The organism is Cellulophaga algicola DSM 14237, assembly GCF_000186265.1.
Taxonomy (GTDB): Bacteria; Bacteroidota; Bacteroidia; order Flavobacteriales; family Flavobacteriaceae; genus Cellulophaga; species Cellulophaga algicola.
On the sequence record NC_014934.1, the window covers coordinates 3,112,907 to 3,170,577 of the forward strand.

The window sequence follows — 57,671 nt, forward strand, 5'->3', positions numbered from 1 at the left end:
CTTTTGCTCCATTTAGCAAAAGTATAAAAAATACTAGGTAGTATGTTTTGTACTTTACTTAATTAACAATGAATTATGATATACTTGCTATAGTTTACTCACACTAATTTGGAGTGATAAGTATTTAAACGATCTCTTTAGAAGATTTTGGAGGCTACAATAGCGCGTTACTTTCTAATGACTTTATCTATGGCAGATGCTAGATACATATGATCAGAGGCAGAGTTTTTACGCAATACATTGGTCATAAGTACCACCATATATGTACAGTTATCTGGGTGTTCAACGATGATAACAGAGTTCATGAAATTTGAAACATTCCCCATGTATTTACCACAAACTTGCCCATTAGAGCGGTCGCATTTGTACAAGCTTCCAGATTTAAAATAAACGGCAGCATCTTTTAAGGCTGGAGATTGAGCGTATCTAATTCTACGATCGGTCATGTACATTAATCGCTTCATTTCTAAGCTACTATTTTCATCTACAACTTTGCCTTGCTCTAGTTGTATCAAAAATTTCATAAGTCCAATAGGAGTTCCGGTACTACCTCCTTTATCACCAACATACGTATTAGCACCACCGGTAAAAAAGCTTCCTAAACGCCACTCTTCATGGGTAATTCCTAATTCGCGAAGCGGCAGGTTTACCACGTCGTTGGCTAAATCTGTAAGTTCTTTTTTAGGCGTTGTTTTAAAGTAGGCTAGTGCTTTTTCTTCTGTTAATTCAGGATATTCCTTCCCAAAAGCTGCCATTAATAAAGCTTCTCGCCAAACAATACTTGCAGCACCATTGTTACTTACAGAAAGCATATGATCCGTCCACTCATACAGCGAAAAAACATCACTAGCAATAACTTGGCGCTTTACCAAGGTTTTCTTCTCTACATTGTAAATAGGGATGGTGTGTTCATCAGTTAAACCCCAAACTCCTGCTTTTACGGTTTTATTTTTTAATAATGCAGTTCTACTTTCCCATGAATCAGGGTAAATCTTAGCCAATTGTGTGAACAAAGCATTTAATACCGCTAGTTTACCTACGCTACCGGGTTGATACCCTGCAGTTTCATTTCTTTTCGCAAAACGGATGCTATCTAAATCTGAAATATCTAAAACGGCTAAAGAGTAACTTTTATCTAATCCCTTGAACAAACCTCCAATTTCTTTCTGAAAATCTTCATCTACTTGTAAAAAACTACCAACACTATCTGATGCTTTTGACCTTAGATTTAATTGAATAGCACTCCATGATTTTTTTGCTCCTTCAGGCAAAGGTGTGGTCTCTTTCAATTCGCCACTATTAATTAATTCTAATCGAAGCAAACGTCTAATTCCTGTTTGTTCATACCCATCAATTGGATAAAAGACAATGGCTGTAAATGCAAAACAAGAACTAATTAGTATTCCGAGTATGAGTATTTTTTTCATGGTTATAATTTAGTAAATAAGACTATTTCTTTATTCGTATTTATTTTTGGGGTAATTGATTCTAAATAGGCAGAACTCAATGCTTTTTTGTTTTCTACAAAAGGTCTAATTTGAAACAGCCATAACTTCTGGTCTTTAAACCCCAATTCTACATCATATGCACCCTCATAATCTGATTTAGTTTCTAAGGGCATTCTTTTTCTTATGGTTTCAGAAAGTGCTCGGATCTCTTCGATATTTTGCTCATTTAAAATCGACTTTTCAAAAGTTGCTAATTTCTTACCAGTTCCACCAGTGACAGGTAATGTGTTGTGGTAAGCTTCACGAGCAGGAGCTAATAATTCATAACCTCCAGAATTTTTTATTAAATAGGTTTCTGCAGATTGTCCATCAACAGCACCACCAGCTCCCCGACTAAAGGCAATAGTTAAGTCTTTTTCATTTCCAGAACTTAAGCCTTTGGTGATCAAAACGCCAGAATAATCAACATCTACACTCGGAATGACCAAAATAGATGGAAAAACATTTTCAGGATTTAATAAATATTTCTGTCTCCATTTAAAGCTTCGTTCTGTATAAGGCGATGCCCATACATCTTTGATACCCGCAATAATTTTTTCTTTAGCTACTGCATTAAAAATGGTTAGATTAAGTCCGGCTCCCGTAAAATCTTTCAAATCTTCCATATTGGTATCACTACGCAAGAATACAGGAACTGCCCCTAAATCTTTACCAAAAACTGTTGCAAATTCTTTTTCTAAGGAGGATGTAAAGCTATCCTTTAGGGGCATTATTTTTATGGCAGCTCTCAAGGTTTCTAATTGAATAAGCTGATAGTTTTCTACCTCTTTTTCGATGCTATTATTTGCACGCATTTTATCAGCTTCAGCAAACATGTTATTCAAAAATTTCCAATAGGAAACGGCTTGTCCAGGCATGGGTTGATCCATGTGTTCTCTAAAAATTCCGAAAGGAATAACTAAGCCTTCTACAACATTGTCTGGGAACATTTTTTTTAATTGTCCTAAATTAGCAGCTTTTGGTCCGCAAAGTTTCCCTGAGTCTTCCGCATCAACATTTCGCATATTCAGTATTGCGGTTTCGTCTAAACGAATATTCGCTACAGGAACTGCAATTTTTTCTTCTTTGCGCTCTTTTTTCATAAAGAGAGCGAGCTCATCAGCAGACATGTCTTTTTCTAATTTTAAAATTACATTTCCTTTATTAGAAACAGCAAAGAATACTTTTTGACCATTATAGGCCAGTAAGTCTTTTAAATTTTCATCGGATAATGCCGTATTTGGAATCCCTAGATTTCTTGCTAGTAGTTGTACATGAGAAACCATATTCCCTTCTGCAACTGTACCTATGCCTGCAACGGGCTTTAAATCTGCAGGCGGTCGTTGAAAAATATATATTTTGTCAGAAGCTACTTCAATCTCGTCAGGAGAACCATCAACAACAACTAACTCTCCATAGGCATATCCAGGATTCAATCCGCGAAACGTACTTTGGTTTTGTATGTTTAGCACCTTATTGCTAAGGGAAGATTCTTTGGCAATAAAATCGCCTAAATCACCTACCGCTTTTCCTAAATATAAAGCAATAGAACCTCGGATTTTATCATCAATAAAACCATATGCTTTAGGCTCAAAACTAGTGTATTCGGTAACAATATCTTGATACGTAGCTTTTACCATGGCTGCGCTCCATTCTACTTCTCTACGAGCATTCTCTAAAACGGCAGTAAGCTCATTTAATGTCATTTTCTCAGCTTCGTATTTGCTTAATGGTCCCATTAGTTGTTCCCATTCCCAGGTTTCAGTATAACCAGCTCCTGCAGTAGCCATACCTAAGTAACAAATTTTTTCTAATAAGGTATTAATCGTTGTCGGCTCCCACTTTGGTGCATTTTTAAATAAAATATCTTCCACTTTTAAAGAAATATCAAGCAGTTGTAATTTTATTTCTGGATTAGTTTCGTTTAAAATAGCAGTTCTTAGTTCTAATAGTAAGTCCGACGAATTAATTAAAATACTTTTTGGACTATCTGTTGCCGAAGTAGTTGCATACGCTGCAATTTTTTCACCAATACTCGTTTTTCTTACAAGAGATGCATTTTCTAAAAATGCAGTAGCATCAATAGGTTTATAAAATTCTTGCATGGTACTTACTAAAGCATCAAGCTGTTTATTTAGGCTAGTCGTTAATTTTGCGGCATTTTTTTGTTTGAAATCTTTTACCTTTTGGATGTCAACATATTCGGGCTGACTATGAATTTTTACACGGAGGTCCATAAAAGGTTCAAAGGCATCAGAAATTACCTTAGACTGGCTACGCATTAATTGTGAGGTATTATCATCACCAGCATGCGGTATATCTTTTAGAGATTGACGGATTAAGAAGTAGTTTTTGGCAACACGTTCTTTATCGGCTAATAACCATTTGTAAAATTCTATACCCCAGGCTTGTTCGTCTTCAGACTGTATGGAGCCTCTATAGAATTGGCCTTTTTGTAAGATCCAACCCTCGTCAATAGTTCTTAAATATTTGTCCAATTGATACTGTTTCAATCGTGAATGATTGTTTTCGGTATCCCAAAACTCTTTAGCTTCAGTGTAGGCTAATATCTGACCTAAATAAATATGATTGCTCTTACCTAATGCAATGACGGCATCTTTATAACGTGCATGTTGCACACCAGGGCCAATATTTTCAGGACAAGGATCTTTTGGTTGGCGAATACTTCCATCCGTACAGAACCAACGAATATCTTTATAAGGACCTCTTATATCATTTTTGTAAGTGCTTATTTGTGTTGTGATAGCTTCATTGCTCAGTGCTTGAGCGCAAATAGAGGCGGTAGATATTGCTAAGAGAAAGGTAAAAAATGATTTAGTTTTCATGGATTGATTAAATTTAAATCAGAGTAAAAGTATACTATTTGTATGTGGATTAGTTTAATAAAATAGTGAATTTTAATGGAATAAATTAAAGTTAAATGTTTTATTCGATTCATGTATAATTGTATTTTTGACACTTAACCAATAAAAAGATTCTAATGAAGTTCTTATTACCTCTACTTGCAGCCTTACTCTTTCTAAATATTCAGTGTAAAGAGCAAACGAAAAAAGAACAGCTAAATGAGGAAGAACATACTTCATTAAAAACTCCAAAAAAAGAAGAACTTGTAAAATTAGTGATTGAAAAACCGGCAGATGCTACTGTTCCAGAAGGCATGGTTTGGATTCCAGGGGGTGCTTTTCAGCAAGGGGCTGTACCTCAGGATAAAATGGCAATGGATCATGAGAAGCCCAGCCATAAAGTACAGGTAGATGGTTTCTTTATGGACATATCTGAAGTTACCAATGCTCAGTTTGCAAAATTTGTAAAAGAAACGGGATATATTACAGTTGCTGAACGAGAAATTGATTGGGAAGAAATGAAAACACAACTTCCTGAAGGAACACCAAAACCACACGACTCTATTTTAAAGCCTGGAGCTTTAATTTTTAAAAAGACAAAAAAATCAGTTCCTAATTTATATGATTTTTCGCAATGGTGGGAATGGAAAATTGGAGCAGATTGGAAACACCCAAATGGACCAAAAAGTTCTATTGTAGGAAAAGATAATGAGCCCGTAGTGCAGGTTTCTTATGAAGATGCTTTAGCGTACTGTACGTGGGCAGGAAGAAGATTACCGACAGAAGCAGAATGGGAGCGAGCAGCACGGGGAAACCATGCAGAAACTATATATTTTTGGGGTGACGATGTAGATAAATTAGCAACAATGGCAAACACTTGGGAAGGAGAATTCCCAGTTAATAACTCAAAATTAGACGGTTTTGAGCGTAGAGCATCAGTAATGTCTTATCCTGCGAACGATTTTGGACTGTATGATATGGCAGGAAATGTTTGGGAATGGACAACAGATTGGTATAGTACAAACTATTTTAAAGAAGTAGCGAATGATATGGTATTAGCCAAGAATCCTCAGGGCCCTACTAAAACATACAACCCAAATAATCCATATGCCATAGAAAAAGTAATTAAAGGGGGATCATTTTTATGTAGTGCAAGTTATTGCGCAAGTTATAGAATTTCATCAAGAATGGGTTCAAGTCCTGATTCTGGTGCAGAACATGTTGGTTTTAGAACAGTGGCTACTCCAAAGATGCTCGTTAAAAATTAATATTATTCCTAGAAAAAAGAAGGGTACAGGATGCTACTATCTAACTATAACAACTTTTGATAACTTTTATTGTAAGTTTTTTGACAAAAAACCTACTTTTGAAGTAACAAAAATGAAGTACTAGATTATGTCAGATAAAATTGAAAGAATTAAAACTTTAATTATTGGTTCAGGACCTGCAGGATATACTGCTGCTATATATGCTGCAAGAGCAGATTTAAAGCCAGTTGTTTATACAGGAATGGAACCAGGCGGACAATTAACGACAACAACAGAAGTTGATAATTTTCCTGGTTATCCAGAAGGTATTGATGGTCCAACGATGATGATGCAATTGCAAACGCAAGCAGAGCGCTTTGGTACTGAGGTTAGAATAGGAATGATCACTGCAGTAGAATTAAGCACTGAAATAGGCGGTATTCATAAAGCAACGGTTGATGATTCTATTCAGATTGAAGCAGAAACTGTAATTATTTCAACGGGTGCAACAGCTAAATATCTAAATATTCCAAGTGAGCAAAAATTAAGAGGCGGTGGCGTTTCTGCTTGTGCTGTTTGTGACGGATTTTTCTATAAAAACCAAGATGTTGCTATTGTTGGAGCAGGAGATACAGCTGCAGAGGAAGCATCTTATTTAGCAAACATTTGTAAAAGCGTTACCATGTTAGTTCGTAAGGACGAAATGAGAGCTTCTAAAGCAATGCAACACAGAGTTCATAATATAAAAAATATTACCGTTTTATATAATACTGAAGTTGATGAAGTATTAGGAGGACAAGTAGTAGAAGGCTTAAGAATGGTAAATAATGTTACTGGTGAAAAATCGGAAATTGACATTACAGGATTATTCATCGCTATTGGTCATAAACCAAATACTGATATTTTTAAAGGTCAGTTAGATATGGATGAAACTGGTTACTTAATCACAAAAGGAAAATCTACTAAAACAAACCTTCCAGGAGTGTTTGCCTGTGGAGATTCTCAAGATAAAGAATACAGACAAGCGATTACTGCAGCAGGAACAGGCTGTATGTCTGCTTTAGATGCCGAACGTTATTTGGCGGCAATAGAAACTCCAGCCTCAATGGCTTAATTAAAAAAGAGCCGCTTTTTAGGAGGCTACTGAAAAAGTCCTTTAGCCTAGGTTGGGCTAAAAAAATATATCATGCGAGGAGTAAAAGCTATTGTGTTTTTACTCCTTTTTTCGTATTTTTATTAGCTGATTATCAGTTATTTAAATATGTTATTACAGCAACAAAAAATTCAATTGAGTGCGTATTCCGATCTATATGACTTAATAGTTCCTAAGGACAATCTCCTAAGAAAAATCAATGAATTAATTGATTTTTCTTTTATTTACGATGAACTGGCAAGTAAATATTGTTCGAACAATGGACGTAATGCAGAGAGTCCGGTTCGTATGTTCAAGTATTTATTATTGAAAACAATCTATACTGTTTCGGACGTTGATGTTGTTGATCGTTCCAGATTTGATATGTCTTTTAAATACTTCCTTGAAATGACTCCCGAAGAAGATGTGATCAACCCTAGTTCATTGACAAAATTCAGGAAGTTACGTTTAAAGGATACCGATCTATTGAATCTTTTGATAGGCAAAACAGTTGCTATTGCTATTGAAAAAGGAATTGTTCGTTCAAAATCGATTATCGTTGATGCTACGCACACCTTATCAAAATCAAATCCATTTTCCGCTGTCCAAGTTTTAAAAGAACGCTCAAGAATACTTCGCAGGGCAATTTATGCCGTGGATCAAGATTGGAAAGAACGTATGCCCAAGAAAAATGAGGATGACGATCTACAAAATGAAATCACGTATTGTAAAGAACTTGAAAAAGTAATCGGGTCCGACCCAACATTGGGTCTAATACCTGCGGTCAAGGAGAAACTGAACCTATTAAAGGAAACGGTCGCGGATACTCAAGACAATTATATTGTTTCAACAGATAAAGATGCTAGGACGGGACACAAATCGGCCGATAGTTCCTTCTTTGGTTACAAGACCCATATTGCAATGACCGAGGAACGTATAATTACGGCAGCGGTCGTTACTTCGGGAGAAAAAGGAGATGGCCCAGAATTACCCGAACTCTTAAAAATCAGTCAAGAAAATGGAATTAAGGTAGATACCATTATTGGTGATGGAGCTTACTCAGGAAAAGAAAACCTTAAATTAACTTCACTACAGGGTATAAATGTAGTAGCCAAGTTAAATCCTTCGATTACACAGGGGTTTAGAAAAGACCAGGACAAGTTTGATTATAATAAGGACGCTGATATGTTTGTGTGCCCAGCGGGTCATATGGCGATACGAAAAGCAAAACAAGGAAGAAAAAATGTTGGTGAAAACCAAGTACTCACCTTTTATTTTGATGTTGAAAAATGTAAGACCTGTCCTTTAAAAGACGGATGTTATAAACCCGGGGCAAAAACCAAAAGCTATTCGGTCTCCATAAAGTCAAATCTTCACCAAGAACAAATAATCTTTCAAGAAACCGATTATTACAAAGACAAAGCAAAACATAGATATAAAATAGAAGCTAAGAACGGTGAACTAAAAAATGTACATGGATATGGACGGGCTACTGCATATGGTATTGAGAAGATGCAAATGCAAGGTGCAATCGCAATATTTACCGTAAACTTGAAAAGAATACTCAAATTAGGAATGTAAACAAGAAAATCGAAAAAAAAAGACATAATACAAGACTGTACATGATAAAGTTGTAAAAACAGTCCAAAGCCCCAGTAATGAAAATGTAAATAAAAAAAGCGATCAAACAGAAACAAATTTTGTTTGATCGCTTTTTTTTATCCATTACTAAAAAAAAGAAACTTTTTCAGTAGCCTCCTTTTTAGCGGCTCTTTTTTTTCAATATAACCCACATTTTTTAAAAAGGTTAAGTTTAAAAATTATATCAGTCTATTCTTTTATAGTTTTCTGAAGAAATTTTATTGCCTTCATCATCTACGGTAATTTGTTTAAAGGAATCTTTATCTAATTGCAACTCAAATTTAAATACTTGAACGGTATCTTGAATTTTCATCATCATTTCAGAACCAAACTCTAGTTGTTCTTCCAAGTTATTTTCTGAATTTGAATACGAGCCATATCCAAACCATTCTGATGGATCATCTGGCGAATACCGCGTCCACATCACTTTTCCTTTACTGTAAATTTTTACCTGACGATAACCATTAATATTGGAAAGTGTGTCAGTTACATTCATACCGTCATAATTAAAACGGTTAACGAGCTCCCAAGTACCTTCTAAGGAAGGGTTTTTCAAAGATTTAAGAGGTGTAACATTAGTTGAAGAAACTAAAAATAACATCAAGAAAATCAATCCGATTAATTTTTTCATGATCATGTATTTTTAAATTGTTAGATACCAATAAGTTACGGTATTTTTTATTAATATGTAAGAAAATTACTAATATTTATTCATTATTTAAATTAACTGCCATGCCTGTTGAGTAATTCCTATTTATAGTTATTTAATTATTAGTTAATTGTTTTTTTAATTCAATATTTTAGATATATCATATTTGTTTCAGTAGTTATTTGATTGTATTATTTTTTTGTCCAATTTAGTATTCACAAATCAAACGAACCAAATATGAAAAAAGCATTTTTTTTACTTGCAGCAATCATTTACAATTTTAGTGGTTTTGCGCAAAATGTTGCAGGTACCTTAAAGGATGAGAACGGAGAGCCCTTGCCAGGGGTAACTGTGTTAGTCTTGGGTACTAGTAATGGAACAACATCTGATTTTGATGGAAATTTTACCATTGAATCTATGGAAGGAGACATCCTAAGATTTTCTTACTTAGGAATGAAAACAAAAGAAGTATCTGTATCCTCAGATAAACAAATGAATATTGTTTTGATAGAAGATGCAAGTGCTTTGGATGAAGTTGTCGTAACTGCTTTTGGGGTAGAAAAGAAGCAAAAATCACTAGGGTATTCCGTAACCCAAGTTAAAACTGAGAATTTAAATTTAGCAGGGCAGTCCAATGCTATCGAAAGTTTGCAAGGTAGGGTTGCGGGTGTACAAATTAATAGAACTTCAGGTACTTCAGGAGGTGGAGTTGATATTTTAATTAGAGGAGTGACATCGGTGAACCCTAATAGAAGTAATCAACCATTAATTATTGTTGATGGTATTGCATTAAATAATGATACTTTTTCTGGGGAAGTTAGGCCAAGCGCTGGTTCAAATTCAGCGAGTAGTTCAGAACAATTTGCTTTTTCTAATAGGGCAGGGGATATTAACCCTGAAGATATTGAAAGCTTCAATGTTTTAAAAGGAGCTGCAGCAACAGCTTTATATGGAGTCAGAGCATCGAACGGGGCTATAATAATTACAACAAAAAAAGGAAAGAAGGGCAAAGCGAAAGTTTCGTTAACTGCTTCTACAACCTTTAGAAATGTAAATAAAACGCCATCTTTGCAAACAACATACAGAGAAGGTTTTAATGGTTTACCAAGAACTCTTTATGATCCTTCTTCAGAAACAGGATTTAATAGAGTTGAGAATGCTACTTCTTTTTATAACTGGGGTCCAGAATATTCAGCAGATTCTGCAACCTTGAGTGATGGTACCATTGTAGATTTGACTGGAGATCAATTTTATAGCCCTTATGATCTTTTCAGAACAGGATTTAATTCTCAAGTCAATTTAAGTATTAGCGGAGCTGATGAAAAATTAGACTACTTTTTTTCATTAGGTAATAATAGTGAAGAAGGGGTATTACCGAATACTAATTATGAAAAAACTAATTTCAGGCTAAATTCAGGATATAAAGTAACAGATAATTTTAATATAAATACATCTATATCGTATACCAATTCTGGCGGAAAAAGAGCAAATGGAGGTGATAAATCGGTAATGAGTGCATTATCGTTTTATTCAAGTACATTTCCTATTAATGATTATAGGAATCCGGATGGCTCTGAACGCGACTATTCTTTCGGAATTATTGATAACCCAAGATATTTAATGGAAACAAGTAGCTTAATTGACGATGTAAATCGTTGGGTAGGTAATGCTACCTTTAATTGGGCGCTTAAAGATTGGGTAACCATTACATATGCAGCTCAAGTTGATAATTATTCAGATAAACGTAATCGTTTTGTAGGTGCCGACTTAGATGGGGGCTCTCAAGTTGGTGGCTTTATACTAAATCAAAATATAAATTTTACGGCACTAGAATCTAATTTTTTAATAGCCTTTAATAAAGATTGGTCTGATAAATTTACTACTGACCTTACATTGGGTCATCAAGTCTCTGATTCTAAAAGAGATTATGCAGAGGCTAGAGGCGAAGGTTTAAATGTGCCAGGTATTAATGAAATTGGGAATACAACTAATTTTTTTATAAATAATTCAGTTACTCAGTTACGAAACATGGGTGTTTTTGGTGAATTAAAATTTGGCTATGACGATAAATTATTTTTAACCTTAACAGGCAGAAATGATTGGCTGTCTACTTTGCCAAAAGAAAACAGATCGTTCTTTTACCCTTCTGCTAGTTTGGCCTATGATATTTCTGATGTATTTGGTGATAATAATGTATTTACTTTCGGTAAATTAAGAGCTTCTTGGGCTGAGGTAGGTAAAGGACCTGGTTTTGGTGATGTAGGGCAATATTTTATTGTCGATGGTGATTTCCCTTTTGGAGGTTCTGGAGGGTATAGGAGAAGTACACAATTAGGAGATTTAGAAATAGTTCCTGAAAGAAATCAGTCTACTGAGTTTGGCGCAGATTTAAGGTTTGCAAAAGATCGTATTAGATTAGATTATGCTTATTATAAAACTAGAGTTAAAGATCAGATTTTTACAGTAGGTACAGGGTATTCCTCAGGGTTATCAGGAATAACTAGAAATGCTGGTGATTTTGAAGTTTTTGGTCATGAATTATTAGTAAGTGCAAGTATTATTCAGAAAAAAGATCTTAAATGGGACTTAATTTTAAATTGGTCAACAAGTGAAGGAAAAGTTTTAGAAATCCCAGAAGACATAGAGTCTATAATTTTTGCAGATTCAGGAACTCCTGGTGTAACTTCTGAAATACGTGCAGGAGATAAGATGGGGTCGTTATATGGTTATAAATGGACCTATATTGATGGTGAGAGATATATTGCTTCAGATGGTTTACCTGTGATAAATTTTGATGAGCGTGTAAAAGTGGGCAATGCTTTTCCTGACTTTGTATCATCTATAGGGAGTGATTTTAAATGGAAAGGAATAGGATTTAATTTTCTATTTGAATATAAAAAAGGAGGCGATTTGTATGATTCTGGTTTAAGAAATTCTATAAGGAATGGAAATAGCTTGAGTACCTTATTTCGAGATGAATTGGTAGTACTTGATGGTGTTATGGATGACGGTAGTGGAGGTTATGTTGCCAATACATCAGAAGGGTTAATAGATCAAAATTATTATAGAAGTTCAACTCAATACAACAGAGCCTCAGAAGTTTTGATTCAAGATGCTTCATGGGTAAAACTTCGTAATGTAAGTCTTTCATACGAAATTCAAAGTAAGTTTATAAGTACATTAAATTTATCTAAAGTAAGTATAACTGCTAGTGCCAACAACATTTTAATATGGACACCCTTCGATGGTTTTGATCCGGAAGGAAATCAATACAGCGCAGGTAGTAATGTATATGGTTTTACAGGCTTAAGTGTTCCAATATCTGAAAGCTATTCATTAGGTGTAAACATAGGATTCTAAAAATATAAGTATGAAAAATATAATAACTAAAATAGTATTATTAGTCGCATTTACAGCTCTTTTTGTAGCCTGTAGTGAAGAGTATTTTGAAGTAAATACTCCATCAAATACTGCAACGCTAGAGGAGTTACGTATGCAAGATTTAATTGCACCAGTAATTCATAGTACAATGGAAGCCCAACGTTCTGCGGAGTTATCTTTTGGTAATTACGTCCAGAATTTTGTTAGCACTGGAGGAGGAGCAGCAGGGCAAACAATGGCAAGTGGACTCTGGGAACAGGTATATCTTTATATCTTACCAAATTTAAAGGTAATCAAAGAAAAAGCCATAGAAAGTAATGCAATACATATTGGAGCAATTACAGATATATTAACGGCCATTAATATTGGTATTGCTACAGATACTTGGGACAATATCCCTTATTCAGATGCAACTGACGGGCCTAATAATAGTTTTCCAATATTTGATACGCAAGAAGAGATATATACTCAAATATTTATTTTATTAGATGGTGCAATTTCTGCTTTAGAAACTACGGATAATTCTGGTTTTGCTTTAGGAAGTTCAGATCTCATTTATGGCGGAAATTCAGATAAATGGCTACGAACAGCTTATACTATAAAAGCACGTTACCAACTACACTTGGTAAATAAAGGTACTATGTCCGCTAATGATGTTATCGCAACAATTTCAAACGGTTATACTTCAACGGATGATGATTTTCTAATGTTTTATGATGATAAAAATATAAATCCTTGGTATTCTGTAGAGGTTCTGGCGAGATCAACGGGTAATTTCAGTAATGACATTGCAAGTCAATTAGTAAGTTCAATGAATGGCACGTATTATCCTTTTCAAGGAAGCACTGTTGTCATAGATCCTAGATTGCCATTATTTGCAGAAAGATCTAATGAGGATGTTGAATACAAAGGTTTCGTAAGTGGCGGCCTAGGGGTGTCTCCAGATGGTTCAGATGCTAATACAAGTTTTAAAACTGATGGATATTATACTAGTGTAGATTCTCCATTAATGTTAATTAGTTATGCCGAGGCTATGTTTATAAAGGCAGAAGCTGAATTCCTCGCTAATGGAGGTACGACCACTAGCGTAGGCTCAAATTTACGGGCTTATACGGCTTATATGGAAGGTATTCAGGCAAGTATGGATATGTATGGTGTTGACGCGTTAGACTACTTATTAGATGCGTCAATAGCAGTTGAAGAGACAGGCTTAATGTTAAACCATATTTTAAAAGAAAAATACATTCATAATTTTTTAAATCCAGAAACGTTTGTGGATTTTAGGAGATATGATTTTTCAGAGAATGTCTTTAAAGGACTTCAAATTAGATTGGAGGATTCGGCTGATTCTAATGAATATAGTGGGGAATGGTTTAGGAGAGCAGAATACCCAACCGTTGAGGTTTCTAGAAATGAAGCTAATGTTTTAGCAAATCAGAAAACTCCAATAACTCCTGTTTGGTGGGATAATTAATTTAACAAAAACATAAAATTACTGATGCTTAGATTTAATGTTATAATTAAATAATTTATTTTTAAATTTAAAGCTAAATGATAATTTATCATCTAGCTTTAAATTTTTCTATTATTTAAAGTATAAATTAATAACCTCACAAAGTGTATTAATATCCTCTTTGGTATGAGCAGCACTGATTATAATTCTACTCATGAGATTAGCATTTTCATTGGGGTACCTAAAACTGGTTACTAGAATATGGTGTTCTTCTAAGTAAGCTGTCAACTTTTCGTCCGAAAAAGTAAATGCAGGATGACCAAGCATAAATTTAAACTTCGATACTCTATCAATATTCTCTCTGAAATATTCAACATTTTGATAAAGTAGTACACGTTTTACATTCAATAAAGCTTCACTTTGATAAATACTTGCAAGGTTTGCTGGCGAAGCGGGACTTGCTCCTCCGAAAAAAATGGTGTTGGTAAGTTCTTTAATTCGATTAGAACTCGCAAAAATAGCACCGCCTTGTACACCAAAACCTTTGCCTAGAGAGCAACAAACAATTAGCTCCTTAGGATTCAAGTTTTCTATAATTCTAAAAACACCACCACCATTCTTACCTGTAATTCCTATGCCATGAGAATCATCTACAACGAGGATTACATCTTCTAAAGGTAGTGCTTGCAGTCCTTTATAATCAGGGAAATTAGCACCCGAAAAATCTATGGAATCAAGAAAAACTACAGGTGTATTTGTTTTATTTTTTTCCAAATGATCGCGAATAGCAATATTTAAAGATGAAAAAGTAACATATGAGGTAGGTTTGTTCTCTTCATGATTAGTAACATATAGAGCAGAATGTGTATTGGGCGTATAAAAGAATTTAAATTCCTTTTTATTCAAAAACTGACCTATAAATTGACCAGCCAAGTACCCGGAGGATAAGCTTAAACAAGCTTCACTACCTACTAATTTGGCAAGATAGCCCTCTACTTGGTCATAGATGTTAATCCGAATATTAGATTTTCTAGAGGCACCATAATTAGTACCGTATTTTCGGATATTATCAATATATAAATTTTGAAATTCAACATCCGTCTGCAAGCCTAAATAAGCAGTACCCCCAAAATAAAGATAATTGGTGCTGCCTACCTGAAGGTCTTTTCCTGGAAATGAATCAATGTATTTTATCATTATCTAAGTGTTATACCACTACCACCAAGTTTAGGGTATATTAAGCTGGCATCTTTACTAATGATGATACCATCTGCAATATCTTCTTTTAATAACATAGAACCGTCCATATCCACATAGTCTAATTGCGGTAATAATTGGGCAATTGCAGAGATGCCTACAGAAGACTCGGTCATACAACCCACCATTACTTTTAAACCTAAGTCTTTTCCTTCTTTTATCATACGCAAGGCAGGGGTTAGTCCACCACATTTTGTTAATTTAATATTGATGCCGCTAAAGTGCAAACCACATTTCTCTACATCGCTTTCTAAAATACAGCTTTCATCGGCAATAATAGGAAGAACACTATGGTGCATTACTTTTTCCATACCATCCCAATCATCAGCCTTTAGGGGTTGCTCTAAAAATTCTACCCCTAAATCTTTTAAAAGTGGAGCATTGAAAATAGTTTCTTCGGCTGTCCAAGCGCAATTAGCATCAATCCTGAAAATAGCATCGGTATGTTTTCGTAATTCTTTAACGATATTAACATCATTATCGGTACCTAACTTTATCTTATAAATAGGCCAAGGAGTTTCTTGCATTTTGGCTACCATTTTTTCAATACTAGCAATACCAATGGTGTAATTTGTAGTAGGGTAGTGGTCTAGGTTTGTATTCCAGATTTCATACAATGGCTTCCCTTTTAACTTGCCAAAGAGGTCATGAGCAGCTAAATCTAAAGCACAAATAGCAAAATTAGAAAGACCTTTATGGGTTAAAAATGTATGAAATATTTCTGGCGTTGTAAATGTATACGCCTGTATTGCTGTTCGTATGGCATTTATCTCCGCCATCATACTTTCTACAGAAATTTTATAGTATGGATTTGAGGTTGCTTCTCCGTATCCTGTTTGGCCATTTAAACTGAGGCTTGCAATTAATGTATTTTGAAAATCGTGAGACTCTCTAGAGATACTAAATGTGTGTTTTAAAGGTAATATGTATTTTTTTAAATCTAGCTGCATCGTATAATTCTTTGTACGAAAATAAGCAAAGACAAAATATAAAAAAACGAAAAGCCATTGAAATTTCAATGGCTTTTCGTGTAGTTGTGTTTATCGGTTAGTTGTTAAATGTAACACTGCCAGAAACATTCTTTTTAGTATCTACTTGGGCCTTTCCAGAATAGGATATATTCCCACCACTACTTGCATCTGCATGTAGCGTTTCAGAGACATTAATAGCAACATTAGCGCCACTACTTGCTTCTGCATTACAAAATTTTGTAGCTAACTCATTAGCACTAACATTTGATCCGCTGCTGGCATCAATAGTTGCATTTCCTGTTTCTCCTATTATTTTAATATTGGCACCACTGCTTGCATCAATATCTAAATTATCAGTAACTACTTTTAAATTTACTAGAGAACCACTACTAGAATCTATTGTTAGTCGTTCTGATTTTATAGTGTTTTTTGCAGTTAAATTTGCACCACTAGCGCTTTTTATTTCTGATATATTAGGCAAGGATACATAAACTTTTTTTGTGGCATTACCTATGTTTTCAATGGCATGTATTTTAAGAACATTATTGTTTATATCTGTTCCGATAAGAGCTATAATGTTCTCATCTGCTTCTACTGTAATTTCAAATATAGCTGCTTGGGTTACAATTACTTCTAGTCCTTCTGAGGCAGAAATTACTGTAAAATCTTCGTTCACAGGTCTACTATCTTTGGTTACTATTCCGTTTCCTTTCACACCAGATCCAAACTCACCTATTTTTATATCCATTCCACAGGAAGTTAAAAAAACGCTTAGGGCTAGTGTGATTGCAATTCTTACTAAAGTTGTCATGATTGTTGTTTTTATGATTGATGTAAAGTTGTTATTTATTTAGGTTGTTTTATAACTTATAAAACTCAACTGTTGTTTTTGATTGATGAATTGTAATGTATTGGAGGTAATAGGTATCACTAGTGGTTTAGTGTTTACGACCATAATAAATTTTTAATTTTGGTCAGCATCAACGTGGATTCCATTTTCATCTATTTTCAAAATGAATGATTCCCCGTTATCGTTAACATCAATGTCAATTCCGTCTTCATCTATTTTAATTTTTCCCTTTTCACCATTTTCATTGATGTTGATATCTATACCATTGGCATTTATTTTTACGTGGTTATTATCTTCAGAGATAGCTATTTCTTTATTAGGACAGTCTAAGCACTTTAGCGTTCCATTATTTCCCATGATCCATTTATAGTCATAGACATCACAGTCGTTAATGTCCGAATCATTTTTGGTGTTAATTCTCCAACAATTATCTGTATTGTTTAAAAATTTTAGAGCCATCCCTTTTGGTAAGTAGACAAATACTCGGACTTCCTGATTTTTAAATTTGTTTTCTCTTCTCGTGGTTAAGAATTCATTTAGTTCTAACGTATTTCCTTCTAGAGTATAGTCATAATTTATTTTTTCTGCAGTTTCCCTAGCATTTGGGAATGACTTTCCATTAGCATTTTTCTGAATTTCTATATGAATAAGAGAATCTTTAGAAGTCCTGAAGTTGAATTCGACGTCTTTTGAGGATAAAATTTCTTTTCCGTTATCATCATAACTAACGACCATATCGCCAATGTTTAACGTTCTTCTATTCCAATGCAAATCATTAGAGACAAAAGCAATATTTAAAGTGTCATTTGGGTTGTTTAAGTAGTATTCATTGTCTGTTATTGCACTATCCCAAAAAGCTCTAGATGCAGCTTGTTTACCGGCAAGAATCATAATTGCAATAAGTGAAATTAACCATAAACCTAATAAGGTAAATTTAGCAACAGCTCCAATAGATTTTAAATTAGTGATAAGAATTTTTAAACCAAGATACATTAGAAAAAATAGCGGAATAGCCACCAATAGAAAAGCAAATATGGCTACAATCCAAAAAGGAGTGTCTGTTGCATCTACCAATTCATATAAGTTTAAAGGGCCTAGGTGTATCGTATCAAAAACACCCAATGTAAAGAAACCAACTAACATAGCAATTAATCCTGCCCCTCCTGTAAGTATTAATAAGATACCGACAAATTTACCTATGATTTTGAAGAAAAACATAATGATTTCTCCGAGGGTGTCAAAAAAAGTTTTGCCGCTACTTTTAACTTTATTTCCTACTTTTTCATAGTCAACATTTTTTACACGGTCTGCAACTTCATCAAAACCTTCTTTTACTTTGCGTTCAATATTGCTAATGTTTACATCTTCACCACGCATGTCTAATTTTTGAGCGGTTGTTTTGGCTTCAGGAATCAAAATCCATAGTAAGCCATAAATAAAAGCAAAACTTCCTCCAGACCCAACAGTGAAAACAACCCAAAGAATACGCACCCAAATAGGGTCTAAGCCAATATAATGGCCTATGCCTGCAGAAACACCAGCAACATACTTAGCTTCAATATCACGGTATAATTTTTTAACTCTTTTTGGTTCTTTAGAAGCCTTTACGGGCTCATCGTCAAAAATATCTTCATCAACCATATAGTCTTCTGGTTGCCCCATGATAGCGATAACTTCATCTACTTCTTTGGTGGTAATTACTTGACGTTCATTAGCCAATTTTTCATGAAAAAGTTCTGCAATTCTAGCTTCAATATCTGCTAAAATCTCATCGCTTCCAGAGGTATTTGCAAACGATCTTTTTACAGATTCAAGATAGTGTCGCATTTTGTTATAGGCATTTTCATCAATATGAAAAAGTATGTTAGCGAGGTTTATATTTACAGTCTTGTTCATCGTTAGTTATTTTTGTTGTTGGTCACTAGGTTAGTAGCACTTCGTAATTCATCCCAAGTAGTATCTAGTTCTTTTAGAAATAGCTTACCTGTTTCAGTTAATGTATAGTATTTTCTTGGGGGGCCAGAAGTAGACTCTTCCCAGCGGTAATTTAATAGGCCTGCATTTTTTAGTCGGGTTAATAAAGGATAAATAGTACCCTCAACGACAAGCATTTTGGCATTTTTTAATGTTTCAAGGATTTCTGATGCATATTTATCTTCTCCGTTTAAGATAGAGAGGATGCAGTATTCCAGTACACCTTTACGCATTTGTGCCTTTGTATTTTCTACATTCATAATTTCGTTTTGCTTTATATGCAGCTTTTTCAGCTTCGAAATTCTTTCTGTTTTCTTAGAACTAACTCCTTGCATAGATTAACGGTTCGTTTTTGGATTGATGAATAAACATCCTGATTGATTTTTGATTGCGATTAATGAATAAACTCCTATACTGAAAAGGTGTGATTAAGACCTCTTTTACTTTATAAACTTAATAGTTAATGGGTATGAAAACGGTTGACCTTCATTTGTTTTTATAACGGCTAAAATGGTATATACAATATTCAATACAAATAAAACTCCGCTTAATAAGCCTGTTATACCAAAAGGGATTAGCCAACTACCAAATCTAAAGTCATTACTATCAAAATGGAAATTCATGGTATTGAAATGATTTAGATTACCAAAAGAAAAATTACCAAAATCTAATAGGTTAGGAAATAAACCAATAAAAAAAGGAACACTTATAATGCCTATAATTATGGAATAAAGCAACAAGCTTAATTGAAAATTTAAAGCCTGTTTTCCATTGTAGTCCACATACTTATAGTCATTCTTATTTGCGACCCATAGAATCAAGGGCAAAATGAAGTTTCCAAAAGGAATAAAAAACTTAGAAAACGTCGATGCATGCAAAAGTGCAGAAAGGTTTTTTTCGTGTTTTGATAAGGTATCTGTCATGGCTTAGTAATTTCTTATGCAAATATATATCTTTAAAAAGGTACTATGCAACACATAGTACTGTAAATTAACTTTTTATTAACAATTGTAAGCTCGTTATTTTTCAATACTTTTATAAAAAATTTAGAGTAATTATGGGAGTTTCCGCAAGTAAGTTTAATTCGTTCACATTTTTTAAGTTGCCTTCGGCTTGGTGGTGTGGCGTACGTTTACGTCATATAGATCAAAAAAAGGCAGTAGTAACGGTTACGCACAGGTGGGTAAACCAAAATCCTTTTAAATCTATGTTCTGGGCGGTTCAAGGTATGGCTGCAGAATTGTCTACAGGCGCTATGATGATTGATCAAATTAAGGAGAGCGGACAAAAAATTTCTATGTTAGTAGCCAATAATAATGCAAGCTTTACAAAAAAAGCTACAGGAAAAATTACATTTACTTGCGAAGATGGTCATCTCATTCAAGAGGGTATCAATAAAACGGTTGCTACAGGAGAAGGCCAAACCATTTGGATGAAGTCCGTAGGAGTAAATACAGATGGAGTAGTGGTTTCTACCTTTAATTTTGAATGGACTATAAAGTTAAGGAAAAAATAAAATTTACCTTAATTTTTCATTCCATAGACAAATATTGTGGGTTGGTATAGCTAAACCCGTTCTCTGTCTATTTGCTTTGCTGATTTTTTACATTTTCATCAATTTCGTTTCAAATTAGAATAGTTGCTATTGTATAGGAGCTAAGTTTTAATTTATAACTTTTTAAATGGAAATGAAAATGCAAAAATTGGTGATTATCTTTATGCTTAGTACATTAGGTATAGGCTTCGCTCAAGAAACAGGAAGTGTTTATATTAATTCTGAAATTTTACCTAATACAGATGTAGGAACTATTAAAAAAACGAAGTTGGGTTTGATATTCCTATAAAAACTATTACGGGCAAAGAAACAATTAGTTTATTTGGAGCATATCAAAATTTAAATATTGGCTATGTTGATAAAGATGTACCTTTTGAAACCTATCAAATAGATAACTTTCAAACGTTTAGTTTAGGTCTTTTGTACGATAGAATTCTTGAAAACGGATGGGGCTTTTCTTTGAAATTAGCCCCGCAGATATCTTCAAATTTTGATATTCAAGAGATTGATGGTAGAGATGTCTTTATAAATGGAACTTTACTATTTGATAAATTAAACCAAGAAAAACAGTCTATGTGGACCTTTGGGGTGGAGTATGATGCTCAAAATGGCTTAAATTTTCCAATTCCTATAGTTGCTTATACCAAACGTTTAAATGAAAAATGGGCTTATAAAATTGGTTTTCCTGATGCTAGATTAAAATGGACGTTACATGAAAATCACAATTTTGAAGCATTTACGACCTTAGATGGTTTTGCAGGGAATATTAATGATGACCTAGAAGTTTATAAAACAGATTATGTTGGCACTTTAAAGAACACCTATTTGGTAGGTGGTTTAGGGTATAACATAACATTTCTTAAAGATTTTGAGTTGAATGCTAAAGCGGGGTATTCTGCATTTAATACAATGGAGGTTCAGGATTATGATACGGATGAAATTTATGATTTTGACATGCAGAATGGTTTTTATTATAATTTTGGATTGAAATATAATTTAAATAAGAAAGCAAAAGTCAAAAGTCCTTATTAGGGTATTGTCTTCTATAATGCTACAATTAGTTTACACTAAAAAACAGAAATCACTGCATTGTAGTTTCTGTTTTTTATTTTTGAGGGATTTTAATTTTAATAGTTAACTATGAAAGAGAGCCCTCTATTTTATGAAGAGCAAAAATTCACCCAATGGTGGTTGTGGTTATTATTGCTCTCACCTATTGTAATTTTAGGTTATACCTTGGTAAAGCCTATTCTTGAACAGTCTAATCAGGTTAATGATAATTTTTCTTTTAGTTTAACCCCGTCAAATGATTTTTGGATTTCCTTGGTAATTATGCTAGTAGTTTTGATGCTTTTTATTCTTTTAAAATTAAAAACTACAGTAAGCCCAGAGTATATAAAAATTTCATTTTTTCCACTTTTCTCTAAAAAATGGAATTGGTCAGATATCACTTCTGCCGAAATTGTAAGGTATGGGTTTGTAGGCTATGGAGTGCGTTTAAGTTTAACGTATGGAACGGTATATAACATAAAAGGGGATCAAGGTTTAGCTATTCATTTAAAGAATGGAAAAAAGATAATGATTGGTACTCAAAAGTCTAATGAGCTTGCGCAACTAATCAAGAAAAAAATAAAGTTCACGGTAACATCTACATAAAATTAGGTGCTAATGATCATCAACCAAAAAATGCACATGAAATAGCATCCAAAATACTTGGAAGTGAACTGATGTTTGTACAGATAGATTTTAAGAAGGCGATAGTCGCCTAACTAGTAGGTTTCCTAAGGATGGATTATGATATTAAAATTTGATGCTATATTTGGCGCTAAAGTTTTATTTTTACACAAGGCCGCATGGTGTTGGAGCCCTATAGATATAGTCCTTGCCTTTTAGTAGATTTGCCAGATTATGTTTTATAGTTAATCCTTAGATGAGGTAATCCTAAAGACGAGGAGCATATTCTTTAAGGCATTTAAAAATCTATTAGAAGGTGCTAATTAATTTTATAAAAATATAGTTTGAAAAACGGAACGGTAAAAAATATAACCAAAAAACTGTTATCAGATAACTGGTACAGGTTAGATAAATATTTTTTTGAGTATCATAGAGAAGATGGTGCTTGGGAAAAACAAGAGCGTGAAGTTTATGATTGCGGAGATGCTGCAGCCATTCTTTTAATTCATAAAGAAAGAGCATCTGTAATTTTAACCCAACAGTTTCGAATGCCTGCATACCAAAACGGAGTGGCTAAAGGGATGTTAGTTGAGGTTTGTGCTGGCCTTCTAGATGGAGATACTCCTGAAGATTGTATTAGAAAAGAAGTCTTAGAAGAAACAGGTTATAAAATTACGGAGGTAAAAAAAGTCTTTGAAAGTTTTATGGTTCCGGGAACCGTCATGCAGAAAGTTCATTTTTTTATAGGATTTGTAGAAGATGCCATGAGAGTAAATGAAGGAGGTGGTGCAGCAGATGAAACCGAAAATATTGAAGTGTTAGAATTTCCTTTTTCTTCTGCTTATGATATGATTGCTACAGGAGAAATTGTAGATGGTAAGTCCATTATGTTATTACAACATTTAAAAATACAGCATCTATCTGGTAACTTGTAGCGCTTAGTACTTGTCTCTTAAATTTTCAAAAATGAGCTGCATTTGTTTCTTAATTTCGGCTGTGGGTTGTTTATAGTGATTATTCATAAAACTAAATAGTATGGTTTTGCCAGATTTGGTTAGTAAATAACCACTCAAGCAATATACGTTCCCTAAAGATCCAGATTTTGCATAAATAAAGGGAGCATTAGTTGCTCCATATGAATCCGTGGGGGCTCTTAAGGTTTCAACTATTGGAAATAAATTAAATAGGCGTTCACGCGGTTCCTCATCATATATTTTTTTTAGAATATGTACCATAGCTTCTGGTGTAAATAAATTATACCTAGAAAGCCCAGAACCATCTACCCATCTTGGTGGTTGTTTTAAATCAGCAAGATTGTTTTTTAAAATATATTGCTGCGCTTTGGTAACACTTAAAGTGTCAGACAGGGTAGTGCTAACTAAAATAAGGAGTTGTTCTGCTAGAAAATTATCACTTACGGCCATCATTCTTTTTAAAACGGAATCTGTAGGGATACTATATACTGTTTGCTTTTCAACTTTAGGAAACGTATTTACAAGATTAATTTTCTTATTCAATGCTTTTTCTAAAAGTGTTCTAACCAATGTAGAATCTACTATGAAAGGAGTTTCTAGCGTATCATTTTTATCAGGATTATAATAAAAAGTATTTTCATAGTGCTCCCGAGCCTTTGGTGCCATTAGTACCTTTACCTCTTTTTTAAAGAATGATGGAGTTACAGTTAGAGAATCATTTTTATAAACAGACACCACATTACCATATATAGGAAAAGGAGAACGTTCTGGTTGAAAATAAGCATCATAATCTTCCCAAGCCCATCCAGGTCCATAAGCGTTTGAATCAAAATTATTTAAATAGAGTTTAATGTTTTTGTACTTTTTTAAAAAAGAAAGAGCAGTGCTGTCTTTAAAGTACGGGTGTAAAAAACTAGGATCTCCAGTACCTTCAATATAAATAGTATCTGCAGTGGTATAATATTTTAACGCAGGAATTTTTTTAGGAAGCGTTTTTAATACAGTATACAAGGTTGCTATTTTGGTAGTACTAGCAGGTGTAAAATACTTTTCGCTATTATATTTTAGGATAGTATCGTTGTTTAAGGGGTCATATATGAACACGCCTAGAAACTGATTGTCGAATAAAGACTCTGTTAACATTTGTGCGGTCTCTTTACGAATTTTTTTAATTTTGGTCGTTGCACAACTGTATAATAAGCTGGTAATCAATGATAATATAAATATTCTTCGCATTCTTTAATGGGGATTCTTAAGGATTGAATTTAGGCTTTTTGCGGATATTAACAACAATTTATCTATTTTTTAACTACTTCAATGCAATAGGCATAGCCTTTTTATGTTTATCTTAGTGAAATCAACTAATACACATTTTTAATATGGCTAAATCAATGCTTGAGTACACTAAAATGGTACTGAATAAAGTTAGTTTTGATACAAAGTTATTTTGTAAAGAAGTAAAAAAGGCATTTTCAAATTTATTGCCTGAAGAAGTAGTAGAACTAAAACTCTGGTTAGAACAATTTATATATGATAAGCCAGAATTACAACAGAGCTTAATTTATTTGACATAAAACAAAAAGCCACTTTTTAAGTGGCTTTTTTATTGTTCTTACAGGAATATTTATTTTTTATTAAGCGGACTAATGATTTTTACATCTTGAAAGGCTATTGCTCCTCTAACAATACTAGAAATTACTTCTCTTAGTGCTTCTGTTATTTGTATTTTTAATTCACTTTTATGATATATTAAACTTACTTCTCTTGCAGGTGACGGACTTTCAAAATATTTTAAATTTTCCTTTTTCTTTTCATCTAAGGTTAATGTATTTAAAAACGGAAGTAAGGTCATACCCATACCTTCATTTACCAAATTTACTAAAGTCTCAAAACTCCCGCTTTGTAGCTGAAAAGTTTCACCATGCGCATCTTTTGAAGCTTTACAAAGGTTTATCACGCCATCTCTAAAACAATGGCCATCTCTTAAAAGAAGTATGTCATTAATATCTAAATCTTCGGTCTTAAGTTTGCTTATACCATTAAGGCGATGATTCTTTGGAACATAGCCAACAAATGGTTCATAATATAAAGGACGTTCTTTAATAAATTCAATTTCTAATGGTGTAACAGCAATTCCTGCATCTAAATGACCATCTTGAATATTCCTGATCATATCCTCTGTATTTTGCTCTTTAATGATCAAATTTACTTTTGGATATTTTTTTATAAACGTATTTAAAAACATTGGTAATAGTGTTGGCATTACCGTAGGTATAATTCCTAGGGTAAATTCGCCTCCGATAAACCCTTTTTCTTGGTCAACTATATCTTTTATTCTATTGGCTTCATTGACAATATTCTTTGCCTGCGCTACAATTTTTTTTCCCACTTCGGTAACCGCAATTGGCTTCTTGCCACGATCAAAAATTAAAACATCTAATTCGTCTTCTAATTTCTGAACTTGCATACTTAAAGTAGGCTGAGTTACAAAACTTTTTTCAGCAGCTAAGGTGAAATTTTGGTATTCGGCAACAGCCAAAACATATTGCAATTGCGTTATAGTCATCTGTATTGTTTTAGGCTATAAAAATATAAAAACTATCAATGAATCTAATAGACTTTGGAGGTATATGTTTTGTAATTTTGTTATGAAATTAAAAGCACATATTATGAAACTAAATAGCATAGGATTAGATCAAGAAAAATCTGCACAATTAAGTAGCGACCTAAATACTTTATTAGCAAATTTTCAAACTTACTATCAAAATTTAAGAGGTATACACTGGAATATTAAAGGAAAGCGTTTTTTCGATTTGCATGTTAAATTTGAAGAATTGTACACAGATGCAAATGAAAAAGTAGACTTGATTGCAGAAAGAATATTAACCCTAGGCGGTCATCCGTTGCATACTTTTGAAGATTATATTGCAAACACATCAATTAAGGTTGGTAAAAACATCAATAAAGATGATGCAGCGATACATTTAATTATAGATTCTTTAAGTAAACTTCTTGTGATAGAACGAAAAATTTTAAATACATCTGATGATGCTAATGATGAAGGAACTAATTCTATGATGAGTGATTTTATTGCCGAACAAGAGAAAACAGTTTGGATGATGAAAGCTTGGTTAACTGAAGAAGTATAATAGTTTATTTCCTTATAAAAAAGCCTCTTAACATTTAATGTTAAGAGGCTTTTTTTTGGATCAAAATCGAATATTGAAGTCTAAATTTTTGTCTGTTACCCTAAATTTTGCATCCTCAAAACTCGGTGGTCCATAAGACATTTCATTTCCAGACATGCCGTAGTTTTCTTTTGGCATTCCGTTTGTTTCATAATCCATACGCTTGTTGTCGTTTTCATCATGTAAGGCCATAATAGCATAGGTTCCCGGTTTTATATTTTCAAAGCTTACATTTATTTTCCCGTTTACTATTTCTCTATCTACATTTTGTATACCTGGGCCTTTCATAAATGTATCTGCAGTGTGTAAAGAAAGTAATACTTTGCCATTGTTGTTGTTGATATGACCAATAGACACCACTAGTGTATAGCTTTGTGTGTCTTGAGCTTTAGCAAAAAATGCACATAAAATTAGGATAGAAGTAACTACTAAATTTTTCATTTGAATTTGGTTTTTAATACCGGTACTAAACGGTATTCGTTATTAATAATTCAAATATGAAAATTACTATAGCGGTACATAAATTTTAAAAACTCAACTGTAGAAATCGATTTCTGAATTGTAACTTTAAAACTGAAATTTCAATGAAAAGAAATACGTTTAGGTATGTGATATGTTTAATTACCAATTCTTGACCTTAACCAACGGACCATTCCATCAGTTTCTTTTAGCGTAAGATTGCTTGAGATTTCTAATTGCCCGCCTGTAATCGGGTTCATCATTGTAGGGGCTAAGACTATTTTAGTTCCAAAATAAATGACCAAAGGTTCGCCCGTAAATTCGGTGGTTATTGCTTTTAGTTTTTTGCTTCCCAAAGTGGTTAATACGATCTGAACAGCAGGCTTACCTAAGTAATTAAAATTTTGAGAAACTTCTTTTATATCCGATAAATATATGGAAGGGGTATCTTTAAGAATAAGAGTTTCGTAATTATCGCCAGTAAACCCATTATAACTTTTAGTCAAATACAAACCAGAAATTGTGTCTGTATTGATAGGTTTAGCTTGAGAATATGTAGTTTTTGCTAAGAGCATACTCATAATTAGAAGAAAAATTTTAAAGAACATTATTTAATTTTTTGGTGTATTCTTTTTCATGGATTGGGCAATAGCACAAGCACTAGGATTTTTAGAAGCTTCTAATTCATCAATAATTTTTTCATGATCTTCAGGCCTTGTTTGGGATAGTTTGTATGTAGCTTGAATATCATTTATTTTAATTTTAAACCCGATTACCCCTTTAACTTGTCTAAGTGTTTTATCAGACATATCATTCAAAGAAATGGGGTTTTTAGATTTTTTCTCATATTTGTTGACTAGTTTATGCATGGACGCCATCACTTCTTTTTCGCTAAGAATACTTAATTTCCCATATACATGTACCGCAATATAGTTCCAAGTAGGTACCTCTTCTTCTTTATACCATGAAGAAGATATATAAGAATGCGGACCATTAAAAATGCAAAGAACAGTATTGTTTTCGGAAAAGTGTTTGCCTTGAGGATTTGCTCTGGCAATATGACCAACTAGAATATCGGAACCATCTTCATCTATAGCTAATTCTAGAGGAATATGTGTTGCCCAAGGTTTGTTATCAACTTGATTAACGAGTATCCCGAAACTGTTTTCAACTAAAAATTCTTTAATTTCTTTTAAATCCTTTTGCTCGTAATACTTTGGAGTAAACATTATAGGTAGCTTTTAAAGCTAAAAGTAGCTATTTATCTATGAATACGAGTAAAATATACGTCATTATAAAGGCTGTTTTTTTATCGTAAAACTAAATTTAGAACCTTCTCCTAATGTAGATTTCACCGTAATCTCACCTCCTAATTTTTCAATAACCTTCTTTACTGTAGCTAAACCAATACCATTACCTCTTACGCCAAATTTATCTAGAGGAGTGTTGATCGTAAAAATATCAAAAATGCTATTGTATTTATCTTCAGGAATACCAGGGCCATTATCTTCAACATAAAAAAGATAATGAGTTTTAGAGTCATCAATCCCAATTGTTATTTGTACTTCGGGTTTATCACTATATTTAATGGCATTAGTTACTAGATTAATGAGTATTTGATCTAAAGCAGTTTCATTAATAGTAAGGGTATTCAATTCTGATAGTACTGTTAGGTGTATATGAGGATTTGAGCTAAATATACTATTGATATTATTTTTTACTTTCTCAATACTAACCTTTGTAGTTTTTTCATTTAAAAGATGGTCACTTTTGCTATAGTCTAATAAGCCTTCAATTAGGCCTTTTAATCTATTAGAAGAGCTTACTATCATATTTAAAATATCTACTCCTTGAGAATCAATTTTTGATCCATATTGATCAATAAATATATCTGTTAGCGTTGATATATTGTTTAAGGGCGATTTTAAATCATGCGCAGCGATATATGCAAAGCGCTCTAATTCTGTATTTTTTTCTTTTTGATTGGATAAAGCTTCTTGTAGTAGAAGTTCGTTTTTGCGAAGCTCTATTAGTTTCATAACTTGGTTAGATAGTGCTTTTAAAGATTCTATCTGACTTTTGTTTAATGTTTTAGGTTCATGATCTATGACGCAAAGAGAGCCAATGGGTAAGTTGTTGGCTGTCATCAAAGGCACACCTGCATAAAAAACAACATTGGTATCGCCAGTGACCAAGGGATTATCAAAAAAACGATCATCTTCTCTAGCATCCTGCACTATAAATACGTCATTTGTTTCATTAATCATATGACCACAGAACGAAATTTCTCGTTCTGTTTCTTTAACATCTAATCCGTATGAAGATTTAAACCATTGTCGTTTATCATCAATTAATGAAATCATGGAAATAGGAGTGCCACATATTTCAGAAGCTATTTTAGATAGATTATCATAATCTTCTTCTGGTAATGAATCTAAAATAGTATAAGATTGTAGCGCTGCTAACCTTCTTTCTTCTTCTTTGTGCGCTTTTGGAGCAAGCATGATGTCGATTTTGTAAAGTGAGAAATATATTACAATAGAAAGAACGAAACACTTGTTCAATAATTGTACATAAACAGTAATTTAACACTAAAGTAAGATACCTACAAATAAGATACCCAATTGATTTTTTTGCGCTTTATTTTTTTAGGGTTTAAGAGCAGCTACTGTACCGCCTATCTTATTTTTTTTTATTTGTTTCTGGATTTTTTTAATAGCAGATTCAATTGATTTTTCGGGCTCTATAATGTTATATTCACCCCAGAAATCTGGATCAGAAAAACCTACAGCTTCATCACTTAAAATAATGTTTTTACGCAATTTTTCTCTTCCTTTTAAGTTTTTGCCTATATTTTTTTCCCAATCAGTGACGGCCATTTCACAAGTCATACTATAGACAGAGTTAAACCATTTATCATCCCAATTAATTTTAAATTCTAACATGACATTGCTGTACCCGTAGTACCATTTATTGTCTTTTTCTCTATAATCTACTCGGTAGGCTACTGCAGTAGGATAGACATTAGCTTTTGCAGGTTTTCGTTTTACAAACATACGTGCGGCATTTTCACGATCTGTAATGTTTAGCTCGTAAATTGCACTAGTCAGAATTTTATGTTTAGCATCTATGAAAAGTTGTCCTTTATAAAGTTGATTAGGAGTCTTTTCTTTTTGCACGAAATTAATTACGTAAATAAGCTGCTCATTTATCCTTGCAGATCGTTCAAAAGTATACGTATAAAGAGGTATGGTTTCTTCAGTGAATACATATTCAGGGTATTTCATTAAATCGATAAAAAGTGTATTAAACGGACCCCCTTGTAATTTTAATGTCAATGTGTCTAGCTTGCTATAATCAGTACTTTTTCTTGCTTTATAGAGTTCTACGGCGTCTGTTTGTTTAGAAGAATATGAGGTTTTGTGAATGTTTACTACGGCTTCAGAAAGAGATACATTTTTTTTTCGTTTTTTTATAGTTTCTCTATAGAAAGCCGTCATTAGTGTAGGAAATTCAAAATAATTAGCTCCTTTGTTTCGTAAAGTTTCGCGAACTACTAGTTCTGCATTATTTGGTACCACAATATTAACTTCAGATAATGCCGTTACAGCAGTTTCTAATGCAATTTTAAGAGTAGTATCTTTTAAGTCACTTAAATTAATTGTTTTAGTTTTGTAGCCTAAAAAACTAATAAAGACAGTGACTTCTTCCATGTTTTTAGGAACTTTTAAGCTAAAATCGCCCTCCGAATTTGTAACGGTACTTATGTTAGAATTTTCTATAGCTATCGTGGCGAATACCAATTCTTTTTTAGTATTTGAATCAATAATTTTGCCCTTGTATTGATTAAATACTTCTTGTTGTTCCACTTGAAAATTATAGGAGGCTTTAATTTTTTGAGAACCTCCGAGCGTTCCTAGTATTACGATGAGTACTACCCAGGATTTTATAGGATGATTAGTAGTATTAATTTTCATAGTATCAGTTTTAAAGTGTATCGTTGCGTGTTCTTTATAAGATACTAATTTTTAGTAAGATAACTACTATATGTAAGTAATATTCATTTGAATAAGGGGTGGGGGATACTTCTAATGGGTATGAGTATGGCATTATTTAATTCTGTACCAATAAGCTTTTTAAATTATTTTTCCTTGAATTTAAAATTCTCATCAGTGACTTTAAAAGAAAGTGTATTGCCTTTGTCTGTATCTGGAGTTGACACATATTTTTTTGTTCGGTCTTAGAAATATTGAATACTATAGCTCAATTTTAATACGATACTTAAGATTAAATATTATAAATTTTTCTTGATGTTTTTTTAAAAGTTAAATCTAAAATAGCACCAATAGTAAGCATATCTAATTGTAATAGCTGCTCTTTTGGTACGCTTAATAAAGCATTCTAAAACATCATCTTCTTTTTTATCTGGTATACAAAGCGTAGAATTCCAGGCATCTATAGAAAACAAAAACCCACCAACGTCACTTTTGAGTTGGTGGGAATAGCTTATTTTTCTAAAGCCAGTATTACCTACAATTAAGTGTAAAATTGGCCTAGAGGTGTTGTGATTTATGCTTCAGTTTCGGTTTCAGAGTTATCTTCAATTTCTTCTTCGGCTTCTTTATTTAAATTATTTTTAAGAATGTTGAGCTTTTTTAATTTCTCTTTCCAGGTTTCTAAATCCTCTTTATGTGAATTAATTTTTTTAATCACATCTTTAACAACGGGACTATCCTCAGATGCATTAGAAAAGAATTGTAAATTATTCTCTAACTGGCGAACTTCACTTTTACTTTCGTCAATTTTACGACGAATAAAAGTGCGTTCTCTCTGTAATGCTTGCTCTGTATCTTCACCATTAGTAATTTGCTGAATCTTATTGCCATACTTCATCATTTCAGCTTCTTGACGTTCTATGTCTAGCTTCTTGAATAAAGCATCTAAGATCTTATTAAACTTAGCATTAATACTTTTCTTATTGAAGGGTACACGACCAATAGCTTTCCATTCTGCTATGAAACCTTTTATAGTATTAAGATCTTCATTTCTATTGCCAGATAAATTAAATCCTTGCAAACGCTCTAAACAGGTGTTTTTAAGCTCAAAATTCTCTAATTCGTCTTTTTGTGCTTCATTTTTACTAGCATTTAAGCGATCGAAATAATGGTTGCACGCATCTTTAAATTGTTTCCAAATTTTATCAGAAAATTTACGAGGGACATGACCAATTTTTTTCCACTCATTCTGTATACGTTTCATTTCAGAAGTTGCCGTAGCAGTATCTTCACTGTCTTTTAATGATAACGCAAGCTCTAATAAAGCTCTTTTTTGATCCAGATTATCTTGTTGTTCTTTCTTTTGGTCTTTATAGAAAGCATTTTTTTGTCTGTTAAAATCTCGAACGCTGTCTTTAAAAGACGCCCAAGTTTTTTCATTTACCTTTTGTGGTACTTTTCCAGCAGCAAAGAAATTTTCACGTAATGCTTCAATCTCTTTAATCTGTTGTTGTAGTCCTTTATGGTTTTTAGAAACATCAGTGGTAATAACTTTTATACCTTCAATAATCTCATGTTTTTTAACCAGATTTACTTCATAAGTTTTTTCAAGCTCAGCAAAGTAACCTTGTCTTCTATTGTGTAAAGCTTTTGTTGCATTGCTAAAACGTTCCCATATTGCTTCTCTATGATCCTTGTCTACAGGGCCAATATCTTCTTTCCAGATTTTATGTAGGGTCTGTAATTCTTGAAAAGCTGTATTTAGATCTGGAACATCCTTAAGAGCCTCAGCTCTTTCTGCTAGTTTTTCTTTTTCTTCTAGATTACGTTTAAAATCTAAATCTCTCAATTCACGATTAAGATGTAGAAAATCATAGAAGATTTCAATATGATGATGGTAAGTGCGCCATACATCATTATAGTTATTTCTAGGAATAGGGCCAGCTACACGCCAGCTTTCTTGTAAATCTTTAAAATTCTTATAGGTCGTATTAATGTCTTCTTCTACATTAACCAAACCTTTTAAGTTTTCAATAATTTGAAGTCTTTTTTCTAGATTGTCTTTTAAGCTGTTTTCAAGACTCTTGTGGTATTGATTTTTCTTATCTCTATACTCAGAATATACTTCGTTGAATTGTCTTTTGGTAACAGAATTATATTTAAAATCTATTTCATTACCGCCATTACTAACAAACTCTTCTTTTTTATGTTCTAAAAATTCTTGAAATTTTAAATCAAACTCGTATTTAATACCATCAACATGTTTTCTGATGGCTTGTACTTTTTCATTTTTAACCAAACGTTGTAACTCGCCCACCAAATTTTCCATAGACATTGAATGATAGTCTAAAAGTGGAATTACATGTCTTTGGTGATTATCTGTATCTTCAGCATCCTCAGCATTAGAATCGTCAATTTCATTAAGAACGTCTTCTTCTGGAATGTTCTCTTCATTAAGTTCTTCGCTTCCCTCAGGAGTGTTTTTAGAAGTTGCTTCTATATCATCAATAGTATTGTTTTCTGAAGGTGTAACTACAACTTCATTCTTGTCTATTGATTCTTCATTACTACTATCGTTAGATAGTTTCTCGTCTTTCTCGTCCAACATTACGTACGTATTTGGCTTTTTTGCCTAATTCATTGGTAAGATAGTAACAACCACCTTAATACCAAAAAAAATGTAAAAAAGTTGTGTAGAAAATCTAAATATTTGCGTTTTATTCCTTTAGAACTTGCAAGATTAGCTATTCCATATTTCCCAAGCTTTTTCAGCTTGTAATTCTAGCATTTTATCTCCATTTTTAATTTGAGCTCCTCGCGCTTCTCCAGAAGCTAAAAAAGCAGTCTTTTCGGGATTATATATCAGGTCAAATAACAAATGCTTTTTACCGATAAATTGGTATGGAATTGCTGGTTTTTTTGTGATATCTGGAAATGTACCCACAGGAGAGCAGTTTACAATTACGGTATAATCTTCTATAATCTCCTGGGTAAGTTCTTGATAGGTAAATTGATTTTCTTTTTTCCTTCTAGAGACAAAAGTGTATTCAATACCAAACTCTTTAAATACAAAAGCGATAGCTTTTGAAGCGCCTCCAGTTCCTAATATTAGTGCTTTTTTATGATGCTCTTTAATAAAGGGCTCTATGGATTTTTGAAATCCGTAATAATCTGTATTGTACCCCTTTAATCCGTCTTCTGTATATTTTATAGTATTAACGGCGCCAATCTCTTTAGCTTTTTCATCTATACTTGATAGAAACGGGAAAACTTCTTCTTTATAAGGTATAGTAACATTGAAACCTTTAATATTAGAATTACTTTTTAAAACAGCATCTAATTCTTTAATGTCTTGAAAATCAAAATTTTCATAAGAATATGTATCTAAATTCAAATCCTTAAACTTTTGTGTGAAATAAGCTCTAGAGAATGAGTAGTCTATATCTTTTCCTATTAACCCAAAACGGATTTTACTTTCTATTTTTTCCATACCAATCTAAACCTAAAAGAATAAAAACCCCTATCAGCACAAATAAAAATGCCCACCAAGTTTCTGCACTTGTTAACTCGGGAAAATATCTTTCGTAATTAACTATTATTTGATTACCATTAGAATCTACCTGCAAAGTGCCATCTGCAGCTGTTTTCAAAATTGTTTTTTTCCATGGCCATACAACACCTAAGGAGCCTGTAATAAAGCCAATGATAATTGCTGTTGTAATGTGTTTAAAATGTTTTAATAAATAGGTAAGTAGGTGGGATAGTGTTACCAAACCTACGGCTGAACCTGTTGTAAAAACAGCTAGTATTTTTAGTGTGTTTAGCCTTTTGTGGTTTTGAGTAAATGAAAAATCACCTTGTAAAATTTCAGAAAAAGTATCGTATAAGGCATTGACAGAGTCTACCAAGAGGAGTACGTAATTTCCAAGTAAAATAAGGATAAAAGATCCAGACAGACCTGGCAAGGTCATTCCAGAAACGCTAATCATTCCGCAAAAGAAGATAAATATTAGGTTGTCATTTTGTGTAGCGGGATTTAAAAAACTAATCGCAATACCTAGAATTAAACCAAATAAGCCAGCAGGAATAGTTTTCTTATTCCAATGGTCAAAATCTTTGGAAATATAATAAATAGACCCAATAATCATTCCGAAGAATGCAGACCAAACATAAAGTTCTTTATAGGCGAGGAAGTAATCTAGTAATTTTGAAATGCTAAAATAACTGACAAGCATTCCGAAAATCAACAATGTTAAAAACTGTCCGTTTATATATTGGTAAAAACTTTTAAACCTTCCATTTACTAAAAGTTTAAAAGATTTTATATTTATTTTTTGAAGGGAGTAAATAAATTCTTCATAGAAACCACCCACAAATGCAACAATACCACCAGAAACTCCTGGTACTTTGTTTGCCGCACCCATACACAAGCCTTTAATGACAAGCCAAAACTTATCGGAAAATGTTCTAGGTGCATGCATAATTATATTATTTACTTTTTAGAGGCTAATTTTTCTAAGAGTAATATTAAAGAAAAGCCAATAATAGCTAATAGAATAGCAAACATTAATTGGTTGTCTCCTTCATAAGTAAAAGGAGAAATGCTTTGTTCGTCAACAGTAATAACTTTATCGCCAAAAACTCTTGTTTCTAAAATTTTCTTCCAAGGCCATATTTTATTTAAGGAACCTAGAATAAAGCCTGTAAGTACCGCTAATGTTAAATCTTTATAATGTTTAAACATCCACTTTAGAAGTCTCGCGAAACTCAATAATCCAAAAAATGCACCTAAACCTACAGTACCTATAATTTTTAAATCATACTCGTGAACAGCATCGAGGATTACTTTATAAGACCCTAAAAGGACGAGAATAAAAGCTCCTGAAATACCAGGTAAAATCATGGCACATATTGCTAGCGCTCCTGATAAAAATAAGAAAGGCATACTACCCGTATTTTCAGAAGGTGGTAGCGTAGTTATATAATAAGCAAGACCAGTGCCAATGATAAGCATAAGTATTGTTGCTACGTTCCATTTTTCTACAGATTTGCCTACGAATAAAATACTCGCGACAACAAGTCCAAAAAAGAAAGACCATAAAAGCACAGGTTCGTTTAAAAGTAGCCAACTTATTCCTTTAGCTAATGAAAGTACGCTAATACCAATACCTAGAAATAAGGCTACTAAAAAATCACCATTAAGTTGTTTCCAAAAACTCTTTAACCCTTCTTTTTGAAGTGTTTTAAAAAGTGACAGATTTACATTATTAATAGAATCAATTAACTCTTCGTAAATACCTGAAATAAATGCGATAGTACCACCAGATACGCCAGGGACTACATCTGCAGCGCCCATAGCCATTCCTTTCAAGGTGATAAAAAAGTACTGTAATAAATTGCGATTTTCCATATGCTAAAAAAACAAAAATACTTTTTTTATTTGGAAGCGTTTTTATATTGTTCTAATATGTTTTGCATCCATTCTGTCGTACAGAAATTTGGGAAATTAATTTGAAAATTATCTAAACCTTTCGGGTTTAAAATTAAGGCTTGAGCAATATATTTTTTAGCCATTTCTAGGTCTCCCATTAAGCTGTAATTACCAGAAAGCTTAAATAAAATTTCTGCATCTTCAGGATGAAATTCTTTTGCTTGAGTAAGTATGGTAATAGCAGATTCAAAATCTTTGTTTTTTTCTACGACATAAGCCCATTGTAACCAAGTATCTAGTTCATAATTACCAAAGTCAATTGCTTGCTTAAAAGCAAAATCGGCTTCATCATATTTATGCAATGCAGCACTTATTTTACCACTTTTTTTCCAATAGATAGGGTTTTCACCGTCTATATTAGTTGCTTTATTAATATAATAAGCAGCTTTTTCGTAATTTTTTAAACGGTAATAGAAATCTGTAATGGCTAGCCAACCTTTATCCAGTAAGGGGTCTTCATGTACTGTATGATAAAAATAATATTTAGCCAATTCTGTGTTACCTAATTTTTCATGGCATTTTCCAATACGCAAATACGCATGTGATGTAGGGTCTTCTATTTTAATTGTGGTTTCGTAATTTTCTATAGCTTCATTATATAAGCCAAGTTTTTCTAATACTTTTCCTTTCTCAAAATAAGCCCCTATAAATGTATCGTCAGAAATAATGGCGAAATCAAAAGCACTTAATGCTTCTTTATACATTTTTTTAGAAAAATATTGTTTTCCTAATTGATGCCATGCAACTTCAGAATATGGATTATCTTCTAAATATTTATTGAGATATAAAATAGCACCATCATATTCTTCTAAGAACTCAAAACAATAAATTACGTTGTATAAGGATGAGTAATCTTCATCATCAAACTCAACACATTTCATGAAACTCTTTTTGGCCATTTCAAAATCATCCATAAAAAGATACTCCATACCTAATAAGGAATAGATGTCAAAACCATCATCGGTTAAGTCTAATGCTTTTTCTAATAAATTTATGGCCCCTAAATGATCATCTTTTTTAGAAAAAATATTTGCACGTTGAATGTAAATTTCTTCATTGTGTTGATCTAGCTGTTGTAAATCATCTAACATTTTTTCTGCTTCTTCAAGCTTGTTTTCAAAAACAAAAACTTCTATTTGCAAGAGTTTTAACTCAGCTGCAGCTGGATGTTGTTGTAAGCCTATTTTGATTGCCTTTTTTGCTAAGGCAATTTTACCATTGTTTAGGTAATGATGTATAATATCCTCAAAATCTTCTGAGTCAAAAAAATAGACATCATCCGTCTTTAACATGGATTCAAACTTGGTAATCGGTTGGCTCGGTTTTTCCTCTGCATCTAATGCCATAGGCCTTTCTTTTTTTTCGGATATCTTAAATATAGTTCATACAACTTATTTTTAGTTAAGTTGTATGACTGGATTATTAACAAAATAGTTAACAAAGTTGTTTAATACTGATCTAAAATAGATATAATTTGCTCACAACCTGTTGTAATCTCTTGATTGGAAATGGTTAAGGGTGGCGAAATACGTACTGCTCGAGGCTCAAATAAAAGCCAGAAAAGAATTAGTTTTTCTTTGGCAGCTGTTAAAATTAGATGGTTCGCAACTTCTAAATGGTCAAGAATTAATGCAAGCATCAATCCTCTTCCTCTAATTTCTTTAATTAGTTTATGCTGTAGTAGTGTTCTAAAAAGTTTTTCTTTTTCTAAGGTTTCAGCGATTAATTGTGTTTCCGTTATTTCACGCAAGGTAGCTAAACTTGCTGCTGCTATAATGGGGTTGCCGCCAAAGGTAGTAATATGTCCTAATTTTGGAGCATCTTGTAAGGTTTGCATTAATTTATGAGACGCTACAAAAGCCCCTACGGGCATACCGCCTGCCATTCCTTTGCCTATGACAAGAATATCAGGAATGCAATTGTAATGCTCAAAAGCAAATAGTTTTCCTGTTCTGCCAAAACCAGGCTGTATTTCATCTAAAATTAGTAATGCACCAACTTCGGTACAACGTTTTCTTATTTTCGTTAAGAAATTATTTTTTGGTTCTATAAACCCGGCACCTCCTTGAATGGTTTCTAGAATTACGCCTGCTGTTTTTTCTGTAATAGCCGCTATAGCTGCGTTATCATTAAATGGTATAAACCGTACATCTGGTATTAAGGGTCTAAAAGCACTTTTCCGCTCTTCATAGCCCATAACGCTTAAGCTCCCCATAGTATTCCCATGATATGCATGATTGGCAGCAAAAATTTCTGTCCTACCTGTTGCTCTTCGTGCTAATTTTAAAGCTCCTTCAATAGCTTCGGTACCTGAGTTAACTAAATAGGTTGTCTCAAGATTTTTGGGTAATAAAGAAGCTAATAGTTTGGTGTAGCTAACTGCAGGTTCTTGTATGTATTCCCCATATACCATTACATGTGCATATTTATCTACTTGATCTTTAATGGCTTGAGAAACTCTTGGGTGGCAGTGACCTAAGCTACAAGCAGAAACTCCAGCAACAAAATCTAAATGAGCATGACCATCTGTATCATATATATAACTGCCTTTAGCATGAGAGACTTCTAAGGCTAAAGGATGTGGTGTTGTTTGGGTTTGATGTTTGTAAAAGTCTTCTTTCATTGAGGATTAGTTAGACTTTTTAATAGCAGCTTTGCTAGTGCTATTTTTAGATGTAACAGCCTTCTTTTTAGGGACGGTTGTGTTTGTAGGTAAATTATTTACAGGGTCTGATGAGTTTTTACTGCGCTGTTCCTCTTCTGCATCGATATCAATAGGGTTTTCTATTCCTTGTATTACAACAAGTTTAATGTTATTGTCGTCTTCATCAAAAATATCTTCTTTGGTCATGATTCGCTCATCACCACGCCAAACCATACCCTTTAAAATTCTTAACTCTTCTTCTAAATCTTTCTCAGGAAAAATAGCGCCGTCAGGATCTACGTAAAACGTTAAATCTTCAACATCGTTTTCGTTGAAGGTGATATTAATTTTACTACAAATAGTTTTATTAATACCGATGAGTTCTTGATCATCATTATACATCCAATAGACGACTTCTGTATTCCCAATTAAATCGACTTCGTCTAAACTGTTTTCAATAAATTTGCCATATAAATCGATGCCCTTAGCTTGATTGTATCCTGTTTTTCCAATGGTATCAGAAGAGACAATAAACGCATTTTTTATTACTTTTAAAGAATCTAGTTTTTCTGTTTTTAAATCTGAAATCAAATGAATACTATCTCCTGTCATTTGATTTTCTCCATTCCAGATTACCGGATAATATTTTGGCCAATACACTTCTTTAGTGTCTTGGGGTATTTTTTTTCCAATAAGCTGTGTTAAGCCCGTAGCTTCTTCCACATGAATAGAATCTGCTTTACCACTTAAATCGGTTTTATAAAATTTAGCATTTTTAAACGCTCGCATAATACGTTGGTCTGGCTTTCCCGTAATCATAAGCGTATCGCCGTGAATATAAAGCGAATCCTTTTCTACTAAACTAATAGCGACAGCTCTTTTTGTTGCGAAAACGGAATCTTTAGCCTTAAAAACTTCAGCATAATGTGCACGTATAATTCCATTATTTACCGTATCTGTTATGGTGATGTTATTGGTGGCAGAGGCATATTCTTTTGCTTTGTTAAAGTATACACTGTCGCCAACTATGATTCTATTGTTGTAATCTATTCGAGTATTTTTAATTCCGTAACCGCTCTCTACTTTAGTATCATAAAAACCACGCTCACAATAAATCTTGTAGGTTTTACCAGTTACAGTAGAAGGCCCATACATATAGGCATTTTTAGAAGACGTATAGTAATCAAGTTGTTTTGAATCTACTTTGTATTCTGGATTATCAATATGAACACTATCTAGAAATTGATATTTTTTAGTTTCCATGTAATACCGACCTATCTGGCTGGTAAGCGTGTTGGTAGAATCTATTACGGTACCAAAATCTTTATAATATGCTTCTTGTTTTTCGCGATCAAAACGTAGGGTATCTGTTTCTAAGCGCATTCCTGGATTTTGTTCTAGAATAACATTTTGCCATGCTTTGGCAAGCTTTGTATTTCCGTCATAATCTACTTTCCCACTAGTCATTTGGACAGAATCTCCTTGTTGTAGCCGAATATTTCCCACTGCTTTCAATCGGTTTTCCTTCTGGTAGAATATAGCATAGTCACACCATAAATCTGCTCCTTGATGTTCAAACTGTACTTGCCTGTCATCCATACTAAAAATAGATGCGCCAGGTGCTTTAGCTTCATCTTTAGTAAAGGTTCCACCGTAAACGATGTTTATCTGTTTGTTTTCAACAGGTTTGTCTTGCTGTGCAAAACCAAGCGTTGAACTAATTAAGACTAATAATAAAACAAAGACTTTCTGCACTAGGTTTACAATTTTGCTCAAAAATAGGGATTTTTAATACAGGCAAAAGCCGATTAGCATAAATTTAGTATTATTGACGGATTATTAAAATTAATAACTAAAATAATAAAGACTGTTAATCAAAGTTCAATTGAAAAAAAAATGAAAGCAGTACTTCTAAAAGCTATTTATGATCATACAAATTTCTCTTCTGTTTTTTACGCTCTCGTTGCTTTTTTCTTCTTTTTGCTTTTGCTCAGAAAACTGAAGAAACCTTTTTGTATACTGATAGGGTTGTAAGAAAAGGGTATGTTAAACTCAGAAGAGTTCATTTTGTTAAATTTGAGACGTCGAAGAAAGCTAAGGCTGAAAAAATAGATTTTTCTAAATTAGAATCAATAGAAATTAAAAATGATGACGAAGCATTTGTTTATAAATACGTCCCCATAGTAGGTAAGATACCCTATTGGTGTTAGAAGAAATTGTAAAGGGTGCGGTAACACTATATAATCTAAATACCCAAGGATTTTCTTCTGGCTTTATTCCAGGGGGAATGGGTGGTGGTGCAATGTATATGGGACCAATACGATATGACATTAAAAATCTTTATGTATTACGAATAGGAGAAGAGAAAGCTACGCATTTAGGGCTAACCAATTGTTTACGAAAAACTTTAAAGCTGCTGCTTCAGATTTTTTAAAAAATGTACTTCTTTAGTAGCTAAAATTCAACATAGAGATTTTAATAAGAAACATATAAAAGAAATAGTACAGTACTACAATACAGAATGTAAACAACGGACTTAGAATAGGATTAACTATAAAAAAAAAGCCACTCGAAAGTGGCTTTTTAAATTTATCTGTGTATCGTTTGAGTCCTATCTGGACCAACGGAAACTATTTTTATGGGCACTTCTAATTCTTTCTCTAAAAAGTCAATATACTCATTTAATGCTTTAGGAAGTTGATCAGCAGAAGTCATTTTCGTTAAGTCTTCATTCCAACCATTCATTTCTTTATAAATAGGCGTAATATTTTCCGCTTCTATATTATATGGGAAATGGGTAATGATTTCTCCTTGGTAATTGTATGAAGTACATACTTTTAGTTTTTCAAAACCACTAAGTACATCACCTTTCATCATCATTAACTCGGTAACACCGTTAATTTGAACCGCATATTTTAAAGCAACAAGGTCTAACCATCCGCAACGTCTTGGTCTACCTGTTGTAGCGCCAAACTCATTACCAACTCTACCCATTGTCTCTCCGTCAGCATCAAATAATTCTGTAGGGAAAGGTCCGCTACCTACACGAGTCGTGTATGCTTTGAAAATACCTTTAACATCACCTATTTGGTTTGGAGCAACTCCTAAACCCGTACAAGCACCTGCGGCCGTAGTATTAGAAGAGGTTACAAATGGATACGTTCCAAAATCAATATCTAAAAGAGAGCCTTGAGCTCCTTCTGCCAAGATTTTTTTACCTTCTTTTTGAGCTTTAAATAAATATTCTTCACTATCAATAAAAGTAAGTTCTTTTAAAGCTTCTACTGCCTTAAAGAAATCTGCTTCTAGTTCAGGTAAATCATACTGAATATCTACATTGTAAAAGTCAATCATAGCTTCGTGCTTGTCTGCAAGAGCACGGTATTTATCTTTCCAATCTGCAAATTCAAGATCACCAATACGCATTCCGTTTCTACCAGTTTTGTCCATATATGTTGGACCAATACCTTTTAAGGTAGAACCTATTTTTGCTTTTCCTTTTACTGTTTCAGAAGCAGCATCTAGTAAACGATGTGTAGGTAATATTAAATGTGCTTTTCTAGATATTAATAAGATAGATTTAATATCAAGATTAAACTGTTTTAAATTGTCAAGTTCTTTTTGAAAAATGACTGGGTCTATTACCACGCCATTTCCTACAATGTTCATTGCACCTTTGTGAAATATTCCTGATGGTATTGTATGTAAAACATGTTTAATACCATCAAATTCTAACGTGTGCCCTGCGTTTGGACCCCCTTGAAAACGAGCAATAATGTCGTAATCTTTAGTAAGTACATCAACAATTTTTCCTTTTCCTTCGTCTCCCCATTGAAGCCCAAGTAGTAAATCTACTGCCATTAGTGTATTTGGTTAGTTGTTTTTATTATCGTCCTTGTTTTCTGCTTTGTTTTTAATGCCATAAAAATAGAGCGAATGATTCGTGATTTTGATATCAAACACTTCTTCTATGGTTTTTTTTATAGATTGAATACGAGGATCGCAAAACTCCATCACTTCGCCGGTATCTGTAAGAATTACATGATCATGCTGACGATCGAAATATGATTTCTCATATTGCGCTTGGTTTTTGCCAAATTGGTGCTTACGTACCAATTTACAATCCAATAAAAGTTCTATGGTGTTATATAGCGTAGCACGACTTACCCGATAGTTTTTATTTTTCATATTGATGTATAAGCTCTCAATATCAAAATGTTCTTCGCTATCGTAAATTTCTTGGAGTATAGCGTATCGTTCAGGTGTTTTTCGGTGCCCGTTTTCTTCTAAAAATTTTGTAAAGACATTTTTTACGATGTCTTGGTTCTTGTTATTGCTCATAAGAACTTTTGCATCTTTCAGGTTGCAAATGTACACCTAAAATTTAAATTCTGGTTACTTTGTCTATACCGTTAATCCCCTTTAAATTGTTGATAAGTTTTTTTAATATTTCATTATTCTTAACTACAACCGTTATTTTACCTTTAAATGTACCTCCGTCTGTACTAAAATTTATGTTGCGCATATTTACATGCATGTTTCCAGAAATAACTTCGGTTATATTACTTACCAAACCTAAATTATCAATACCAGTTAGATTAACTTCTGCTGTAAATTCTTGCTGACTAGAATCAATCCACTTGGCACTTATAATCCGATAAGCGTAGTTAGATTGAAGGGATATAGCATTAGGGCATGTTTTTGAATGCACCTTAATGCCTTCGTTTATGCTTATGAAACCAAAAACATTATCTCCAGGAATAGGGTTGCAACAAGGAGACATTTTATAGGGTAATTTTTCCTCTTCCTTACCAAAAACCAGTAAATCATATTTTGAGGTAATCTCATCCTTATCTACATCATCTAAAGTCTGTGGACGGCGAATTCTATTTTTAAAGAAGTTAATAAATGCATTACTGTCTGATGCACTATAATCTTTTATTTTCTGGTTGTCAATTGCGCCAATACCTACTCTATAAAACAAATCTAAACTTGTTTTTAATTTAAAATAAAGTACCATTTTATTGATGGTGTCTTCAGAGAAATTAATTTTTTGCGATTTTAATTTTCGCCTCAAAATCTCTTTACCCTCTAGCGCAACACTCTTTTTCTCTTCACGTAAAGTAGATTTTATTTTAGACCTTGCGCGCGCAGTAGTTGCATAATCTAACCAACTTTGGTTGGGTTGTGCGTTTTCGGAAGTGATAATTTCTACCTGATCACCACTATTTAATTTTGTGTTTAAGGGTACTAATTTACCATTGACCTTTGCGCCACGAGTGTGCATACCTACCTCAGTATGAATATTAAATGCAAAATCTAAAGGTGTTGAGTTCTTAGGTAAAGATTTTAATTCTCCCTTTGGCGTAAATACAAAGATTTCTTTTGAATATAGGTTTAGTTTAAATTCTTCAACAAAATCGACTGCGTTCGTTGTCGCATTTTCAAGAGCTTCTTGTAATTTATTTAACCACTCTTCAATACCTATTTCTTTTTGGTTTCCATGCTTGTATTTATAGTGTGCGGCATAACCTTTTTCAGCAATTTCATGCATTCGCTCACTTCTAATTTGTACTTCTACCCATTTACCCATTGGCCCCATAACGGTAATGTGTAAAGCTTCATAACCGGTAGATTTAGGAGAGGAAATCCAATCTCTTAAACGTACTGGATTGGGGGTAAAGTGATCGGTGACAATAGAATAAATTTTCCAAGCCAAAAACTTTTCATTTGGTTTGTCTGATTTATAAATAATGCGAATGGCAAACTTGTCATAAATTTCATCAAAAGTGACACTTTGGGTTACCATTTTTCTACGAATAGAATAGATAGACTTCATACGTCCTTTTATAGCGTAGTTAAGCCCCTCTTTGTCTAAAGAATCGCTAATTACTGAAGAGAAGTTTTCAATATATTCTTTTTGTTCTTCTTTAGTCTCTTCTATTTTACTTAAAATATCATTATAAACTTCTGGTTCTGTATATTTTAAGCTTAAATCTTCGAGTTCATTTTTAATATTATATAAGCCAATTCTATGCGCTAAAGGAGCGTAAATGTAAAGTGTTTCTGAGGCTATTTTTACTTGCTTATACTCAGGCATTGAATCCATCGTAAGCATATTGTGGTACCGATCTGCAATTTTAATAATTATAACTCTTATATCATCATTGAGCGTTAATAACATCTTTCTAAAATTTTCTGCCTGTTGCGATATGTTCATATCTTTTTTCAGGTGGGCAATTTTAGTAAGACCATCAACAATACGAGCAACACTTTCACCAAACATTCGTTCAATGTCATCTAAAGTGTACTCCGTATCTTCTACAACATCATGCAATAGGGCAGATGCAATGGAAACAGCATCTAAACCAATTTCAGATGCAACAATCTTAGCAACAGCAATGGGATGAAAGATGTAGGCTTCACCAGATTTTCTTCGTTGATCTTTATGGGCATCTACAGCGGTGTCAAAAGCACTTCGGATAAGTTTTTTATCATCATCGCTGAGTGTCTGATAACTGATACGTAGCAGTTCTTTGTACTGCTTTGCAATCTGTTTATTTTCTTTTTCTATATCAGCTTCTGTCATCATATCTTAAATTTAACACAATCTGTTTAACTATCCTACAAATATTATGCCTTTAAATTTTTAATTCTGGCAATTAATGGCGGGTGAGAATAATGCATGAAAACATAAGCGGGGTGAGGGGTAAGATTACTTAAACTGTTTTTAGATAATTTTTTGAGGGAGGTAATTAATGGGGTTGCAGAAAAAGTGTTTTTAGCAAAATCATCTGCTTGATATTCAAATTTTCGAGATAACATATTCATAACCAATCCTGTGATTTCTGAAATAGGGGTGTATAGGATTCCAAAACTGATGAGTGCTGCATGAAAACTAGGTGTGGTAACACCAATCGCTAAGGAGACCTCGGGAGTAGTTACAAAAAAAGAGAGCACAAATAATGTAAATCCTGTTAATAAAATACTACTAAATAGGTTAAAAATAATGTGTTTGCGTTTGTAATGACCAACTTCATGTGCTAGAACAGCTACAATCTCATCTTCATTTAAATCATTAATTAAAGTGTCATAGAGCGTCACTCTTTTTTCTTTTCCAAAACCAGAGAAATAGGCATTGGCTTTTGTAGATCTTTTAGAACCATCAATTACAAAAATATTATTAAGTTCAAAGCCCACTCCATGTGCATAGGCTTCTATTTTAGTTTTTAAAGAACCTTCTTCTAATGGGGTTTGCTTATTGAATAATGGGACAATTAATTTGCTGTAAAAAAGATTAATAATTAAAGCAAAAGCGGCCATTAATACCCAAGCATATATCCAGAAATTAGTGCCAGCCCAATTAAAGAACCAAATAAATAAGGAAATTATTACACCTCCTAGAATAGAAGTCATCAACCATCCTTTAAGCTTGTCAGCAAAAAATAATTTAGGGGTAGATTTATTAAAGCCAAATTTTTCTTCAATTACAAAAGTAGAATAATAGCTAAAAGGTGTGGTAATAATATCACTCCCTATCATAATAATTCCGAAAAATATAAGCGCTATAATAATAGTGTTATCAGAAAAATTTCGTGCTAAACTATCAATATAGCCAAAGCCGCCAAAAATTAAAAATGAAAGTGTAAGTACCAACGAAAAACTAGAGGTTAATAACCCAAACTTGTAATTAGTGGCTTTGTAATCTTGAGATTTCTGATATTCTTCTGCATCAAAAACGTCATTTAATTCTTTTGGTACAGGATCTTTGTATCGTTTGGCATTGAGGTAATCTACTGTAGTTTCAATTATAAATTGAAGACTTACTATGGCAATAATGAGGTAAAAAAATACGTCGTTTGTCATATAATAAATTAATTGTTTTGTTTGTATTTACAAACTTCTTTGCCTTTTGGCTTCAAAAATTAAAATAGCTGCAGAAACAGAAACATTCATAGAATCTATTTCTCCTTCCATAGGTATGATAATATTTTGAGTTGCATTTTCTAACCACTCCTCAGAAAGTCCAGTCGCTTCAGTACCTACTACAATTGCAGAGGGTGTTTTGAAGCTCGTGTTAGTATATACTTTTGAAGCGGTTAATGCGGCACAGAAAATATTTATATTGTTTTCTTTTAAAAACGCAATAATTTCTGTTGTGTTGCCTGTAGCTATAGGATTTGTAAATACACAACCTACACTGGAACGAATAATATTAGGATTGTATAAATCGGTTTTAGGGTTTGCGATAATCACAGCGTCTAAATTAGCGGCATCTGCGGTTCTTAATAAGGCCCCAATATTCCCTGGTTTTTCAGGTGCTTCCGCAACTAAAACTAAAGGATTTTTATTTTTAAATTTTAATTCACTTAAAATGTGTGTCTTTGCTTTTGCAATAGCTAAAATGCCTTCTGTGGTTTCGCGATAAGCAATTTTTTGGTACACTTCTTTAGATACACTAATTAACACTGGTTGGTATGCTAAAGTTGCAGTTAATTCCTCTATTTTAGATTCAGGGAATAAACCTTCAGCATAAAAAACAGTCTCAATAGTATAAAAACCTTTAAGTGCTAATTCAAACTCACGAATACCTTCAAGAATAAAATTTCCTGTTTTTTTACGCTCTCTTGATTTGTCTTTTAAAACAAGAACATTTTTAATGAGTGTATTTTGAAGGCTGCTAATATGTTTGGTTGAATTCATTGCTGCAAAAATAAACTAATCTTAATATACCGTCCTTACAATGTATTAAGTTAATTTGCGATAAATTAATGCAATTATTTTCTGTAACTCTTGTAATGAAAATATATTTTTACCGACTCAGCATTTCAACCCATAAAATACATTATATGCGCTTAGTACTTATTTCGTTAGTTGTAGCTCTCTTTTTATCGTGTAAAGACACTAAAAAGAACGAGCAGATTTCTGAACCCGTAAAAGAAACAACAGAAGAAGTTTCAACAACAGAAAGTAAGGTGGAGTATCCAGAAGACTTCATGAAAGTTTTGGAAGTGCATGGTGGTATTGCTGCATGGAGAGCTCAAAAGACCTTGACTTTTGTTAAGCCAAATGATGAAGGATTTGAACATTATACTATCGATTTACATACCAGAAATGAAAAAGTAGTTTCAGAGGAAGTAGAAAGAGGTAATGAAGGGGATAAAACTTGGGTATTAGATCCTGAAAATAATTTTAAAGGTGATGCTGTTTTTTATAAAAATTTATATTTTTATTTCTATGCAATGCCTTTTGTATTGGCAGATAAAGGGGTTAATTATTCTGAGACAGAAGCATTGGAAGTAGACGGTGTATCTTATCCTGGTATAAAAGTTAGCTTTGATCAAGGTGTAGGTACTTCTCCAAAAGATAACTATTATGTACATTATGATTCTAAAACAAATCAAATGGCTTGGTTGGGGTATACGGTAACCTATAGAACAGGAGAGAAATCTGATAAAATTAGTTGGATTAATTATAATGATTGGACCGAGGTTTCTGGATTAAAACTGCCGAAATCCATTTCTTGGCATAAGGCTGAGGGTAATAAGATATTGGGGGTTGCCAAAACTGTTAATTTTGAAAAAGCAACACTTTCGGACAAGTCAATGGAAAAAGGCTATTATGCTAAGCCAGAATCGGCTACGTATGTTACCCGTAAGTAATCTCAAAAATATAATCCCTTAGGATTTTTATTGCCGGTGATTATCCGTAACTTTCTGCCTTAATAGCTATAGAATGAAAGTTTTATTATTCGGGATTGCCAAAGATATTATTGGAGCTTCGGAATATGAAGTTCCAACACAACCAAAACCCCCTTCAACCGTAAAAGAGTTAAAGGATGTTTTGGTTGTTTTGTTTCCGGAATTTAGCAAATTGTCCTCTTTTGCGATAGCTGTTAATAGTGAGTATGCGGGCGAGGAGGTATTTTTGCATTTAAATGATGAAATAGCAATAATTCCGCCTGTTAGTGGCGGATAGGAACAAGAGATTTGTAGAAAATGCAGCTAATACGGATGCTACAGAAGTTTGTAAGAACGACAATCACAAGCGTAGTAGTGTATTACTTTATCGCTCTATGAATAAAAAACGGTTTCTAAAATTAAAAATAAAGTTTGTAGTAATAAGTCTGTATAATAAAGGCTAAGACACTCCTAAAGTATGTTGGTAGACAATCATAATAGAACTATTAATTACCTGCGTTTGGCGGTTACAGATCGTTGTAATTTGCGGTGTAATTACTGTATGCCGTCTGAAGGAATAGACTTTGCAGAAAACGATAAACTTTTTACGATCGATGAACTGATTCGATTAAGTCAGATTCTGATTACACAGGGGATTACTAAAATTAGAATTACAGGAGGAGAACCTTTTGTCCGCAAAGACTTAATGGTTTTACTACGTGAACTTTCTAAAATTGATGCGCTAGAAGATATTTCAATCACCACGAACGCTACCGTAATTGGTCCCTATATTTCAGAATTGAAAGCACTGGGTATTAAAAACATCAATGTAAGTTTAGATGCGATTACGAAAGATGTTTTTGAGAAAATTACTAGACGCAAGCAATACGACATTGTATATGAAAATATTATTCGTTTAATTACAGAAGGTTTTAATGTTCGTATTAATTGTATCGCTTTAGAAGGGCAGAATATAAATGAAATTGTCCCGATGCTAGATTTGGCAAAGCACCACAATGTTTGTATTCGTTATTTAGAAGAAATGCCATTTAATGGGGGATCCAAAAAGTTTACGGCCATTGCTTGGGACTATAAGCGAATTTTAGCACACATAGCAGAAACTTACCCCGATTATTATCAATTAGAATCGCCAAAAACATCCACATCTATTAACTATAAAATTCCTGGGTTTATCGGTACTTTCGGTGTGATTCCTTCGTTTACAAGAACATTTTGTGGATCGTGTAACCGATTGAGGATTTCTGCAACAGGTGATGTAATTACTTGTCTGTATGCCAAAGCTAGTACTAATTTAATTACAGCGTTACGGGGTGAAAATTCAGAAGAAACAGTAAAAGAAAATATTTTAAAAGCAGTAGGCAATAGAGCTAAAACTGGTTTTGAGGCACAAGAGAATTATAAAGGAGTTTTTTCAAACTCTATGACTTCAATAGGAGGATAATGGAAAATAAATTATCACATATAGATGATTCGGGAAATGCGACCATGGTTGATGTTTCTCAAAAAGAAATTTCAACACGTGTAGCAATAGCAACCGGTCGAGTGATTTTTCCAAAAGAAGTGTTTACGACACTTTCTGCACAAGATTTTTTAGGAAAAAAAGGCAGTATTATTCAGACTGCAGTGATTGCCGGAATTCAAGCCGTGAAAAGAACTGCAGATTTAATTCCGCTTTGCCATCAATTGGCATTATCAAAAATTGCAATTGATATTCAGCCAGTGGGTACTAGTTTGCAAATTTCTTGTACTGTAAAATGTAACGAACGTACAGGAGTAGAGATGGAGGCATTAACTGGGGTTACAATTAGTGCTTTAACTATTTATGATATGTGTAAAGCTTTGTCTCAGGACATTACCATTACTGATGTGCAATTAGCTAAAAAAACAGGAGGTAAAAATGACTTCAATAGATAAACTTTACGGATTAGTACTCTCTGGCGGTAAAAGTACCCGAATGGGAAAAGATAAGGGGTTGATAGCGTACCACGGAATTCCGCAGCGCGATTATATTTATAAGCTACTGGAAGAAGTTTGTGACCAAACATTCCTAAGTATCCGAAATGATCAGGTTGATGCAATTTCTAAAGAGTTTCAGGTTATTACGGATGATGATACGTTTAGAGGTCCGTATAATGGAATCTTATCAGCTCATAATAAATATCCGAATGTAGCTTGGCTAGTTCTTGCTTGTGATTTGCCGTTGATTGATGTTCCGTCCTTGAAAGAATTAATAAATGCCAGAGATACGACTAAGTTGGCAACTTCATTTGCTTTAAAGGAAAATCCACTTCCAGAACCTTTGTGTGCAATTTGGGAAGCAGCAGGATTAAAAGCTTCTGTAATATATATGAATACACAACAAGGCAGTTGTCCGCGGAAATTTCTGATACATAATGATGTTGCACTCGTTTTTCCTTCAAATGAACAAGTATTGCTTAATGCTAATTCTATAACGGAATACGAAGAAGCACTGAAAATAGTAGCACAATAATGAATCTAGAACGCTATTCACGACAAACACAATTAAAAGAATTTGGTTTAGAAGCACAAGAAAAGCTATCTGTAGCCAAAATTTTAGTGATTGGTGCTGGTGGTTTGGGAGTTCCTGCATTAACGTATTTAAATGCTATGGGCGTAGGTACACTCGGTATTGTAGATAATGATGTGGTTAGTTTGTCTAATTTACACCGCCAAGTAAGTTATTATGAAAGTGAAGTAGGGGAGCCTAAAGTAACTTCATTAATAAAAAAATTAAAAGTCCAAAATTCTGATACAAAGCTTGTAGCACATCATACTTTTCTAACGACAGAAAATGCTTTAGAGCTTATCGCTCAATATGACTTAGTGCTAGATGCCTCTGATAATTTTCCAACACGCTATTTGGTAAATGATGCTTGTGTTATTTTAAAACGACCTTTTGTATATGGAGCTTTGCATAGTTTTGAAGGTCAAGTAAGTGTTTTTAATTATCAAAACGGACCCACATATCGGTGTATTTTTCCAACAATGCCAAATCCTGCCGAAATTCCGAATTGCGATGAGAATGGAGTATTAGGGGTTGTACCTGGTATCATAGGAAGTTTACAAGCACTAGAAGCCGTGAAGGTTATTACAGGAATAGGAGAGGTGTTATCAGGAAAGTTTTTGTTGTTTGATGGTCTGTCTCAGAATTACCAAAAAATAAATTTTAAAAAAGTAGCTGGTAATATTACTATAACAGCACTAAAAGATAGCTATGAATTTAATTGTGCGGTGCCACAAGCATCGGTTTCTGCGCAACAGTTTGCCGAACTATTACAATCTGAAAAAATACAATTGTTAGACGTGCGTACAACAGAAGAATATCATCATTATCACATAGCTGATTCCATACATATTCCTTTGTCCGATTTAGAAAGTAACCTTGAAAAAATCGATTATTCAAAAACGATTTATGTTATTTGTCAATCAGGTATCCGAAGTCAGAAAGCCATACATTTAATTACAGCAATTAAACCAGAAGTAAGGCTAGTAAATATAGAAGGCGGTATTAATAAACTGAAAAGTTATGCTCTTAGATAGTACTCCTCTAATACTTCTTTGTTTAGGGTTTTTTATTGTTGCCACGCTATATTCTTCGGTTGGTTTTGGGGGCGGTTCTAGTTATTTGGCTTTATTAACGTTATTCTTACCTAGTTTTTTTGCCATACGTTCTATTGCGCTTATTTGCAATTTGGTGGTGGTAAGCGGGAGTACTTATTTGTATTTTAAGCACGGCCATGCAAAAATCAAAGAATTTATTCCCTTTGTAATAGCGAGTATTCCCTTAGCATTTATTGGAGCATCATTTAAATTGAATGAGCGCGTTTTTTTTATTGTCCTAGGGGTGTCTTTAGTGCTTTCTGCTCTAGCTTTGGCGGGTCAAACATTTACTAAAAAGAAAGAAGCGAAGGAGGTAAAGGAATACCCTAAATATTTTAGTTATGTCATGGGAGGAACTATCGGTTTTCTTTCTGGTCTGGTAGGGATTGGAGGAGGTATTTTTTTAGCTCCCGTCTTAAATCATTTTAAATGGAACTCTGCATTGAAAATTGCAGCTTTGGCTAGTTTTTTTATTTTAGTAAATTCCTTTTCAGGATTATTAGGACTATTAAATAGTGGAACGATTGCTTTGCCTTGGAAAGAAACTTTACTATTAGCAATAGCTGTTTTTTTAGGAGGGCAATTGGGAATACGATTAAGTTTAAAGAAATTAACGCCCAATAATATAAAACGCTTGACGTCTTTATTGGTTTTTATAGTTGGAATACGAGTATTACTCAAAAATGGATTAGAAGTATTATGATTACATATGAAGAGGCATTTAGGCGTGTAATGTTGTACACGAAAGATTTTGGAACAGTATCCGTACCACTTATGGAAAGTGTAAATTGTGTATTAGCAGAAACTATTTATGCTGATAGAGATTTCCCTCCTTTTAATAGGTCTACTAAAGATGGTATAGCGCTTCAGTTTAGCGCGTTTGAAGCTAATGAACAGCGCTTTAAAATAGCAGGTGTTATTAGTGCAGGTTTACCGCAGCAACAGCTAATACATGCTACCTCTTGTTTAGAGATTATGACCGGGGCAGTAGTGCCTGTTAACGCAGATACTGTTGTTATGTATGAAGATATTGATATTAAGGATGGCTTTGCAACCCTACATACAGCGCCTAGAGAAGGTCAGAATATACATGTTCAAGGGAGTGATAAAAAAGCAGGTACGGTTTTATTAGAAAAAGGGATTAGAATAGCTGCATCTGAGATTGGTATTTTAGCATCTGTAGGTAAAACGAGCGTTGTGATCAGAAAAACACCTACTGTTTGTGTAATTTCTACAGGTGATGAGTTAGTGCCCGTTGCACAAACACCTAAGCCTCATCAAATACGTACATCAAATGTATTGTCTTTACAAGCGGCTTTAATTAAAGAAAATATTGTTGCAACACATTTACATTTGCAAGATGATAAACCGGTCATAGAAGAAGCTATTTTAAAAACACTTCAAGATTATGATGTGCTTTTATTAAGTGGGGGCGTTTCTAAAGGGAAATTTGATTTTATCCCTGAAGTTATGGATGAATTAGGCGTAGAAAAAGTTTTTCATAAAGTATTGCAACGACCAGGTAGGCCTTTTTGGTTTGGCGTTCATGAGGAATATGAAACAATCGTATTTTCTTTTCCAGGAAACCCGGTGTCTACGTTCTCTAATTATTACGTGTATTTTTCACCTTGGTTGAAAAATTCTATGGGTTTAGGAGTTAGAGATCGTTTTGTGATTTTAAATAATGATGTAGAAATACATCCGGTATTAACGCTCTATATTCCTGTAATCCTAGAATGGGAGGGCGCAACATTAATTGCAAGAACTATTGAAAATAATGGCTCAGGAGATTTAACTTCTTTGGCAGAAACAGACGGATTTGCATGTTTACCTCCGGGAGATACTAGTTATAAAAAAGGTGATCAAGTGCATTTTATACCTTCAAAATAATATAAAAAAAGCGTCTGAATTTCTTCAGACGCTTTTTTTATAAGGTGAAATCTAAGCTATTTTTTACCTTCATATTTCCTCATGTAACGTTTCCATAGTTCTGTTTGGTGCGTTTCTAGGGATAAATCGCGTCCGTCAATATATGCGTGAGTTAATTGATTACTTCGTGTATCTAGTGCATCCCCTTCAGAGATAAAAAGCGTAGCACTTTTGCCTACTTCTAAGGTCCCATAGTCTGCATCAATACCTAATATTTTAGCAGTGTTTCCTGTGATTAATTGCAAAGCAGCTTCTTTGTCTAAACCTTGACCTACGGTTTGCCCAGCATAAAAAGGTAAGTTTCTGGTTTGAAAATTAGCAGCAGATGCGTTTTGAATCCCTACTAATACTCCAGCGTCAAATAAGAGTTTTGGATTCTTATAAGGTAAATCATAGTCATCATCTTCGAAATTTGGATTGTTGTGGGTAAAATTGATTAACACCGCAATGTTGTTTTCTTTTAGAAAATCGGTGATTTTATAAGCTCGGTATCCGCCCACGATTACAATTTCTTTTACACCATTGGCTTTTGCTAATGTTACAGCATCAATAATTTCTTTCTCGCCGTCGGTATAGATATATAGTTTCTGATTGCCATCAAATAACCCGCTCATTGCTTTATAAGCTAGATTCATTTCAGGGGCAGCAGCTTTACCATAAGCCATAGCATTTTTAAAGAACGTAGTAATCTCATCTAGTTCTTCAGTATATTTCTCATTGGGCTTAAAACCACGTTCTTCACCCATCCACCAGCGACCTTGCTTAAAAGAGTTTGGCCAGTTCATGTGAATTCCGTCATCTACTTTTACGGCAGCATCTTCCCAATTCCATGCATCAAATTGCACAATAGAAGAGGTTCCAGAGATACGACCTCCCTGTGGTGCTATCTGTCCAAGAAGTACGCCATTTGGGCGCATACTTTCAACTACTTTAGATTCTGCATTGTAGGCAATTAGACTGCGAATATGAGGGATCATATCTCCTATTTCATCTTGGTCATCACTGGCACGTACGGCATCTACTTCAACCAAACCTAAAGATTTTGCTGGAGCAATAAAACCAGGGTATACATGCTTTCCTGTAGCATTAATGATGGTTCCTTTTCTGGCAATTCTCATTTTGGCATCACCTACAAATGTAATTTTGCCAGCCTCAAACATAAGTAGCGAGTTTTCTATTACTTTTCCATTGCCCAAGTGTGCGGTAGCGCCTTCTATGGTAATGGCTTCCGTTTGTGCAGGCGCAGGTGTCTGCTGTGCAAAACTGAATGATGTGGCACATAATAATACGAGTATATATGTTATTTTTTTCATTTTTGTATTTTTAAAATTTAGCTTTTAAGAACCAAACGCTATAGTGTTGTTGTACTATTTAATTCCTTTAAAATAAATATCAAGTAACCATAAGTGCTCTTATAAACTATCACAATTAAATTCTTCTTTGTCCTTTTTTGAAGGTTTTTGAGTGGGTTTACCACCTTCTTTTTCTAGAAGCATCATTGTAATTAGTTCGTTTCGTTCTTTTGCTATAGCTTCCCTTTGTAATTTGTCTTTTTCAATATCAAAATAAACAGCACCATCAACTAGTGTTTTTTCAGATTTAGCGTAAACGGATAATGGATGATCTGACCACAAAACTAAATCAGCATCTTTACCTTCTTTTATACTTCCTGTTCTATCATCTAAGTGTAAAAGTTTTGCAGGATTAATAGTAACCATCTTCCAAGCCTCTTCCTCAGAAACGCCACCATATTTTACAATTTTACCAGCTTCTTGATTAAGTCTACGAGACATTTCGCGATCATCACTATTAATGGCTACCGTAATTCCTTGACTGTGCATAATAGCTGCATTGTAAGGTATTGCGTCATTAACTTCATATTTATAGGCCCACCAATCGCTAAATGTAGAAGCACCAACACCGTGTTCTTTCATTTTATCGGCAACTTTATAACCTTCTAAAATATGCGTAAATGTGTTGATTCTAAAGTTGAATTTATCAGCAACTTTCATTAACATATTAATTTCACTTTGTACATAAGAGTGACAACTAATAAAACGCTCACCATTTAGAATTTCAGCAATAACTTCCATCTCTTCGTCGTAGCGGTACGATTTTCCACTTTTCTTAAGTGCATCGTATTCTTTTCCTCTTTGAAAATAATTGATATATACTTGTTCAACACCCATTCTTGTTTGTGGAAAACGACTGAAACTACCCCAGTTAGATTGTTTTACATTTTCACCCAAAGCAAATTTTATAAATTTAGGACTGTTGTCGTAAATCATGTTTTTTGCAGATTCGCCCCATTTTAATTTTATGATTGCAGAACGACCACCGATTGGGTTTGCAGAACCATGCAAGAGTTGGCCAGAGGTAACACCACCCGCCAAGTTGCGGTAAATATTCATGTCTTCAATATTCACAACGTCTTCCATAGTAACTTCTGCAGAAGAGTTTTGCCCTGCTTCATTTACATCTAAAAGTGCTATATGGGTGTGTTCATCTATAATTCCTGCCGTTAAATGCTTACCAGTAGCATCTATAACTTTTGCGCTACCGCCATTTAAATTCGTGCCAATTTTAGTAATTTTTCCATTTTTGACCAGAACATCGGTATTTTTTAAAACTCCTGCATCTTCGCTAGTCCATACTGTAGCGTTTTTAAATAAGATAGTTTCTTGCTGAGGTATTGAAGTATAACCGTATCCAATATTAGGGTAGGTTATAGGCATAATCTTAGGAGTTTTTTTCTCCTTTTCGTCCTTCTCTTTGTCTTCAAAACTTTTTGTTTTTGTTGCTTTAAAATTACCTTCTTTTCCGTTTGGTAAAATTAATCGTCCTGATAATTCATCGGTTGTAGTCACCAACCCGGTCATCCGGTATATTTTTTTACCTTCATCTGTGGAAAAGGATACATCTAACCAGTCATTTGCAAAACTAATTTTAGCTTTTAGTTTTACGGTGTCTTGCTTAATATCAACTTTAGGCTTGCTAGCTTCTCCAGTTATAGAGATAGCAAACGCAGTACCATCAGTATTTAAACTATAATCACCTCTAATATCTTTTAAGTTGATGTCATTTACGATGGTCTTACTACCTTGAACCCAGTTTTCATATAAGGTTGTATTCTTTTCAAAAATATCACCAGAGGTAATTAAGAAGTTGGCATAACTACCTGTTTGTAAAGAACCTATTTTTGAACTTTTACCTAATATAGCTGCGGGTACGGTTGTTAGTGCTTCTAAAGCTTTTGTTTTTGAAAGTCCGTAAGTAATAGCTTTCATTATATTTTCTTTAAATTTTGCAGATGATTTTGAATCATGTATGGTAAAAGAAAAGGAAATACCATTATCTGCCATCATTTTAGGTGTCAAAGGCGCTTGATTCCAGTAGCGCATATCTTCTAATGAGACATAACCTGCTTGGTAGGGGTTAGCTACATCATAGGCATCAGGAAAATTTAAGGGCAAAATATATTGTGCACCTGTAGCTTTTATATCGGCAATGTTTTCATACTCATCGCCACCAGCA

General features: G+C 33.5%; 52 protein-coding genes (2 of these 52 running past the window's edge). 21 read left to right on the plus strand and 31 right to left on the minus strand.

Features of this window, described 5'->3' with window-relative positions:
- The 3 genes from CELAL_RS13470 to CELAL_RS13480 all read right to left on the minus strand — a co-directional run.
- Positions 1-12, minus strand: the start of a protein-coding gene (locus tag CELAL_RS13470) for a TetR/AcrR family transcriptional regulator (protein WP_013551454.1). 591 nt of this gene lie to the left of the window's left edge; 12 of the gene's 603 nt are visible here — the first part of the coding sequence; its start codon is at positions 10-12; its stop codon lies off the left edge, out of view.
- Positions 13-167: 155 nt separating this feature from the next.
- Entirely contained in the window at positions 168-1,427 is a 1,260-nt protein-coding gene (locus CELAL_RS13475; RefSeq protein WP_013551455.1) for a serine hydrolase, read from the minus strand.
- Positions 1,428-1,429: 2 nt separating this feature from the next.
- Positions 1,430-4,333 (minus strand): PEP/pyruvate-binding domain-containing protein, encoded by a 2,904-nt coding sequence (locus tag CELAL_RS13480; RefSeq protein WP_013551456.1) that lies wholly within the window; start codon positions 4,331-4,333, stop codon positions 1,430-1,432.
- A 155-nt stretch (positions 4,334-4,488) separates the two neighbouring features.
- Here CELAL_RS13480 and CELAL_RS13485 point away from each other — a divergent pair, with 155 nt between their 5' ends.
- The 3 genes from CELAL_RS13485 (at position 4,489) to CELAL_RS13495 (ending at position 8,311) form a co-directional block, all read left to right on the plus strand.
- Complete coding sequence (locus CELAL_RS13485) at positions 4,489-5,619, plus strand: formylglycine-generating enzyme family protein (protein ID WP_013551457.1); 1,131 nt, start codon at positions 4,489-4,491, stop codon at positions 5,617-5,619.
- 127 nt (positions 5,620-5,746) lie between these two features.
- Positions 5,747-6,712: a thioredoxin-disulfide reductase gene (trxB, locus tag CELAL_RS13490; protein ID WP_013551458.1), complete on the plus strand. Its 966-nt coding sequence runs from the start codon at positions 5,747-5,749 to the stop codon at positions 6,710-6,712.
- A gap of 147 nt (positions 6,713-6,859) precedes the next feature.
- A complete protein-coding gene (locus CELAL_RS13495; RefSeq protein WP_013551459.1) occupies positions 6,860-8,311 on the plus strand; it encodes an IS1182 family transposase in 1,452 nt (483 codons plus the stop codon).
- 244 nt (positions 8,312-8,555) lie between these two features.
- Here CELAL_RS13495 and CELAL_RS13500 read toward each other — a convergent pair whose 3' ends face one another.
- On the minus strand, positions 8,556-9,002 hold the full coding sequence (locus CELAL_RS13500; RefSeq protein ID WP_013551460.1) for a hypothetical protein: 447 nt from the start codon (positions 9,000-9,002) through the stop codon (positions 8,556-8,558).
- A gap of 255 nt (positions 9,003-9,257) precedes the next feature.
- Between CELAL_RS13500 and CELAL_RS13505 the strand changes: the two genes are divergently transcribed.
- Both CELAL_RS13505 and CELAL_RS13510 read left to right on the plus strand, forming a co-directional pair.
- Positions 9,258-12,380, plus strand: coding sequence for a SusC/RagA family TonB-linked outer membrane protein (locus CELAL_RS13505; protein ID WP_013551461.1), 3,123 nt, complete (start codon positions 9,258-9,260; stop codon positions 12,378-12,380).
- Positions 12,381-12,390: 10 nt separating this feature from the next.
- Positions 12,391-13,875: a SusD/RagB family nutrient-binding outer membrane lipoprotein gene (locus CELAL_RS13510; protein WP_013551462.1), complete on the plus strand. Its 1,485-nt coding sequence runs from the start codon at positions 12,391-12,393 to the stop codon at positions 13,873-13,875.
- Between the two features lie 111 nt (positions 13,876-13,986).
- Here CELAL_RS13510 and CELAL_RS13515 read toward each other — a convergent pair whose 3' ends face one another.
- The 6 genes from CELAL_RS13515 to CELAL_RS13540 all read right to left on the minus strand — a co-directional run bounded on the left by CELAL_RS13515 (position 13,987) and on the right by CELAL_RS13540 (position 19,829).
- A complete protein-coding gene (locus tag CELAL_RS13515; protein WP_013551463.1) occupies positions 13,987-15,051 on the minus strand; it encodes an aminotransferase class I/II-fold pyridoxal phosphate-dependent enzyme in 1,065 nt (354 codons plus the stop codon).
- The gene (locus tag CELAL_RS13520; RefSeq protein ID WP_013551464.1) at positions 15,051-16,061 is read right to left on the minus strand and encodes a dipeptide epimerase; all 1,011 of its coding nucleotides are present in this window, start codon (positions 16,059-16,061) and stop codon (positions 15,051-15,053) included. Before CELAL_RS13520 ends, CELAL_RS13515 begins: the two co-directional genes overlap by 1 nt.
- Positions 16,062-16,158: 97 nt before the next feature.
- Positions 16,159-16,893: a head GIN domain-containing protein gene (locus tag CELAL_RS13525; RefSeq protein WP_013551465.1), complete on the minus strand. Its 735-nt coding sequence runs from the start codon at positions 16,891-16,893 to the stop codon at positions 16,159-16,161.
- Between the two features lie 153 nt (positions 16,894-17,046).
- Positions 17,047-18,828 carry a PspC domain-containing protein gene (locus CELAL_RS13530; protein WP_013551466.1) on the minus strand — a complete coding sequence of 594 codons (1,782 nt, stop codon included), beginning with the start codon at positions 18,826-18,828 and terminating at the stop codon, positions 17,047-17,049.
- A gap of 2 nt (positions 18,829-18,830) precedes the next feature.
- Positions 18,831-19,166 carry a PadR family transcriptional regulator gene (locus CELAL_RS13535; RefSeq protein ID WP_024479993.1) on the minus strand — a complete coding sequence of 112 codons (336 nt, stop codon included), beginning with the start codon at positions 19,164-19,166 and terminating at the stop codon, positions 18,831-18,833.
- 180 nt (positions 19,167-19,346) lie between these two features.
- A complete protein-coding gene (locus tag CELAL_RS13540) occupies positions 19,347-19,829 on the minus strand; it encodes a DUF4870 domain-containing protein (protein WP_013551468.1) in 483 nt (160 codons plus the stop codon).
- Positions 19,830-19,963: 134 nt separating this feature from the next.
- Between CELAL_RS13540 and CELAL_RS13545 the strand changes: the two genes are divergently transcribed.
- From CELAL_RS13545 to CELAL_RS13560, 5 genes are all read left to right on the plus strand, one after another.
- Entirely contained in the window at positions 19,964-20,422 is a 459-nt protein-coding gene (locus CELAL_RS13545; protein ID WP_013551469.1) for a DUF4442 domain-containing protein, read from the plus strand.
- A 166-nt stretch (positions 20,423-20,588) separates the two neighbouring features.
- Complete coding sequence (locus CELAL_RS22390; protein WP_169311405.1) at positions 20,589-20,750, plus strand: hypothetical protein; 162 nt, start codon at positions 20,589-20,591, stop codon at positions 20,748-20,750.
- Positions 20,751-20,773: 23 nt separating this feature from the next.
- Positions 20,774-21,493, plus strand: a complete 720-nt coding sequence (locus CELAL_RS13550) for a DUF6268 family outer membrane beta-barrel protein (protein WP_262481885.1) — start codon at positions 20,774-20,776, stop codon at positions 21,491-21,493.
- 108 nt (positions 21,494-21,601) lie between these two features.
- Positions 21,602-22,117, plus strand: coding sequence for a hypothetical protein (locus CELAL_RS13555; RefSeq protein ID WP_013551470.1), 516 nt, complete (start codon positions 21,602-21,604; stop codon positions 22,115-22,117).
- 362 nt (positions 22,118-22,479) lie between these two features.
- Complete coding sequence (locus tag CELAL_RS13560; protein ID WP_013551471.1) at positions 22,480-23,070, plus strand: NUDIX domain-containing protein; 591 nt, start codon at positions 22,480-22,482, stop codon at positions 23,068-23,070.
- Positions 23,071-23,073: 3 nt separating this feature from the next.
- Here CELAL_RS13560 and CELAL_RS13565 read toward each other — a convergent pair whose 3' ends face one another.
- Positions 23,074-24,345 (minus strand): D-alanyl-D-alanine carboxypeptidase/D-alanyl-D-alanine-endopeptidase, encoded by a 1,272-nt coding sequence (locus CELAL_RS13565; RefSeq protein ID WP_013551472.1) that lies wholly within the window; start codon positions 24,343-24,345, stop codon positions 23,074-23,076.
- A gap of 143 nt (positions 24,346-24,488) precedes the next feature.
- On the opposite strand from CELAL_RS13565, the gene CELAL_RS13570 reads away from it, so the two are divergent.
- Complete coding sequence (locus CELAL_RS13570) at positions 24,489-24,683, plus strand: hypothetical protein (RefSeq protein ID WP_041557734.1); 195 nt, start codon at positions 24,489-24,491, stop codon at positions 24,681-24,683.
- Between the two features lie 50 nt (positions 24,684-24,733).
- Here CELAL_RS13570 and CELAL_RS13575 read toward each other — a convergent pair whose 3' ends face one another.
- Positions 24,734-25,675: a LysR substrate-binding domain-containing protein gene (locus CELAL_RS13575; RefSeq protein ID WP_013551474.1), complete on the minus strand. Its 942-nt coding sequence runs from the start codon at positions 25,673-25,675 to the stop codon at positions 24,734-24,736.
- 103 nt (positions 25,676-25,778) lie between these two features.
- Here CELAL_RS13575 and CELAL_RS13580 point away from each other — a divergent pair, with 103 nt between their 5' ends.
- Positions 25,779-26,258, plus strand: coding sequence for a Dps family protein (locus CELAL_RS13580; RefSeq protein ID WP_013551475.1), 480 nt, complete (start codon positions 25,779-25,781; stop codon positions 26,256-26,258).
- 60 nt (positions 26,259-26,318) lie between these two features.
- Here CELAL_RS13580 and CELAL_RS13585 read toward each other — a convergent pair whose 3' ends face one another.
- From CELAL_RS13585 to CELAL_RS13640, 12 genes are all read right to left on the minus strand, one after another.
- Entirely contained in the window at positions 26,319-26,738 is a 420-nt protein-coding gene (locus CELAL_RS13585) for a DUF2141 domain-containing protein (protein ID WP_013551476.1), read from the minus strand.
- A gap of 176 nt (positions 26,739-26,914) precedes the next feature.
- Positions 26,915-27,364, minus strand: a complete 450-nt coding sequence (locus CELAL_RS13590; RefSeq protein ID WP_148229678.1) for a SecDF P1 head subdomain-containing protein — start codon at positions 27,362-27,364, stop codon at positions 26,915-26,917.
- Positions 27,365-27,367: 3 nt separating this feature from the next.
- Complete coding sequence (locus tag CELAL_RS13595) at positions 27,368-27,985, minus strand: FMN-binding negative transcriptional regulator (RefSeq protein ID WP_013551477.1); 618 nt, start codon at positions 27,983-27,985, stop codon at positions 27,368-27,370.
- A gap of 63 nt (positions 27,986-28,048) precedes the next feature.
- On the minus strand, positions 28,049-29,260 hold the full coding sequence (locus CELAL_RS13600) for a sensor histidine kinase (protein ID WP_013551478.1): 1,212 nt from the start codon (positions 29,258-29,260) through the stop codon (positions 28,049-28,051).
- 144 nt (positions 29,261-29,404) lie between these two features.
- A complete protein-coding gene (locus CELAL_RS13605) occupies positions 29,405-30,733 on the minus strand; it encodes a carboxypeptidase-like regulatory domain-containing protein (protein ID WP_013551479.1) in 1,329 nt (442 codons plus the stop codon).
- A gap of 592 nt (positions 30,734-31,325) precedes the next feature.
- Positions 31,326-33,359 (minus strand): DUF349 domain-containing protein, encoded by a 2,034-nt coding sequence (locus CELAL_RS13610; protein ID WP_013551480.1) that lies wholly within the window; start codon positions 33,357-33,359, stop codon positions 31,326-31,328.
- A 132-nt stretch (positions 33,360-33,491) separates the two neighbouring features.
- Positions 33,492-34,241: a shikimate dehydrogenase family protein gene (locus tag CELAL_RS13615; protein ID WP_013551481.1), complete on the minus strand. Its 750-nt coding sequence runs from the start codon at positions 34,239-34,241 to the stop codon at positions 33,492-33,494.
- Complete coding sequence (locus CELAL_RS13620; RefSeq protein ID WP_013551482.1) at positions 34,222-35,232, minus strand: DUF368 domain-containing protein; 1,011 nt, start codon at positions 35,230-35,232, stop codon at positions 34,222-34,224. Before CELAL_RS13620 ends, CELAL_RS13615 begins: the two co-directional genes overlap by 20 nt.
- 11 nt (positions 35,233-35,243) lie before the next feature.
- Positions 35,244-36,161, minus strand: a complete 918-nt coding sequence (locus tag CELAL_RS13625) for a DUF368 domain-containing protein (protein ID WP_013551483.1) — start codon at positions 36,159-36,161, stop codon at positions 35,244-35,246.
- A 26-nt stretch (positions 36,162-36,187) separates the two neighbouring features.
- Positions 36,188-37,588, minus strand: coding sequence for a tetratricopeptide repeat protein (locus CELAL_RS13630; RefSeq protein WP_013551484.1), 1,401 nt, complete (start codon positions 37,586-37,588; stop codon positions 36,188-36,190).
- A 101-nt stretch (positions 37,589-37,689) separates the two neighbouring features.
- Positions 37,690-38,865 (minus strand): aspartate aminotransferase family protein, encoded by a 1,176-nt coding sequence (locus CELAL_RS13635; protein WP_013551485.1) that lies wholly within the window; start codon positions 38,863-38,865, stop codon positions 37,690-37,692.
- A gap of 6 nt (positions 38,866-38,871) precedes the next feature.
- A complete protein-coding gene (locus CELAL_RS13640; RefSeq protein WP_013551486.1) occupies positions 38,872-40,662 on the minus strand; it encodes an OstA-like protein in 1,791 nt (596 codons plus the stop codon).
- 427 nt (positions 40,663-41,089) lie between these two features.
- Here CELAL_RS13640 and CELAL_RS13650 point away from each other — a divergent pair, with 427 nt between their 5' ends.
- Entirely contained in the window at positions 41,090-41,320 is a 231-nt protein-coding gene (locus CELAL_RS13650) for a hypothetical protein (RefSeq protein WP_013551487.1), read from the plus strand.
- Between the two features lie 155 nt (positions 41,321-41,475).
- Here CELAL_RS13650 and CELAL_RS13655 read toward each other — a convergent pair whose 3' ends face one another.
- From CELAL_RS13655 to CELAL_RS13675, 5 genes are read right to left on the minus strand one after another with little or no spacing between them, the layout of a single operon-like run.
- The gene (locus tag CELAL_RS13655; protein ID WP_013551488.1) at positions 41,476-42,747 is read right to left on the minus strand and encodes an adenylosuccinate synthase; all 1,272 of its coding nucleotides are present in this window, start codon (positions 42,745-42,747) and stop codon (positions 41,476-41,478) included.
- 12 nt (positions 42,748-42,759) lie between these two features.
- Positions 42,760-43,227, minus strand: coding sequence for a Fur family transcriptional regulator (locus CELAL_RS13660; protein WP_013551489.1), 468 nt, complete (start codon positions 43,225-43,227; stop codon positions 42,760-42,762).
- A 43-nt stretch (positions 43,228-43,270) separates the two neighbouring features.
- Positions 43,271-45,475 carry a RelA/SpoT family protein gene (locus CELAL_RS13665; protein WP_013551490.1) on the minus strand — a complete coding sequence of 735 codons (2,205 nt, stop codon included), beginning with the start codon at positions 45,473-45,475 and terminating at the stop codon, positions 43,271-43,273.
- A gap of 44 nt (positions 45,476-45,519) precedes the next feature.
- The gene (locus CELAL_RS13670) at positions 45,520-46,752 is read right to left on the minus strand and encodes a M48 family metallopeptidase (RefSeq protein WP_013551491.1); all 1,233 of its coding nucleotides are present in this window, start codon (positions 46,750-46,752) and stop codon (positions 45,520-45,522) included.
- 27 nt (positions 46,753-46,779) lie between these two features.
- Positions 46,780-47,589, minus strand: coding sequence for a TrmH family RNA methyltransferase (locus CELAL_RS13675; protein ID WP_013551492.1), 810 nt, complete (start codon positions 47,587-47,589; stop codon positions 46,780-46,782).
- A 146-nt stretch (positions 47,590-47,735) separates the two neighbouring features.
- Between CELAL_RS13675 and CELAL_RS13680 the strand changes: the two genes are divergently transcribed.
- From CELAL_RS13680 to CELAL_RS13715, 8 genes are all read left to right on the plus strand, one after another.
- Positions 47,736-48,548, plus strand: a complete 813-nt coding sequence (locus CELAL_RS13680; protein WP_013551493.1) for a DUF6503 family protein — start codon at positions 47,736-47,738, stop codon at positions 48,546-48,548.
- A gap of 73 nt (positions 48,549-48,621) precedes the next feature.
- Positions 48,622-48,864, plus strand: a complete 243-nt coding sequence (locus CELAL_RS13685) for a MoaD/ThiS family protein (protein WP_013551494.1) — start codon at positions 48,622-48,624, stop codon at positions 48,862-48,864.
- A gap of 180 nt (positions 48,865-49,044) precedes the next feature.
- A complete protein-coding gene (gene moaA, locus CELAL_RS13690; RefSeq protein ID WP_013551495.1) occupies positions 49,045-50,028 on the plus strand; it encodes a GTP 3',8-cyclase MoaA in 984 nt (327 codons plus the stop codon).
- Complete coding sequence (moaC, locus tag CELAL_RS13695; RefSeq protein ID WP_013551496.1) at positions 50,028-50,501, plus strand: cyclic pyranopterin monophosphate synthase MoaC; 474 nt, start codon at positions 50,028-50,030, stop codon at positions 50,499-50,501. The genes moaA and moaC overlap by 1 nt, the downstream gene beginning before the upstream one ends.
- Positions 50,485-51,078, plus strand: coding sequence for a molybdenum cofactor guanylyltransferase (gene mobA, locus CELAL_RS13700; RefSeq protein ID WP_013551497.1), 594 nt, complete (start codon positions 50,485-50,487; stop codon positions 51,076-51,078). Before moaC ends, mobA begins: the two co-directional genes overlap by 17 nt.
- Entirely contained in the window at positions 51,078-52,148 is a 1,071-nt protein-coding gene (gene moeB / locus CELAL_RS13705; protein ID WP_013551498.1) for a HesA/MoeB/ThiF family protein, read from the plus strand. Before mobA ends, moeB begins: the two co-directional genes overlap by 1 nt.
- On the plus strand, positions 52,135-52,911 hold the full coding sequence (locus tag CELAL_RS13710) for a sulfite exporter TauE/SafE family protein (protein ID WP_013551499.1): 777 nt from the start codon (positions 52,135-52,137) through the stop codon (positions 52,909-52,911). The genes moeB and CELAL_RS13710 overlap by 14 nt, the downstream gene beginning before the upstream one ends.
- Entirely contained in the window at positions 52,908-54,098 is a 1,191-nt protein-coding gene (locus tag CELAL_RS13715) for a molybdopterin molybdotransferase MoeA (RefSeq protein ID WP_013551500.1), read from the plus strand. The genes CELAL_RS13710 and CELAL_RS13715 overlap by 4 nt, the downstream gene beginning before the upstream one ends.
- A gap of 56 nt (positions 54,099-54,154) precedes the next feature.
- Here the strand turns inward: CELAL_RS13715 and CELAL_RS13720 are convergent, their stop codons facing one another.
- Both CELAL_RS13720 and CELAL_RS13725 read right to left on the minus strand, forming a co-directional pair.
- Entirely contained in the window at positions 54,155-55,450 is a 1,296-nt protein-coding gene (locus CELAL_RS13720; protein ID WP_013551501.1) for an amidohydrolase family protein, read from the minus strand.
- Positions 55,451-55,549: 99 nt separating this feature from the next.
- Positions 55,550-57,671, minus strand: the 3' portion of a protein-coding gene (locus tag CELAL_RS13725) for an amidohydrolase family protein (protein ID WP_013551502.1). It continues 827 nt past the right edge of the window; the window shows 2,122 of its 2,949 coding nt (coding positions 828-2,949); its start codon lies off the right edge, out of view; the stop codon is at positions 55,550-55,552.

Coding starts and splice junctions, on each gene's coding strand:
- CELAL_RS13680 (WP_013551493.1), top strand. CDS start 47,736: ATGCGCTTAGTACTTATTTCGTTAGTTGTAGCTCTCTTTTTATCGTGT.
- CELAL_RS13520 (WP_013551464.1), bottom strand. CDS start 16,061: ATGCAGCTAGATTTAAAAAAATACATATTACCTTTAAAACACACATTT.
- CELAL_RS13570 (WP_041557734.1), top strand. CDS start 24,489: ATGGCTAAATCAATGCTTGAGTACACTAAAATGGTACTGAATAAAGTT.
- CELAL_RS13480 (WP_013551456.1), bottom strand. CDS start 4,333: ATGAAAACTAAATCATTTTTTACCTTTCTCTTAGCAATATCTACCGCC.
- CELAL_RS13525 (WP_013551465.1), bottom strand. CDS start 16,893: ATGACAACTTTAGTAAGAATTGCAATCACACTAGCCCTAAGCGTTTTT.
- CELAL_RS13555 (WP_013551470.1), top strand. CDS start 21,602: ATGAAAGAGAGCCCTCTATTTTATGAAGAGCAAAAATTCACCCAATGG.
- CELAL_RS13670 (WP_013551491.1), bottom strand. CDS start 46,752: ATGACAAACGACGTATTTTTTTACCTCATTATTGCCATAGTAAGTCTT.
- CELAL_RS13635 (WP_013551485.1), bottom strand. CDS start 38,865: ATGAAAGAAGACTTTTACAAACATCAAACCCAAACAACACCACATCCT.
- CELAL_RS13660 (WP_013551489.1), bottom strand. CDS start 43,227: ATGAGCAATAACAAGAACCAAGACATCGTAAAAAATGTCTTTACAAAA.
- CELAL_RS13500 (WP_013551460.1), bottom strand. CDS start 9,002: ATGAAAAAATTAATCGGATTGATTTTCTTGATGTTATTTTTAGTTTCT.
- CELAL_RS13605 (WP_013551479.1), bottom strand. CDS start 30,733: ATGAAAATTAATACTACTAATCATCCTATAAAATCCTGGGTAGTACTC.
- CELAL_RS13510 (WP_013551462.1), top strand. CDS start 12,391: ATGAAAAATATAATAACTAAAATAGTATTATTAGTCGCATTTACAGCT.
- moaA (WP_013551495.1), top strand. CDS start 49,045: ATGTTGGTAGACAATCATAATAGAACTATTAATTACCTGCGTTTGGCG.
- CELAL_RS13600 (WP_013551478.1), bottom strand. CDS start 29,260: ATGCTTGCTCCAAAAGCGCACAAAGAAGAAGAAAGAAGGTTAGCAGCG.
- CELAL_RS13630 (WP_013551484.1), bottom strand. CDS start 37,588: ATGGCATTAGATGCAGAGGAAAAACCGAGCCAACCGATTACCAAGTTT.
- CELAL_RS13475 (WP_013551455.1), bottom strand. CDS start 1,427: ATGAAAAAAATACTCATACTCGGAATACTAATTAGTTCTTGTTTTGCA.
- CELAL_RS13610 (WP_013551480.1), bottom strand. CDS start 33,359: ATGTTGGACGAGAAAGACGAGAAACTATCTAACGATAGTAGTAATGAA.
- CELAL_RS13595 (WP_013551477.1), bottom strand. CDS start 27,985: ATGTTTACTCCAAAGTATTACGAGCAAAAGGATTTAAAAGAAATTAAA.
- CELAL_RS13715 (WP_013551500.1), top strand. CDS start 52,908: ATGATTACATATGAAGAGGCATTTAGGCGTGTAATGTTGTACACGAAA.
- CELAL_RS13665 (WP_013551490.1), bottom strand. CDS start 45,475: ATGACAGAAGCTGATATAGAAAAAGAAAATAAACAGATTGCAAAGCAG.
- moeB (WP_013551498.1), top strand. CDS start 51,078: ATGAATCTAGAACGCTATTCACGACAAACACAATTAAAAGAATTTGGT.
- CELAL_RS13495 (WP_013551459.1), top strand. CDS start 6,860: ATGTTATTACAGCAACAAAAAATTCAATTGAGTGCGTATTCCGATCTA.
- moaC (WP_013551496.1), top strand. CDS start 50,028: ATGGAAAATAAATTATCACATATAGATGATTCGGGAAATGCGACCATG.
- trxB (WP_013551458.1), top strand. CDS start 5,747: ATGTCAGATAAAATTGAAAGAATTAAAACTTTAATTATTGGTTCAGGA.
- CELAL_RS13530 (WP_013551466.1), bottom strand. CDS start 18,828: ATGAACAAGACTGTAAATATAAACCTCGCTAACATACTTTTTCATATT.
- CELAL_RS13685 (WP_013551494.1), top strand. CDS start 48,622: ATGAAAGTTTTATTATTCGGGATTGCCAAAGATATTATTGGAGCTTCG.
- CELAL_RS13620 (WP_013551482.1), bottom strand. CDS start 35,232: ATGCATGCACCTAGAACATTTTCCGATAAGTTTTGGCTTGTCATTAAA.
- CELAL_RS13505 (WP_013551461.1), top strand. CDS start 9,258: ATGAAAAAAGCATTTTTTTTACTTGCAGCAATCATTTACAATTTTAGT.
- CELAL_RS13720 (WP_013551501.1), bottom strand. CDS start 55,450: ATGAAAAAAATAACATATATACTCGTATTATTATGTGCCACATCATTC.
- CELAL_RS13485 (WP_013551457.1), top strand. CDS start 4,489: ATGAAGTTCTTATTACCTCTACTTGCAGCCTTACTCTTTCTAAATATT.
- CELAL_RS22390 (WP_169311405.1), top strand. CDS start 20,589: ATGGAAATGAAAATGCAAAAATTGGTGATTATCTTTATGCTTAGTACA.
- mobA (WP_013551497.1), top strand. CDS start 50,485: ATGACTTCAATAGATAAACTTTACGGATTAGTACTCTCTGGCGGTAAA.
- CELAL_RS13615 (WP_013551481.1), bottom strand. CDS start 34,241: ATGGAAAAAATAGAAAGTAAAATCCGTTTTGGGTTAATAGGAAAAGAT.
- CELAL_RS13565 (WP_013551472.1), bottom strand. CDS start 24,345: ATGCGAAGAATATTTATATTATCATTGATTACCAGCTTATTATACAGT.
- CELAL_RS13585 (WP_013551476.1), bottom strand. CDS start 26,738: ATGAAAAATTTAGTAGTTACTTCTATCCTAATTTTATGTGCATTTTTT.
- CELAL_RS13675 (WP_013551492.1), bottom strand. CDS start 47,589: ATGAATTCAACCAAACATATTAGCAGCCTTCAAAATACACTCATTAAA.
- CELAL_RS13625 (WP_013551483.1), bottom strand. CDS start 36,161: ATGGAAAATCGCAATTTATTACAGTACTTTTTTATCACCTTGAAAGGA.
- CELAL_RS13590 (WP_148229678.1), bottom strand. CDS start 27,364: ATGTTCTTTAAAATTTTTCTTCTAATTATGAGTATGCTCTTAGCAAAA.
- CELAL_RS13580 (WP_013551475.1), top strand. CDS start 25,779: ATGAAACTAAATAGCATAGGATTAGATCAAGAAAAATCTGCACAATTA.
- CELAL_RS13535 (WP_024479993.1), bottom strand. CDS start 19,166: ATGAATGTAGAAAATACAAAGGCACAAATGCGTAAAGGTGTACTGGAA.
- CELAL_RS13655 (WP_013551488.1), bottom strand. CDS start 42,747: ATGGCAGTAGATTTACTACTTGGGCTTCAATGGGGAGACGAAGGAAAA.
- CELAL_RS13575 (WP_013551474.1), bottom strand. CDS start 25,675: ATGACTATAACGCAATTGCAATATGTTTTGGCTGTTGCCGAATACCAA.
- CELAL_RS13545 (WP_013551469.1), top strand. CDS start 19,964: ATGGGAGTTTCCGCAAGTAAGTTTAATTCGTTCACATTTTTTAAGTTG.
- CELAL_RS13515 (WP_013551463.1), bottom strand. CDS start 15,051: ATGATAAAATACATTGATTCATTTCCAGGAAAAGACCTTCAGGTAGGC.
- CELAL_RS13540 (WP_013551468.1), bottom strand. CDS start 19,829: ATGACAGATACCTTATCAAAACACGAAAAAAACCTTTCTGCACTTTTG.
- CELAL_RS13710 (WP_013551499.1), top strand. CDS start 52,135: ATGCTCTTAGATAGTACTCCTCTAATACTTCTTTGTTTAGGGTTTTTT.